At 55.9% G+C, this 57,671-nt stretch carries 51 protein-coding genes (1 of these 51 running past the window's edge); 27 read left to right on the top strand and 24 right to left on the bottom strand.

Features of this window, described 5'->3' with window-relative positions; all coding sequences use genetic code 11:
• Positions 1-646, bottom strand: partial view of a glutathione S-transferase family protein gene (locus UF64_RS09050; protein ID WP_044828311.1) — the 5' portion only. The gene continues 47 nt to the left of window position 1, outside the view; only the first 646 of its 693 coding nucleotides appear in the window; it begins with the start codon at positions 644-646; its stop codon lies off the left edge, out of view.
• A gap of 150 nt (positions 647-796) precedes the next feature.
• Between UF64_RS09050 and UF64_RS09045 the strand changes: the two genes are divergently transcribed.
• The 4 genes from UF64_RS09045 (at position 797) to zigA (ending at position 4,753) form a co-directional block, all read left to right on the top strand.
• On the top strand, positions 797-1,495 hold the full coding sequence (locus tag UF64_RS09045; RefSeq protein ID WP_044828310.1) for a glutathione binding-like protein: 699 nt from the start codon (positions 797-799) through the stop codon (positions 1,493-1,495).
• A 169-nt stretch (positions 1,496-1,664) separates the two neighbouring features.
• A complete protein-coding gene (locus tag UF64_RS09040) occupies positions 1,665-2,885 on the top strand; it encodes a carboxylesterase (RefSeq protein WP_052657627.1) in 1,221 nt (406 codons plus the stop codon).
• 19 nt (positions 2,886-2,904) lie between these two features.
• Positions 2,905-3,420 (top strand): TspO/MBR family protein, encoded by a 516-nt coding sequence (locus UF64_RS09035; RefSeq protein WP_082049652.1) that lies wholly within the window; start codon positions 2,905-2,907, stop codon positions 3,418-3,420.
• 118 nt (positions 3,421-3,538) lie between these two features.
• Positions 3,539-4,753 (top strand): zinc metallochaperone GTPase ZigA, encoded by a 1,215-nt coding sequence (gene zigA / locus UF64_RS09030; RefSeq protein WP_044828309.1) that lies wholly within the window; start codon positions 3,539-3,541, stop codon positions 4,751-4,753.
• Between the two features lie 83 nt (positions 4,754-4,836).
• Here the strand turns inward: zigA and UF64_RS09025 are convergent, their stop codons facing one another.
• The 3 genes from UF64_RS09025 to UF64_RS09020 form a co-directional block, all read right to left on the bottom strand.
• Entirely contained in the window at positions 4,837-5,700 is an 864-nt protein-coding gene (locus UF64_RS09025) for a DUF3750 domain-containing protein (protein ID WP_044828308.1), read from the bottom strand.
• Between the two features lie 40 nt (positions 5,701-5,740).
• On the bottom strand, positions 5,741-5,941 hold the full coding sequence (locus UF64_RS20885) for a hypothetical protein (protein WP_235285012.1): 201 nt from the start codon (positions 5,939-5,941) through the stop codon (positions 5,741-5,743).
• Positions 5,942-6,097: 156 nt separating this feature from the next.
• Positions 6,098-7,087 (bottom strand): helix-turn-helix domain-containing protein, encoded by a 990-nt coding sequence (locus UF64_RS09020; RefSeq protein ID WP_082049650.1) that lies wholly within the window; start codon positions 7,085-7,087, stop codon positions 6,098-6,100.
• A 317-nt stretch (positions 7,088-7,404) separates the two neighbouring features.
• Between UF64_RS09020 and UF64_RS09015 the strand changes: the two genes are divergently transcribed.
• The 6 genes from UF64_RS09015 to UF64_RS08990 all read left to right on the top strand — a co-directional run bounded on the left by UF64_RS09015 (position 7,405) and on the right by UF64_RS08990 (position 13,494).
• Complete coding sequence (locus tag UF64_RS09015; protein ID WP_082049648.1) at positions 7,405-8,622, top strand: amino acid ABC transporter substrate-binding protein; 1,218 nt, start codon at positions 7,405-7,407, stop codon at positions 8,620-8,622.
• A 78-nt stretch (positions 8,623-8,700) separates the two neighbouring features.
• A complete protein-coding gene (locus tag UF64_RS09010; RefSeq protein ID WP_044828307.1) occupies positions 8,701-9,573 on the top strand; it encodes a branched-chain amino acid ABC transporter permease in 873 nt (290 codons plus the stop codon).
• Positions 9,570-10,544, top strand: a complete 975-nt coding sequence (locus UF64_RS09005; protein ID WP_044828306.1) for a branched-chain amino acid ABC transporter permease — start codon at positions 9,570-9,572, stop codon at positions 10,542-10,544. The genes UF64_RS09010 and UF64_RS09005 overlap by 4 nt, the downstream gene beginning before the upstream one ends.
• Entirely contained in the window at positions 10,541-11,275 is a 735-nt protein-coding gene (locus UF64_RS09000) for an ABC transporter ATP-binding protein (protein ID WP_044828305.1), read from the top strand. Before UF64_RS09005 ends, UF64_RS09000 begins: the two co-directional genes overlap by 4 nt.
• Positions 11,268-11,984, top strand: coding sequence for an ABC transporter ATP-binding protein (locus UF64_RS08995; protein WP_044828304.1), 717 nt, complete (start codon positions 11,268-11,270; stop codon positions 11,982-11,984). Before UF64_RS09000 ends, UF64_RS08995 begins: the two co-directional genes overlap by 8 nt.
• Positions 11,985-12,036: 52 nt before the next feature.
• Positions 12,037-13,494, top strand: a complete 1,458-nt coding sequence (locus UF64_RS08990) for an aldehyde dehydrogenase (protein ID WP_044828303.1) — start codon at positions 12,037-12,039, stop codon at positions 13,492-13,494.
• 179 nt (positions 13,495-13,673) lie between these two features.
• On the opposite strand, the gene UF64_RS08985 is transcribed toward UF64_RS08990, so the two are convergent.
• The 7 genes from UF64_RS08985 to UF64_RS08955 form a co-directional block, all read right to left on the bottom strand.
• On the bottom strand, positions 13,674-14,147 hold the full coding sequence (locus UF64_RS08985) for a YaiI/YqxD family protein (RefSeq protein ID WP_044828302.1): 474 nt from the start codon (positions 14,145-14,147) through the stop codon (positions 13,674-13,676).
• A 50-nt stretch (positions 14,148-14,197) separates the two neighbouring features.
• Positions 14,198-15,394, bottom strand: coding sequence for an MFS transporter (locus tag UF64_RS08980; RefSeq protein ID WP_235285011.1), 1,197 nt, complete (start codon positions 15,392-15,394; stop codon positions 14,198-14,200).
• A 237-nt stretch (positions 15,395-15,631) separates the two neighbouring features.
• Entirely contained in the window at positions 15,632-15,841 is a 210-nt protein-coding gene (locus UF64_RS08975; RefSeq protein ID WP_044828301.1) for a cold-shock protein, read from the bottom strand.
• 80 nt (positions 15,842-15,921) lie between these two features.
• Positions 15,922-17,733: a DEAD/DEAH box helicase gene (locus tag UF64_RS08970; protein ID WP_044828300.1), complete on the bottom strand. Its 1,812-nt coding sequence runs from the start codon at positions 17,731-17,733 to the stop codon at positions 15,922-15,924.
• A 956-nt stretch (positions 17,734-18,689) separates the two neighbouring features.
• A complete protein-coding gene (locus tag UF64_RS08965) occupies positions 18,690-19,901 on the bottom strand; it encodes a YeeE/YedE family protein (RefSeq protein WP_044828299.1) in 1,212 nt (403 codons plus the stop codon).
• Between the two features lie 92 nt (positions 19,902-19,993).
• Positions 19,994-20,929 carry a sulfurtransferase gene (locus tag UF64_RS08960; RefSeq protein WP_044828298.1) on the bottom strand — a complete coding sequence of 312 codons (936 nt, stop codon included), beginning with the start codon at positions 20,927-20,929 and terminating at the stop codon, positions 19,994-19,996.
• A gap of 154 nt (positions 20,930-21,083) precedes the next feature.
• A complete protein-coding gene (locus UF64_RS08955; protein ID WP_044828297.1) occupies positions 21,084-21,830 on the bottom strand; it encodes a TetR/AcrR family transcriptional regulator in 747 nt (248 codons plus the stop codon).
• Positions 21,831-22,030: 200 nt separating this feature from the next.
• Here UF64_RS08955 and UF64_RS08950 point away from each other — a divergent pair, with 200 nt between their 5' ends.
• Positions 22,031-22,798 (top strand): NAD kinase, encoded by a 768-nt coding sequence (locus UF64_RS08950; RefSeq protein WP_040824675.1) that lies wholly within the window; start codon positions 22,031-22,033, stop codon positions 22,796-22,798.
• Positions 22,795-23,973: an acetylornithine deacetylase gene (gene argE / locus UF64_RS08945; protein WP_044828296.1), complete on the top strand. Its 1,179-nt coding sequence runs from the start codon at positions 22,795-22,797 to the stop codon at positions 23,971-23,973. Before UF64_RS08950 ends, argE begins: the two co-directional genes overlap by 4 nt.
• A 67-nt stretch (positions 23,974-24,040) precedes the next feature.
• Here the strand turns inward: argE and UF64_RS08940 are convergent, their stop codons facing one another.
• The 5 genes from UF64_RS08940 to UF64_RS08920 all read right to left on the bottom strand — a co-directional run bounded on the left by UF64_RS08940 (position 24,041) and on the right by UF64_RS08920 (position 29,874).
• Positions 24,041-24,619, bottom strand: coding sequence for a hypothetical protein (locus tag UF64_RS08940; protein ID WP_152630651.1), 579 nt, complete (start codon positions 24,617-24,619; stop codon positions 24,041-24,043).
• Between the two features lie 200 nt (positions 24,620-24,819).
• Entirely contained in the window at positions 24,820-25,368 is a 549-nt protein-coding gene (locus tag UF64_RS08935; protein WP_044828294.1) for a sarcosine oxidase subunit gamma family protein, read from the bottom strand.
• Positions 25,361-28,336, bottom strand: coding sequence for a sarcosine oxidase subunit alpha family protein (locus UF64_RS08930; RefSeq protein ID WP_044828293.1), 2,976 nt, complete (start codon positions 28,334-28,336; stop codon positions 25,361-25,363). Before UF64_RS08930 ends, UF64_RS08935 begins: the two co-directional genes overlap by 8 nt.
• Positions 28,333-28,611 carry a sarcosine oxidase subunit delta gene (locus UF64_RS08925; RefSeq protein WP_044828292.1) on the bottom strand — a complete coding sequence of 93 codons (279 nt, stop codon included), beginning with the start codon at positions 28,609-28,611 and terminating at the stop codon, positions 28,333-28,335. The genes UF64_RS08930 and UF64_RS08925 overlap by 4 nt, the downstream gene beginning before the upstream one ends.
• A gap of 12 nt (positions 28,612-28,623) precedes the next feature.
• Positions 28,624-29,874: a sarcosine oxidase subunit beta family protein gene (locus UF64_RS08920; RefSeq protein ID WP_044828908.1), complete on the bottom strand. Its 1,251-nt coding sequence runs from the start codon at positions 29,872-29,874 to the stop codon at positions 28,624-28,626.
• Positions 29,875-30,015: 141 nt separating this feature from the next.
• Here UF64_RS08920 and UF64_RS08915 point away from each other — a divergent pair, with 141 nt between their 5' ends.
• From UF64_RS08915 to UF64_RS08905, 4 genes are all read left to right on the top strand, one after another.
• A complete protein-coding gene (locus UF64_RS08915) occupies positions 30,016-31,026 on the top strand; it encodes a GlxA family transcriptional regulator (protein WP_200892660.1) in 1,011 nt (336 codons plus the stop codon).
• A gap of 293 nt (positions 31,027-31,319) precedes the next feature.
• Positions 31,320-32,666 carry an ammonium transporter gene (locus UF64_RS08910; RefSeq protein WP_008892022.1) on the top strand — a complete coding sequence of 449 codons (1,347 nt, stop codon included), beginning with the start codon at positions 31,320-31,322 and terminating at the stop codon, positions 32,664-32,666.
• A gap of 36 nt (positions 32,667-32,702) precedes the next feature.
• On the top strand, positions 32,703-32,867 hold the full coding sequence (locus tag UF64_RS20725; protein WP_008892021.1) for a hypothetical protein: 165 nt from the start codon (positions 32,703-32,705) through the stop codon (positions 32,865-32,867).
• Between the two features lie 247 nt (positions 32,868-33,114).
• The gene (locus UF64_RS08905) at positions 33,115-35,499 is read left to right on the top strand and encodes a DUF1989 domain-containing protein (RefSeq protein ID WP_044828291.1); all 2,385 of its coding nucleotides are present in this window, start codon (positions 33,115-33,117) and stop codon (positions 35,497-35,499) included.
• A gap of 126 nt (positions 35,500-35,625) precedes the next feature.
• On the opposite strand, the gene UF64_RS08900 is transcribed toward UF64_RS08905, so the two are convergent.
• The 5 genes from UF64_RS08900 to UF64_RS08880 all read right to left on the bottom strand — a co-directional run bounded on the left by UF64_RS08900 (position 35,626) and on the right by UF64_RS08880 (position 40,895).
• Positions 35,626-36,987 (bottom strand): NAD(P)-binding domain-containing protein, encoded by a 1,362-nt coding sequence (locus UF64_RS08900; protein WP_044828290.1) that lies wholly within the window; start codon positions 36,985-36,987, stop codon positions 35,626-35,628.
• A gap of 64 nt (positions 36,988-37,051) precedes the next feature.
• A complete protein-coding gene (locus UF64_RS08895; RefSeq protein WP_044828289.1) occupies positions 37,052-38,092 on the bottom strand; it encodes a DUF3445 domain-containing protein in 1,041 nt (346 codons plus the stop codon).
• Positions 38,093-38,106: 14 nt separating this feature from the next.
• Positions 38,107-39,072 (bottom strand): PDR/VanB family oxidoreductase, encoded by a 966-nt coding sequence (locus UF64_RS08890; RefSeq protein ID WP_044828288.1) that lies wholly within the window; start codon positions 39,070-39,072, stop codon positions 38,107-38,109.
• A complete protein-coding gene (locus tag UF64_RS08885; protein ID WP_044828287.1) occupies positions 39,069-39,680 on the bottom strand; it encodes a dimethylamine monooxygenase subunit DmmA family protein in 612 nt (203 codons plus the stop codon). Before UF64_RS08885 ends, UF64_RS08890 begins: the two co-directional genes overlap by 4 nt.
• 81 nt (positions 39,681-39,761) lie before the next feature.
• Positions 39,762-40,895, bottom strand: coding sequence for an aminomethyltransferase family protein (locus tag UF64_RS08880; protein WP_044828286.1), 1,134 nt, complete (start codon positions 40,893-40,895; stop codon positions 39,762-39,764).
• 460 nt (positions 40,896-41,355) lie between these two features.
• Between UF64_RS08880 and UF64_RS08875 the strand changes: the two genes are divergently transcribed.
• The 6 genes from UF64_RS08875 to purU all read left to right on the top strand — a co-directional run bounded on the left by UF64_RS08875 (position 41,356) and on the right by purU (position 47,532).
• Entirely contained in the window at positions 41,356-41,997 is a 642-nt protein-coding gene (locus tag UF64_RS08875) for an XRE family transcriptional regulator (RefSeq protein WP_044828285.1), read from the top strand.
• A 118-nt stretch (positions 41,998-42,115) separates the two neighbouring features.
• Entirely contained in the window at positions 42,116-43,012 is an 897-nt protein-coding gene (locus UF64_RS08870; RefSeq protein WP_044828284.1) for a glutamine amidotransferase family protein, read from the top strand.
• Between the two features lie 83 nt (positions 43,013-43,095).
• Positions 43,096-43,782, top strand: a complete 687-nt coding sequence (locus UF64_RS08865; protein ID WP_044828283.1) for a GXGXG domain-containing protein — start codon at positions 43,096-43,098, stop codon at positions 43,780-43,782.
• A 65-nt stretch (positions 43,783-43,847) separates the two neighbouring features.
• Positions 43,848-45,176: an FMN-binding glutamate synthase family protein gene (locus tag UF64_RS08860; RefSeq protein WP_044828906.1), complete on the top strand. Its 1,329-nt coding sequence runs from the start codon at positions 43,848-43,850 to the stop codon at positions 45,174-45,176.
• A gap of 51 nt (positions 45,177-45,227) precedes the next feature.
• Positions 45,228-46,565, top strand: a complete 1,338-nt coding sequence (gene glnT / locus UF64_RS08855; RefSeq protein ID WP_235285010.1) for a type III glutamate--ammonia ligase — start codon at positions 45,228-45,230, stop codon at positions 46,563-46,565.
• An 82-nt stretch (positions 46,566-46,647) separates the two neighbouring features.
• Positions 46,648-47,532, top strand: a complete 885-nt coding sequence (gene purU / locus UF64_RS08850; protein ID WP_044828281.1) for a formyltetrahydrofolate deformylase — start codon at positions 46,648-46,650, stop codon at positions 47,530-47,532.
• Between the two features lie 78 nt (positions 47,533-47,610).
• Here the strand turns inward: purU and UF64_RS08845 are convergent, their stop codons facing one another.
• Positions 47,611-49,773, bottom strand: a complete 2,163-nt coding sequence (locus UF64_RS08845; RefSeq protein ID WP_044828280.1) for a dihydroxy-acid dehydratase — start codon at positions 49,771-49,773, stop codon at positions 47,611-47,613.
• A 59-nt stretch (positions 49,774-49,832) separates the two neighbouring features.
• Positions 49,833-50,594 carry an SDR family NAD(P)-dependent oxidoreductase gene (locus tag UF64_RS08840; protein WP_044828279.1) on the bottom strand — a complete coding sequence of 254 codons (762 nt, stop codon included), beginning with the start codon at positions 50,592-50,594 and terminating at the stop codon, positions 49,833-49,835.
• Positions 50,595-50,837: 243 nt separating this feature from the next.
• On the opposite strand from UF64_RS08840, the gene xylF reads away from it, so the two are divergent.
• The 5 genes from xylF to UF64_RS08815 all read left to right on the top strand — a co-directional run bounded on the left by xylF (position 50,838) and on the right by UF64_RS08815 (position 56,578).
• On the top strand, positions 50,838-51,869 hold the full coding sequence (xylF, locus tag UF64_RS08835; RefSeq protein WP_044828278.1) for a D-xylose ABC transporter substrate-binding protein: 1,032 nt from the start codon (positions 50,838-50,840) through the stop codon (positions 51,867-51,869).
• 104 nt (positions 51,870-51,973) lie between these two features.
• The gene (locus UF64_RS08830) at positions 51,974-53,239 is read left to right on the top strand and encodes a sugar ABC transporter permease (RefSeq protein ID WP_044828277.1); all 1,266 of its coding nucleotides are present in this window, start codon (positions 51,974-51,976) and stop codon (positions 53,237-53,239) included.
• 11 nt (positions 53,240-53,250) lie between these two features.
• A complete protein-coding gene (locus tag UF64_RS08825) occupies positions 53,251-54,099 on the top strand; it encodes an ATP-binding cassette domain-containing protein (protein WP_200892658.1) in 849 nt (282 codons plus the stop codon).
• Complete coding sequence (locus UF64_RS08820) at positions 54,096-55,277, top strand: fumarylacetoacetate hydrolase family protein (protein WP_044828276.1); 1,182 nt, start codon at positions 54,096-54,098, stop codon at positions 55,275-55,277. Before UF64_RS08825 ends, UF64_RS08820 begins: the two co-directional genes overlap by 4 nt.
• A gap of 59 nt (positions 55,278-55,336) precedes the next feature.
• Positions 55,337-56,578 (top strand): ROK family transcriptional regulator, encoded by a 1,242-nt coding sequence (locus UF64_RS08815; RefSeq protein ID WP_044828275.1) that lies wholly within the window; start codon positions 55,337-55,339, stop codon positions 56,576-56,578.
• Positions 56,579-56,643: 65 nt separating this feature from the next.
• On the opposite strand, the gene UF64_RS08810 is transcribed toward UF64_RS08815, so the two are convergent.
• Positions 56,644-57,671, bottom strand: a 1,028-nt coding sequence (locus tag UF64_RS08810; protein WP_044828274.1) for an aldehyde dehydrogenase (NADP(+)), incomplete at its 5' end; no start/stop codon positions are given.

Genomic DNA, 57,671 nt, shown 5'->3' with positions numbered 1-57,671 from the left:
TTTCGGTTTTGAACGCATGGTTCTTGCCGACTTCGCGTGCGCTGATGGCGGCTGGCAGGCTGTTGATCGCGTCAAACCAGCGTTTGATGTTCGGGTACTTGTCCCAGACATCCGGGTTTTTATGGACGAACGGTGCCTTGTCGACCCAGCCCCAGGCAGAGATATCAACAATCGTCATCTCGTCGCCAACGATAAACTCACGACCTTCAAGATGGTCTTCAAGCACCTGATAGTGGCGCGCGATCTCGTTGCGATAGCGGTTGACGCCATAGTCGCTGCCCTCGGGTGCGACATGCTGGAAATGCACTGCCTGCCCTGAAAACGGGCCAAGGCCGGTGGCAATGAACATCAGCCATGACAGGAACTCACCACGGTCTTCGGGCTTACCGAGGAACTTGCCCGACTTTTCGGCGAGATAGAGCAGGATCGCATTTGAATCAAACACCCGCACTTCCTTACCGCCCGGTCCATCAGTATCGACGATGGCTGGCACCTTGCCATTCGGATTAATCGCCCGAAAGGCCGGGTCATGTTGCTGCCCTTTGCGGGTATCAACCGGCAGGACCTCGTAAGGCAATCCGGATGCCTCAAGCATCATCGAGATTTTCTGGGGGTTCGGGGTCGGGTGGTAATAAAACCGGATCATGATGTCTCCTTGCGGGGCATCGCGTTTGCACGATGCGTAACCTGCGCTTGCATTTTGGAATGATCGTTTTAAATTGACCCATAACGTCCCGATTGGCAAGCTTCGATTATTGATGAAGCCACCAGAAAGATTTGCAGGAGCGATAAGCCCATGATTGATCTGTATTACTGGCCGACACCCAACGGCCATAAAATCACGCTGTTCCTTGAAGAAGCCGGACTGGATTACAAAATCGTGCCGGTCAATATCGGCGCCGGGGACCAGTTCAAACCGGAATTCCTCGCCTTTTCACCCAACAACCGGATGCCGGCGATCATTGATCACGAACCGGCCGATGGCGGGGATGCCATCACCGTGTTTGAATCGGGCGCGATCTTGCAGTATCTCGCCGAAAAAACCGGCAAGTTCCTGCCAACCGGTGTACGTGAACGCAAGACCGTGATGGAATGGCTGTTCTGGCAGATGGGCGGTCTTGGCCCGATGGCGGGCCAGAACCACCATTTCGGCACCTATGCCCCGGAAAAACTACCCTACGCCATCACCCGCTATGTCAATGAGACCAACCGTCTTTACGGGGTTCTCAACAAGCGCCTTGAGGGCCGCAAATTCATTGCCGGTGATGACTACACGATTGCGGATATGGCCTGCTATCCGTGGATCGTCAGCCACGAGAAACAACAGCAGGACCTTAATGAATTCCCGAACCTCAAACGCTGGTTTGAAACCATCAAGGCCCGTCCGGCGACAGTTGCGGCCTACAAGGCCGGCGAAGAGCTCAACAAATGGCAGATGAGTGAAGAGGACAAGAAAATCTTGTTTGGCCAAACCGCCAAAAGCACGAAGGCCTGAAACAAACCCCACCGCCCTGCGTTGATATGATGCAGGGCGGTTTTGTTTGCGCAGCCTACTGAAAGCAGGCAACAGTGATCTGCCCGGCTAAAGTTCGGCGTATATTTTCAAACAGTTGCACGCATTTGTGTCGCCACTGCCTTACGACCAACCACGCAACGGGGATCAGATGCGTCAAGACCAGACCGCTTTGGACAGGATTAAAAATTGGCAAAGCCGTATCGCCAGAACGGCCCGCACGATCCTGACCGTTCTGATCCCGACTGCCGTGCTTGCATCCTGCGCCTTCCCGCCCGAGAGCGAACTTTATCAGCAATCACCCGATATCCCGCCCTACACACAAGACAGCTTTGCCGAATATGTCGCGCAAACCCGTGACTGGGTCGCAGAGCATCGCGTTTTCATCACTGATGATCACGAAACCGAACTGGCGCGCAATATTCCATTTGAACTGGGCCGGAAAACGCCAAACGGCGATGCGCCAAAACGCGGTGTGTTGTTTGTTCATGGCTTGGGGGCAAGCCCGTGGTATTTCCATGATATCTCAGCCGAGATGGCAAAGAACGGCTGGCTCGCACGTTCGATGCTGTTGCCCGGCCACGGGACGCGCCCGGCAGATCTCAGCATCCCGGGCTATGCCGACTGGACCGCGGCAGTCGCCCATCAGGTCAAGTTGCTTGAACGCGAAGTCGATGAAGTCTGGCTTGGCGGGTTTTCAACTGGTGCCAACCTTGTGACCAGTTATGCAGCGCGCAATCCTGAAATCTCGGGCCTTTTCTTGTTTTCGCCGGGCATTGAACCGGGCACTAATCTGTTGTTCCTGACACCCGTCATTCAGCATCTTTGGGATTGGGTTGATGCCGACCCTGAAGACAACGCCATCAACTATCAATCCCTGTCGACCAAGGCGTCGGTTCTCTATTACCGCAGTGTCACCGATGTCGAAGATGCGCTTGATGATGCCCCGTTTGACCGCCCGACGCTTGTTTCGATGAGTGCCGATGACAGCGTACTTGATCCGCTTGCCATATTGCGTCGCTTTGAAACCGGTTTTACCCACCCGGCATCGCGCTTTGTCTGGTATGATGACACCAACGCACCAAGTGATGATCCAAGGGTCAAAAGCCTTAACAGCAATCTTCCAGATCAGCAGATCAGCAATTTCTCGCATCTGAGCGCGCTGTTTTCGCCAAACAATCCCTATTACGGCACGGATGGCAGCTTTGTATTTATCGAGAACGGCCAGGAAGAGATTGAACGACCAGATGATCGCACAAAACTCTGGCGCAGTGCATGGGGCTATACAGAGCCCGGTAAATATCACGGCCGCCTGACCTGGAACCCCTATTTCGATGCATTGATCGCCACCATTAACGACGTCACCAACTAACGCCAAGGATCGGGCCCCCATGACCGACACCACACAGCAAACCACAAACCCGCGCCCCAATCATCGCACCCGGGTGTTTGCCCTGATTGCCTTTATGGTGTTGTGCCTGATCATTTCGGCCTTTGGCGGGGCGGTGACGGCCACCAGTGTTAATGACTGGTACGCAACCCTGAACAAGCCGTTTTTCAATCCGCCCAACTGGCTGTTCGCGCCGGTCTGGACCGTCATTTACTTCATGATCGCTTTTAGCGGCTGGCGCGTCTGGCTGACCAACGGGTTTGCCCAAACCAAAATGGCCTTTGGCATTTATGGCGCGCAACTGGCGCTTAATCTGGCCTGGTCATTCCTGTTCTTTGGCGCGCAGTCGCCGTTACTCGGCCTGATTGATATCATCGCCCTGCTGATCCTGATTGTCATCAACACGGTTGTCTTCTTCCGACTGGATCGCCTCGCCGGGGTACTGTTGCTGCCCTATGTCGCCTGGGTCGGGTTTGCCACACTTCTGAATGCCGCCATCTGGCACTTGAACGGGTAAGGCCGGGTTACGCGGCCACCTTTGGGTAATCGACTTTTTGATTGCGTTCCGTTTCATCGACGGATAAATGTTACGTTATAACATAACATTTATCCCGATATCCAACCGAGGTCGATTGATGAAACGCCTTCCCGTTACTGTCCTGTCCGGCTTCTTGGGGGCCGGCAAGACCACCCTTTTGAACCATATCCTGAACAACCGCCGAGGATTGCAGGTCGCCGTGATCGTCAATGACATGAGCGAGGTCAATATTGACGCCGACCTTGTGCGTAACGGTGGCTCGGAACTTTCCCAGACCGATGAAAAGCTGGTCGAGATGACCAATGGCTGCATCTGCTGCACGCTGCGTGATGATCTTTTGGCCGAGGTCCGACGCCTGGCCGAACAAGATCGCTTTGAATATCTGCTGATTGAATCGACCGGCATTTCCGAGCCCCTCCCCGTCGCGGCCACCTTTGATTTCCGTGATGAAAACGGCCAATCGCTTGGTGATATTGCCAAGCTTGATACCATGGTCACCGTGGTGGATGCCGCGCGCATGATTGCCGATTACAGCTCCACCGACATGCTGACCGACCGGGGCGAAAGTCTGGGTGACGAAGACAATCGCAGCATCGTTGATTTGCTGGTCGATCAGATCGAGTTCGCCGATGTCATCGTCATGAACAAACTTGATCTTATTTCGGATGATGAACGCAGATCGGTTCTTGCCATCATCAAGGCACTCAATACCGATGCCGAAGTCATCGAGACCAGCAACAGCATCGTTGTGCCCGAAAAGATCCTGAATACCGGTCGCTTTGATTTTGATCGCGCCCAAAGCCATCCGCTGTGGGCCAAGGAGCTTCATGGCTTTGCCGATCATGTGCCCGAGACCGAGGAATACGGGATCAAAAGCTTTACCTTCCGGACCTCCCTACCGTTCCACCCTGAACGCTTCCACGCCTTCATCAACAGCGAATGGCCTGGTGTCCTGCGGGCAAAGGGGCATTTCTGGCTGGCCACCCGCCCAAACTGGGTCGGTGAAATCAGTCAGGCCGGTGCGGCGGTCAAGACCGAGGCGCTTGGCACTTGGTGGTGTGCGGTCCCGCGTGAAAGATGGCCAGACAATCCGGCATGGCGTGACATGGTCTTGTCGAAATGGGATCCGATCTTTGCCGACCGGCGACAGGAAATCGTCTTTATCGGGCAGAACATGGATGAGGCCGCTCTCCGCGCCCGTCTGTCGGAATGCCTGATTGAAGACGACACAGACGGCCTGTCGGTACGCTTTGATCCCGAACGCTATGCCGATCTTGCCGATCCGTTTCCACGTTGGGGTCAGGCTGCCTGATCAGGATGCCCAAAACAAAACGCCACCTTTCAGGGTGGCGTTTTCTGGTTCTAACCGTTGGATTGGATCAATGCGCGGTGTCGTCAGCTGCTGGGCTCAAGGGCCGCTTCTGCGCTTTCGGCTTGGGCGGCGTTATCATTTGCAGCATCTTCGGCCTTGACCTGTTCAACGCTATCCATGCCCAGTCGCCCGATAGACGGCAATCGCAAGGCTGGACGGTTGAAGTCGATGCCGAAATTAAGACCAAGCAGGTTAAGCTCGATCCCTTCTTCCAGACCAAGCGACATACCAAGCACACCCAGAAGGTTCGCCTGAACACCCTGCCCGCTCGATGAAAGCCCGACCGGATTGGTGATCGGACGATAATCCTTGCCGATCGCATTGGCCGGCATATCAAGGTTCAGTCCCGGCACTTCACGACCGATGTGGGCAATAAACGTATTGCTGTTCGGACCCGGGTAGCTGCGATATTCGCGCGGGAACGGATAGGACTTAATCGCTTCTTCGATCTCGGGGATCAGCTTTTCGGCCGCCTCACCGCGATGATCGGCCATGAGTTTCGGCTCCGATCCGTACCAAAGGCCATCAGGGATCGCGTAATTCTGACGCACCACATTGCCGCTGCCCCAGCCCACCACGTCATAGCGGGTATAGCGGGTGTCACCGGCACGTTTGTAGATGATCCACGGATGTACCGCGAAATAGCTGCGCCAGCCAAACGTATCAGCCGCCATCACCATGACAATCGCCTGATCGCGGTTGGCTTCGGCATCAGGGGCTATCCCTGCCGAATGGCGCGGCGCATTGCGCCACGTATAGCGTTCCTTGTTTTTCTCGCCCGGCGGGTCTTCTGCCAAGCTGATGCCAAACGGCAGAACAAGAACGGCCAGAAGACCAAGAAACAGGGTTTTGCCTTTACGCACGATCAATCCAATCTGATTTTGCATTGCCAGGGCCAGAACCTACTAATTTGGTTCGAATGGTCGCTCAGATTTGTGCGGATACGCGAAGCAAAGCCGCAGGAAGATAAATATCTTTCAAGGTTTTGCGACAAAGTAGCCCGTGCAAATCTGAGCGATCCGAAGGACAGTTTTTATGTTTGCAAACTCCTGCGTCAAAACCCTTGTCCGGGATACCAACCCGCCCGGCGGGCTTTTCCTTGGATTTCACAAACATAAAAACTGCCATTCCAATCAAATTAGTAGGTTTTGGCCCTGATATTACGGTTAAAGCAAAGAAGTAGGATCAAAAAAAGGCAATGCAATCTTTTATCCTACCAGGAATGGGACACATCCCCGTCAAAGGTGATGAAGGTAACACCCACGGATTGCGGCCAAATGGCGGTTAGGGCCAAGCAGCAAAGGTATCATCGCGCAACCTTTCCGCAGCACGCCTGAGCCGGCGATAGGCACCAGGCGCCTCACCCATATAGCGTTTAAAAAAACGGCTGAAATAGGCCGGGTCGCGAAAACCAAGCCCATAGGCAATCTGCGCAACACCCAACGGTGACTGTTCAAGACGCATGCAAGCTTCGCGCAATACCCGTTCATGGATGATGGTCAGTGGCGGCTTGCCGGTCGCGCGCAAAACAGCCGATCCCAAACGCCGTTCACTCACCCCAAGCGCGGTCGCGTAGTCGGCCACATTCCAGTGTTCACGAAAATGTAGTTCAAGCACCTGCAAAAACCGCTGAAACGTGATTGAGCCCGGACCATGTTTATCCCGCTGGGCCATCACGCCTTCGGCCAGACGCAGGACCATGGTCAGGATGATCTGAAGATGCGCGCCGACCACCAGACTGGCGCCAAGCGCATTTTGCATCAGCTCTGCCCGAATGGTTTCAAAGCTGCGTTTAAGCAGCAAAAGGTTTCCACTGTCCTCAGCCGGGGTAACGTTATGGACCGTATCGGCCGCAAAGCGCAGCGGCAAGCCACCCCCGGCGGGCGTTCCCCCGGCCACGCCGCTGCCATCCCCGCAATGGCGCGCCACCAGATCATCAGCAACCGACAGCAAATACCCATCACTGCCCGCCGAAACACTAAAGCGCTGCGTTTCGCCAAGCGGCAACCAGACAAGGGCGGGTGCCTTGCAGGTGATCGTACCCTGTCGCAAGCCGATCTCGGCCCGGCCACTGAGCAACAGCACCGCATAACACCGGTCACGGCGGCCGGGATCATTCATCACCCAGGACTGCACGGACAAGGGATGGTCAAAGCGATCCATCACTGCCTGTGTGGTCACGGGCAGCAGATCCTCGAACGGGTTGTCGGTCAGTGTTTCCGAACGCGTAACAGGGCTTGAGATCGGAATTTGACGGGGGAGTTGATCAGGCATGCCTTTTTGTCGCGTATCTATTCCAAATGGTTATATGTAAAAATGTACAATTTTTCGTCTTAAATTGTCAATTTCGTCGTCTTTACATTGGAACGGTTCCATCGCTTACTAGGATGGCGGTCAAAGAAGCCGTCAAAAACAACAATACATATAAAGAATGCGTTCCCATTATTTTGCACATGCGAACTAATGGGCGGGAGGTTACGCCGGAGATTTACTTCACACTGTGAAGTAAATAACAGAATCTCTTTGCCTAAACTCCTGAAACTACGCGCAAACGGGAAAACCGTCTCTGCAAAGAGATCAGGAGGAATAGTATGCACATCTCAGCAAAACTGCGCCTCGCGACCATTGCTGCGGCAACCACCGCCGTCATGAGCACCGCGACGCTGTTTGGGGCCAACGCCCAGGAAACTTACCGTATTGGTTATGCCATCTCGAAAACCGGCCCGGCTGCCCCGGGTGCGGCGACCAGCACCATTCCCAACTATGAAATGTGGGTAAAGGAAATCAATGATGCTGGCGGCCTTCAGGTCGGTGACAAGAAGCTCCCCATCGAAGTCGTTGAATATGATGATCGCTCAAGCTCCGAAGAAGCCGTGCGCGCGATTGAACGCCTGATCAATCAGGACAAGGTTGATTTCATCCTGTCTCCTTGGGGGACGGGCCTTAACCTTGCCGTGGCACCGATCCTTGATCGTGCGGGCTATGCCCATCTGGCTGGCACGGCCGTAACCGACAAGGCGCCGCAACTCGCCAAGCGCTGGACGAATTCCTATTGGCTGCTGGGCACTGGCGAACAATATGCCGTTGAACTGGCCAAGTTCCTTGAGGGCCTGAAAGCCGAAGGCAAGATCAATGACAAGGTCGCAATGATCGCGGTCGCCGACGGCTTTGGCATCGAGCTTTCCAAGGCCGGCCGCGAAGCGCTTGAAGATCGTGACTTTGACCTTGTTTATGACAAGACCTATCCGCTGGGCTCGCAGGATCTGGCAACCATCGTCAATGACATCAAGGCGCTGGGGGCTGATACCTTTGTTGCCTTTTCCTACCCGCCGGGCACCCTTGGCCTGACCGAACAGTCGCGTGTTCTGGGCTTTAACCCGAAGGTCTTCTATGCCGGTGTTGGCACCGCCTTCCCGCTTTATAAAAACCGTTTTGGTGACAATGCCGAAGGCGTCGTCAGCCTTGGTGGCGCAAGCGAGGATGCCCCGAAGATCGCCGATTACATCAAGCGCCATGTGGAATTTGCAGAACGTGAACCAGATCGTTGGGCCTCCATCGTCAACTGGGCGACGCTTCAGTCCCTGCAGCAGGCGATCGAGCGTGCCGGCACCACCGACCGCGAAGCGATCAATGCCGAACTGGCCAAAGGCGGCTTTGACACCATCCTTGGCACCTACAAGCCGGGCGATCAGACCTTCTGGCAGGTTGGTCAGTGGCAGGACGGCAAGTTTGTTGGCCTTGCACCGACCGACATGGAAGGTGCAGCCGAGCTCGTCTTCCCGAAACCTGAATGGAAGGCTGCGCAGTAAGCGCGCCACATAAGGACGTCGGGGTTCCTTACCCACCCAAGCTCCCGGGAACCCCGACGCCCCTTTTGGATGAAGTGAATGTTTAGCTACGCAGTCTTTTCCGGGATTACCCTTGGCGGGATGTATGCCCTCGTCGCCATGGGCCTGACCCTGCAATACGGTGTTTCGCGCATCATGAACCTTGCCTACGGCGAGCTTGTGATTGTCGCGTCCTTTATTGCCTTTGTTTTCATGACCTCGCTCGGGATCAACCCGCTTGTTGGTCTGTTGATCATCATTCCCGCAAGCTTTGCGCTGAACTGGGTGATTTATCGCATCCTGCTGACCCCGCTGGTCGCACGCGCAAAGAACCGCGGCATGCTTGAAGTCGACAGCATCCTGGCCACCTTTGGCCTGCTGTTCATCGTTCAGGGTGTGCTGCTGGTCTGGTTTGGTGGCAATTATTACAGCTACGATTTTCTCAATAACGCCGTTGATATCTTTGGCGCGACGATTGCCGCCAACCGCTTGGTCGCCCTTGGTTTTGCTGTTGTCATCGGACTTGGTTTCTATCTGATCCTGACGCGCACCCGCATGGGCACGGCCCTTCGTGCCGTTGCGGTTGACCCGACCTCGGCGCGCCTCGTCGCGATTGATGTCAATTTCGCATCCTGCTTTGCCTTTGCCCTTGGGGGTGCAATGGCCGCCGTCGGTGGGGTTCTGGTCAGCATGTTTCTGACCTTCTCCACCTCGATGGGGGTTGTCTTCACCATGAAGGCGCTCATCGTTGTCATCATGGGCGGGGTTGGCAATATGTTGGGCGCGCTGATTGCAGGTCTGATCCTTGGTGTCGCGGAAAGTCTGGTCGCGACTTATATCGATCCGGGCCTGACCATTGCTGTGACCTATGTGATCTTCCTGCTGGTGCTGCTGATCAAACCATCCGGCCTGTTCGGGAGGGCCGCATCATGAGTATCCTGAAACCCGATTTCATCAAGCCTGTTGGCCTTGGCGCGTTGATCTTTGCTGCCCTCGCCTTCCTGCCGTCACTCGTTGACAGCTACTACATGTCCCTTGCCATCAGTGTCGTCAGCTTTGCGGTTCTGGCAACCGCATGGTCGATGTTCTCCGGCCCGACGCGCTATATCTCGCTTGCCACTGTCGTCTTCTTTGGCATCGGGGCCTATACGGTCGCGGTACTGGGCGAAGTCCTGCCCTTCCCGCTGGTGCTGGTTTGTGCGGGGCTTGCCGGGACGATGATTGCCCTTCTGGTTGGCTTTTCCACGCTGCGTCTCGCGGGTGTGTATTTCGTGATCTTTACCTTTGGCCTGACCGAATTGGTCCGTCAGGTGGTCAGTTGGTACGAGGTCAACGTTACCCGCGAAATGGGGCGTTATGTCTTTCTTGATATCACCCAGAACGACATTTACTGGCAGTTGCTTGCCCTGTTTGCGGTGCTGCTGCTGACCGGGTTCATTCTGGGCCGATCACGGCTTGGCTTTGCGCTCCGCATCATTGGCGAGGACGAAACCGTCGCCAAGCATTGTGGCATTGATGTCACGCGTGTGAAAGTTGCGTTGTTTGTTCTGTCTGCCTTGTTCATGACACTGACCGGCGCCATCATGGCTCCGCGCTGGACCTATATCGATCCGGTGATTGCCTTTAACCCGATGCTGTCATTCCAGGTCGTCATCATGGCACTTCTGGGTGGTCCGCGTCGCTTGCTCGGGCCGCTTCTGGGGGTTATTCCGCTAACCCTTCTGTTTGAGGTCCTGACCGCAAGCTTCCCGAACCATTTCAGCATCCTGCTTGGCTGCGTATTCATGGTGATTGTCTATCTTCTGCCCGGCGGGGTTGTCGGTTTGTATGAAAAGTACCGCGCACCGAAAAAGCGCGTGCTTGCAACCGATCAAAACGCCAAAACCGGGGGAAGCACCGCATGAATACCGAAATCCTTTTGTCGATCTCAGGGCTGCATAAGGCATTCGGTGGCTTGATTGCCGTCAATCAGATGCAGTTCGATGTCCATCAGGGCGAAATCCTGGGTCTGCTTGGCCCCAACGGATCGGGCAAGACCACAGTGATGAACCTGATTTCAGGCGCCCTTCAGGCAAATGATGGCAAGGTTGTCATCAGCGGCAAGGACATCACCAACCTGCCCGCCCACAAGATCAGCCATTCCGGCATTGCCCGCACCTTCCAACTGGTGCGTGTGCTGCCCGATCTGGATTGTGTGGAAAATATCGAAGCCGGTCTTGCCTATCGTACCAAGCCGCTTTGGGGTGATGCTGCACATGGCGCCGCCCTTGAGCTGCTTGATCGTATCGGGCTTGCAAAACAGGCCCATACCCCGGCAGGCGATCTAACCTATATCGATCAGAAACGCCTTGAATTGGGGCGTGCGCTGGCCCTTCAACCCAAACTGCTTTTGCTTGATGAATGGCTGGCCGGTTTGAACCCGTCCGAACTTCAGGATGGCATTGCCCTTGTGCGCAAGCTCAAGATCGAGGGGCTTACCATCATCATGGTCGAGCATGTCATGGATGCGATCCGAAGCCTGTGTGATCGCTGTGTGGTGATGAATGCCGGCGCCAAGATTGCCGATGGCACACCAGACGAAGTCCTTTCCGATCCGGAAGTCGTGCGCGCCTATCTGGGAGACAGCCATGCTTGATATCAAAAAACTGTCCGTGTCCTATGGCAAGCACGCCGCGCTTCGCGAAGTCGACCTTACTGTTGATCGTGGCGAGATCGTTGTCATGCTGGGTGCCAATGGCGCCGGGAAGAGCAGCCTGCTTAAGGCCTGCGCCGGTCTTGTGCCTGCACATGAAGATACACGCATTACCCTCTCTGGCAGTGAGCTGACCGAGCTTTCCGCTCATAAGATTGTCGAAGCCGGACTTGCCCTTGTCCCGGAAGGGCGTGGCATTTTCGGGGAACTGACGGTGCGTGAAAACCTTGCCCTTGGTGCCTTTGCCAAGCGCGCCCGCGAAGCTGAAAAACAAAACCTTGAACGTGTGATTGATCTGTTCCCGAAACTCGCGGAACGGCTTGATCAGGCGGCCCGCACCATGAGTGGCGGCGAACAGCAAATGGTGGCCATTGGCCGTGCATTGATGTCCAATCCGGACATTCTTCTGCTCGATGAGCCGTCCCTTGGCCTGTCGCCGATCATGACCGGGGAATTATTCAAGGCCCTTGCGGCCATTCGCAAAACCGGGGTTGGTGTGCTTCTGGTCGAACAGAACGCCCATCAATCCCTTGCCATATCAGATCGGGGATATCTGATCGAAAACGGGGCCATTACCGGGCAAGATACCGCCAAGGCCCTGCAATCCGACCCTGCTGTGCAAAAGGCCTTCCTTGGCCTTGGGGCTGCGTGATGCAGTCTTTCGCCACCGCACAGCAAACCACAAGAAAATCAGGAGAAACGTCATGAACGACACGAAATTGTTGATCGACAATCAGGACGTCAACGCGTCCAACAACCGCACCTTTGAACGCAAGAACCCGGTGACGGGTGAAGTTGCAACCGTTGCAGCCGCAGCCAACGCGGCAGATGCGCGCAAGGCCGCCGATGCAGCTGCTGCGGCCTTCCCGGAATGGTCAAAGATGGGCCCGGGCGCACGCCGCAAGGTCCTGCTTAAGGCCGCCGACATCATGGAAGCCAAGGGTGATCAGTTCGGTCAGCTGGTTCTCGATGAAACCGGAAGCACGCGTATGTGGGGTGGTTTTAACGCCCATCTTGCCGCCAACATGCTGCGTGAAGCCGGTGGCATGACAACGCAAATTCAGGGCGATCTGATCCCGTCTGACACCCCGGGCCTGATGGCGATGGGCATTCGTCAGCCAGTTGGTGTGGTTCTGGGCATTGCCCCCTGGAACGCCCCGGTGATCCTTGGCACGCGCGCCATTGCCATGCCGCTTGCGTGCGGCAATACCGTGGTCCTCAAGGCATCCGAACTGTGCCCGGCCCTGCATCGTTTGATCGGTGATTGCCTGGTCGAGGCTGGCGCACCGGAAGGTGTGGTTAACGTTGTCACCAATGCGCCGGAAGATGCGCCGGAAATCGTTGAAACCCTGATTGCACATCCAGCTGTCCGTCGCATCAACTTCACCGGTTCGACCCGTGTCGGACGCATCATCGCCAAACTGGGTGCCGAACACCTTAAACCGGTTCTGCTGGAACTGGGCGGCAAGGCACCGTTCCTTGTTCTCGATGATGCGGATCTTGATGAAGCGGTCAATGGTGCTGCCTTTGGTGCCTATATGAACCAGGGCCAGATTTGCATGTCGACCGAACGTCTGATCGTCGATAATGCCGTTGCCGATGACTTTGTCGCCAAACTGGCGGCCAAGGCCAAAACCCTGACCGCAGGCGATCCGGCCAAGGCCGATCATATTCTGGGCGGCGTTGTCAGCATCGAGGCAGTTAATCGCATCGAGGAACTGGTCGAAGATGCCGTTTCCAAGGGCGCAAAACTGGTTGCCGGTTCGGGCAAGGCCAAGGACGGCGTTCTGATGGATGCTATCCTGCTGGATCACGTCACCCCGGCGATGAAGATCTATTCCGAGGAAAGTTTTGGTCCGATCTGTGTGGTCATCCGCGCAGGCGACGAAGACGAGGCGGTCCGCATCGCCAATGACAGCGAATATGGCCTGTCCTCTGCCGTCTTCTCGACCAACATTCCGCGCGCGATGGAAGTCGCCAAACGCATCGAAAGCGGCATTTGCCACATCAACAGCCCGACCGTTCAGGACGAGGCACAGATGCCGTTTGGTGGCGTAAAGTCATCCGGTTATGGGCGCTTTGGTTCCCAGGCATCGATTGATGAATTCACCGAAATGCGCTGGATCACGATCCAGAGCGGCAAACGCCACTACCCGTTCTAAGCCGCAACACGCGATTGGCCCGCGCGGAACATCCGCCGGGCCTTTCCGTTATCAAAGCATACGCAGGGGGGAAGCCTGATTTCGTGGGAACTGTTCCCTCACCAAATCAGGACCTGTGTGCAGGCCGTCAGATTTTCATCTGGCGGCCTGCGTCTTTTTAGGGAATGGAACTGGTCTGATCAGCCGCGCAGAACGGCCTGCACCATGACCTCAAGCGCGCTTGAAAACTTTGACCGGTCTTTCTGGGTAAAGGACGCATTGCGCCCCTGCTCGCCAGTCACTTCGCGCATGTGGGCGGCAATTTCACGGCCCGCCAGCGCATTACCAATATTGGCCTCGGTAAATTCCTGACCATTGGCCTTGAGCACCCTCGCCCCAATCTCGATCCCGCGTGATGCCAGCGGAATGTCGTTGGTCACGATCACATCACGTGCCTTCGCATTTTCGGCAATCCAGTCATCGGCGGCATCGGGTTCCGGCGGGACAATCACGATCTTGATCAGCGGATTACGCGACGGGCGAATGCCACCATTGGACACCAAGATCATCTCGATCCGGTGACGTTCGGCCACGCGTTCGCACTCTGCCTTGACCGGGCAGGCATCGGCATCAACCAGCAAACGCGGGCGGGAGTTTTGAGTATTTTCGTTCATAGCGCGATCATCAATGGGACGCGATCAAAGTCAAGCAAACATGATCCCGGCTATGCCGTGGCAGCTGTTCTTGCATCGCGCATCATCGCCAGAACCACCGCGCCGACAAAGGCAAAACCACACGCCATCAAAACCGTCGTCTGGAAATCAAACGCACTGGCAACCACCCCGGTCAAAAGGTTCCCGATCAGACCGCCAACAAACAGCGTGCTGACATAATAGCTGGTGGCGACACCGGGCTGGTCGGTGGCGAAATTCTGAACGAATGTCATGCTGATCCCGGCAAAGATGCCGTAATAGATGCCATCAAGGGCGGCCAGTGCCAGCACATCAAAAAGCGTGGTCGCCTGATAAATCAGGCCAAAGAACACAGCCCCCAAAAGGGCCGCAATCAGCATGCCCTTGCGCTCCCCCGTGCGTTTGATCAGCGACGCGCAATAATAGATTACCACCACCTCGACAAAGCATTTCACGGTTAGCGCAAACCCCGCCGAAGATGCCATCAAACCAAGCTCGGTCGAGAAATAAAGTGGCATGGCCGACACAAACACCACATTGGCCGCACCTATGAAAAACACCGGCACACAGGCCAATAAAAGTCCGACATTGAGCGGCACCTTGCCACCGTGGGCAAGGCTATCGGGATGATGGGTTTTGAAGACATTGGGCACGGTCAGCAAGCAGAAGCCAAACCAGATCACCGCCAACCCGGCAATCGTGTAATAGGTCGCCGAAAACCCGAATGCCGCATAAAATGAAAGCGACGCCGCCGGCCCGACCATCCAGCCAAGCGAAGTCTGCATGCGCAAAAAGCCATTGAACTTGACGACATCACGCCCGGTCTGTTCGGCAAACAACCGCCCGAAACTATACATCACCGAAAGCGCACCGGCCCCGACGCCAAGCAGGACCGAGACAATCACCAGATAGACCCAGTAAACCTGAAACGTCGCAAGGATCGCCATGCCGGCGGTGAAACACAGGATGCTGGTCACCAGCAAAATCTTGACCGGAACCCCGCGATCAATTGCTCGCCCGAACGTCCGGTTTGCCAGAAGCGTGATGCTGACCTGAATGATCATCACCATGCTAAGCTTCCATGGCGGCTCCCCCAGGCCTTCAACCACGTAAAGCCCTGCCAACGGCACCGCCCCGCTTGAGGTAAACGCCCCCATCAGAAGCAACCCCAGCACCAGAAATGGATAACGATCCAAAAGCGCAACAACCGGGCTCTGGCCTTTTGTCACGCTGTGCTGTGGGGATCTCACGTCATTGGCCATCGGCACGATCACATCTTGGCAGTTGCATTCTCATCCAATTCTTCTAGCAGCTTGTTCTGGAATCGCTAAATCTTTCATGACGTTACTAGGCAGATGTCATAAATGCATCATCAACAAATAAAAGCGCAAAACAAAACCCCCACCCGGTTTCCCGGATGGGGGCTTCGTTAATGCGGCGCCCTTCACAAGGAAGGACAAGCCGAATTAGCCAGCGGACAGATCGTCAGCCGAAACGCGACCCGAACGGGAGTCGGTGCGCAGTTCGTAGTTGATTTTGTCGCCTTCCTGCGGGTGGCCCATGCCAGCGCGCTCAACAGCGCTGATGTGCAGGAATACGTCATTTCCGCCTTCGTCCGGCTGAATGAAACCAAAACCTTTAGTTGCGTTGAACCATTTAACGGTACCTGATGCCATCTTAAAATCTCCTATCGAGTATTGATTGGCGTTGTGACACACCCCGCGTGGGTGTGCCTATCTGTGTCCGGTCAATCAAATCAGGCGCGATCGCGTCTTTTCTGATTGCCCGGGGAAGTCTTGTGGCCTCCGCCGCCCGGCTGCCCGCCAGACTGGGAACCACGGTGATTGCGGTTACGGTTTGCACCGCCGCTTTTACCTTGCGGTCTGGCATTCCGGGCGCCCTTGGCCCCGTTACCATTCGCGCGGCGTTCCTCGGTGCTGCCCATAAAGGACAGACCGGAAGAAATTGAATTGTCGCCCTTGGCCCGATCACGACGTTGACCATCGGACGAAACCCGCTTCGCCGGGCGCTTGCGTCCGTCATTCGAACGCGCGCCATTCTCGGCAGCGTTGCCGTTACCATTGGCGGGTCTGGTTTTCATCCCGCCCTTGTAACGGCTTTTGGATTTCTCAAGCGCCGGATTGCTTGCGGCCTGTTCGCCAGAAGCACCTTCAGCAGCACGACCACCCTCGCCTTCGCGGCGCGGATTGGGTTTGTTGCCATCATTGCGATCACGACGCGGCGCACTGCCACGCGCGTCCTGACGCTGACCATCACCCTGGCGCGGCCCACGGCCATTGCCGCGATTACCACCAGCAGCACCACGGCCAGCATTGCCGCGACCACCATTGCCACGACCCTGACCACCACCATTGCTGCGACGGCCCTTGTTGGCTTCGCGTGCGGCCTCGGACTGCGCTTCCTGTTCGGCAGCAGCCTCGGCATCACGACGGTCAATCACCGGGATCGACTGACGGGTGGTTTTTTCGATATCGCGCAGAAGACCGCGCTCCTCGTCATCACAAAATGCGATGGCGGTTCCGCTGGCACCGCCACGGGCGGTGCGGCCAATACGGTGGACATAGCTTTCCGGCACGTTCGGCAGCTCAAAGTTCACAACGTGAGTCACGCCATCAACATCAATACCGCGGGCTGCGATGTCGGTCGCAACCAGCACACCAATCTGACCATCCTTAAACGCATTAAGTGCGCGTTCACGCTGGTTCTGGCTTTTATTGCCGTGAATGGCAGCCGCACTGATCTTATTGGCTTCAAGATGGCGCGCCACCCGATCCGCCCCGCGCTTGGTACGGGTAAAGACCAGCGTGCGCTTAAACGCCGGATTATCAAGAAGTTCTGCCAGCAGCTGACGCTTGCGGGTACGTTCGATCAGATAGACCGACTGGTCCACGCGTTCCTGCGTGGTGGCAACCGGGGTGACCGAAACCTTTACCGGATCAGACAGCATATCCCCTGCCAGCTGACCGATCTGGGTCGGCATGGTGGCAGAGAAGAACAGGTTCTGACGTTCGCGCGGCAACATCTTGATGATGCGTTTGATCGGCGGCAGGAAGCCCAGATCAAGCATATGATCGGCTTCATCAAGAACGACGACCTCAACATGCTTGAGCGTCAGCTTGCCACTATCAACATGATCAAGCAGACGACCAGGTGTCGCGACAAGCACTTCAACACCGGGCGTAATCGCCTTGATCTGCGGACCATGGGCAACGCCGCCAACGACAACCGCCGTGCGAACATTCAAAAACCGGCCATAGGCACGGAAACTGTCGCCGATCTGGGCGGCCAGTTCACGCGTCGGCGCAAGAACAAGTACACGGCAAGCGCCCTTGGGCGTGCGGGTATCGGATTTGGAAAGACGATCAAGGATCGGCAGGGCAAAGGCTGCCGTCTTGCCGGTACCGGTCTGTGCGATACCAAGCAGGTCCTTGCCTTCAAGCAGCGAAGGAATGGACTGTGCCTGGATCGGGGTCGGCGCGTCATAGCCCTCTTGTGCAAGCGCGCGCAGGACCGGCTCGGCCAAGCCAAGTTCGGAAAACTGGGTCAAATAAGGATAACTCGTGGATTAGAGGCTGCAGACAGCTGGGACATCGCCCGGGAATATAAAGTAATCAGGTCTGCGCCTTGCAGTTCAGGAAACATCCGCGTAGCTGGACACTTCAATGCGTTCTTAGGTCAATCACTCGACAGTAGGAAAGTTTCCTTCCCTCTACGCTTCTGGAGCGATCAAATATCGACCCCACCATGCGCAGAGTTTTATCGCCTTGTCAAACGGGATATTTGTTACAGCCCCGCGTTTTACGCACAACGGCACGGCAGAATTGCGCTGCCATGCCGTTGGTGTTTTTGGATTTTCACCCCAAGAACAGCGTCAATACGCCGCGCAAGGATTACCTGCCGCACACGGATTGGACGCCCCGCACGGGTTAAAAGCGGCACAGGGATTTGCCGCTGCACACGGGTTACTCGCCGCTGGTGCGCATGGCGATGCGGCACAAGGCGATGCGGCACAAGGCGACGCCCCACATGGCGCTGCCGCACATGGGCTATAGGCTGCACAAGGATTGCTCGCCGCACAGGGGCTTCCCGCTGCGCACGGATTAACCGAACGGACACCGCACGGGTTAAATCCGCCACACGGACTGCCAGCTCCCGCCGCCCCGCACGGGTTATAAGCCGCACATGGGTTGGCAGAACAAGGGCTTGCCGCACACGGGTTTGCAGCGCACGGGTTATATCCCGCCCCACAAGGATTTGCCGCGCAGGGATTCGCCGCACAAGGATTGTACCCGGCCCCACAGGGGTTCGCACCGCATGGATTGGCGCCGCACGGATTGGCGCCACACGGATTTGCAGCGCACGGGTTGCTGCCAGCCGCCGGAAGTTTGGCCGGGGCCGGATTGGCAACGGCGGGGATATTTGCGGTGTGGCTATAATGGTCAAGCGCAACGGCACCGGTTGCAGCAAGGAAGACCGCACCAAACAGAAGTGTGTTTTTCTCGCTCATTTCCGGAAACCATCCATTCCAAAGATCGGACGCAGCGCAATGCCAACCCAGCTGCCAGCAAACGCCAGCGCAAACCAAAGCCAGCCATGCACGCTGCCCGAAGCGATCCCGCTAAAGAACGCACCGATGTTGCAGCCAAAGGCCAGACGCGCGCCATAGCCCATCAAAAGCCCACCGATTGCCGCCGCCAGAAGGGATGCGACCGGAACGGAAACCTTTGGCGCGAACTTACCCGCAAGAGCGGCCGCAAAGGCAGCCCCGATCACGATGCCGAAATTCATCACCGAGGTATTGTCTTGCAAGACCGAGTTACCAAGCGCACGCGCAGGACCACCCCAGTTCCAGAACTCCCAAGTTTCAACCGGAATACCAATCACCTGCGCGATCTTTGCACCCCATAGGCCAAAGCCAAAGGTGATCGACCACGGATGCCCGGCAATCAAAAGCGTCGCAACATTCAAGCCCGCCAGAAGCAAGCCGGTCCAGACCAGCGGCCACGGACCATGGAAGAACCGCGCAAGGCCTTTGCGCGGGGCACTTGAAACAACTTCAAGTCCGCCATGGGCACGCTTTTCAACGAACACGGTCAGAAGCGCTACCAACGCCAAGCCACCAAAGGTCACGGCAAGGCCACCGCCAATACCAAATTCACGGCCCAGGCTCATCGGCGGCAGGGACGGCAGTTCCAGCCACATCGGCAGATGGGCCGTGCCGATCACCGCACCAATAATAAAGAAGACGAGTGTGAGGAGCATGCGCGCACTGCCACCGCCAACGGTGAACAGCGTGCCAGAACCACAGCCACCGCCAAGCTGCATGCCAAGACCAAACAGAAACGCCCCGATCAGAACCGAGATCCCGACAGGTGCCACCGCCCCGACAACAGATCCACCCAGCGGACTACCAAGCGAAAGCATCGGGATAAAGGCCGCCGCCGCAACCGCAATCATCAAAAGCTGCGCACGCAAGGCACGGCCGCGCTTTTCAACGGAAAACCGTCGCCAGCCGCCGGTGAAACCAAAGGATGCATGATAAAGCGCAATGCCCAGCAATCCGCCAAGGCCATACAGAACAGCCTGCTTAAGGTCGACGGCCTGGGAAATTGCGATACCGACAATGACAAACAGGACGGCGGTGATGGCAGCCGGTCCCTTGTCAAAGGTAAAACCCGGATTTCCCGGATTAGCTTTTAGGGTCGTTTCAGACATGGTGAGGCTCAATAACTGAAATCAGATACTTAAATGAAAACGGAACCGGTCGCCCGGTTCCGTCCAAAATGTTCGAAGCTGTCAGGAGCCGATCAGGAGCCCGGGGTTTCCGGGATCACCATTTCACGGTTCGGGTCAGCCGCCCATTCGGTCAGGGAACCATCATACATGGCTGTGTTCTTGTTGCCCATCACTTCGGAAAGACCGAACCATGCAACCGATGCCCAATGACCGGTATTGCAATAGGTGATTTCCTTGGCGTCAGAAGAAACGCCAGCATCCGCAACAAGCCCCTCGATCACGTCAGCAGCAACAAAGGCGCCATCCTGATCGCTATAGAATTTCGACTGCGGGATGTTTTTCGCACCCGGAACGGCACCCGGGCGGGCAACCACGCCGCTTTTGGCCTGACCGGTGAACTGAGCAACCGGGCGGGCATCAACAAGCTCGACACCTTCGGCGCGTGCCTTGGCAACGTCATCGGCAGTTGCCAGAAGTTCAGGACGGAAATCGGCATTGAATGCGACCGCACTCGGTGCGACCGTATCGGTCGAGACTTCCTTGCCAGCAGCGAGCCAAGCGCGCTGACCACCATCAAGGATGGTAACGGCGTCATGGCCAAGAACCTTGAAGGTCCAGTAAACACGGGTGGCAGAACCAAAGTCCGAGCTGTTCACACCGGCCGGCACCACAACAACCTGTTTGTCATTGTCGATGCCAAGCGCACCGATGCGCTGGGAAATCACATCAACTGGCGGCAGCATGCCAACCACGTCATTGACCTTTGCACGCCAGCCGAACTTGCCATAAGGCGCATAAACCGCACCCGGAATGTGGCCAGCCTCATACGGGCTGCCTTCCTTGGTCAACGAACGGATATCGACAACGACCAGCGACGGGTTATCAAGATTTTCCGAAACCCAGTTGGCATCGACCAGCGGCTGTTCGGTCAGGCGTTCCGCCTGCGCAGCACTGCCGGCAAAGGCAAAAGTGACTGCCGCAACGGCAGAAAGGATAAGGGAACGCATGGGACTGTCTCCAATGATCAATTCATCATGATTTTGTGCATTATACCTAATTGAACAGAAATAAATGTCAATAGATTCATTAATACACTATTTTTATGTTTTATTTGATTATGGAACAGCTGATTTCGGGCTATGCATCTCGAAAAAATGATTTTCAGGGACGGAGATTATTCAAATAGCGGGCAAATTCACGCGCAAATGAATCCTGGGTTTCCTGATTGCGCAAGGCCGGCGGGCGTGTAAGGAACCCGTGCAAGGTGGCAATGACGAATTCGGCGACGGCCGATGGTTCGATATCGGTGCGCACGGTTTTATTAAATTGCGCCTTGCCGATATGCGAAGCCAACCCGCGCCGCCAATAGCGATAAACACCATCAATACGCTTGCGCAGGTTTTCATCAAGCTCACCCGCCCCCGATGCCAAACGCGCAAGCGGGCATCCGCCAGCCAACAGGTCCGGGGCATTTTCTCCGCCCAGTCGATCGACCTGCCCCATCAAGACCGGCAGGATATCATCCGCCCCTTCAAGACCATCGAGCCAGACTTCATCAACATAGCCCGGCAGGCATTCCTCGATCACGGCATTGACCAGCTTGACCTTGCCCGAAAAGTGATGATAAAGCGCGCCCTTCGTACAGCCGCTTTGCTCAAGAATATTACTGATCGAAGCTCCGCCAAAACCGGCACGCCTGATTTCACTAAAGGCGGCATCCAGAAGTTTCTGGCGGGTAGCGTCCGGATTACGGACCCGTTTGGGGACCAGTGCGGTTTCCGACGCGGCTTCAAGCGAACCATCAAACTCCATGCTTTCGCCGACTTCCAAAACGTCATCGTCATGATTTTCATCAGGACGTGAAATACGCGCAAGGGCGGCAGAGAAGCTGAAAGGTTCTTTTGACATTGAGCCGTTCTGTTTTTGATTTGAACCGGACGTAAATATCAGGTTCCACTGTTTTTTTCGTGACGTCAATAATACTGCAGTTCAATCGAAACCTCTGTATAGGGGGCTTGATCATGCAGCCCTTGCAATTCAGATCAAAGCGTACTCTATTGTTCGCCCATGCCCTTTTGGGCGCGCCTCAAATATCTGTTGGATCGTAGATGCAGCTTGATTCCATCGCCTTCGTTGCAGCCGAAACCAAGATCGCACAGGATGCGATGTACCGGCTAAAACACAGATACGGCCATATCGCGCCAGACAAGGCCGATGTGATTGTGGCCCTTGGCGGCGACGGGTTCATGCTTGAAACCCTGCACCGCTATATGGGCCGCAAGGTGCCGATCTATGGCATGAACCGGGGCACGGTTGGCTTCCTGATGAATGAATTCCGGGAAATGAACCTGACTGACCGCATTGCCGAAGCGCAAACCGTCGAACTTCATCCGCTTCAGATGGAAGCCCACACCGTTTCGGGCGAAAGCCTGTGTGCGCTTGCCATCAACGAAGTCTCGCTTCTGCGTGAAACCCGTCAGGCGGCAAAGCTTCGCATCAAGGTCGATGGCGTTGAACGCCTGGCCGAACTTGTTTGTGATGGTGCGCTTGTTTGTACGCCTGCGGGCAGCACGGCCTATAACCTGTCGGCACATGGTCCGATCCTGCCGATGGGAAGCGGGTTGTTAGCGCTAACACCGATCAGCCCGTTTCGTCCGCGCCGCTGGCGCGGCGCACTTTTGCCCCATGGCGCAGAAGTCGTGTTCCAGATCGAGAACCCCGAAAAACGTCCGGTTTCTGCCGTGGCCGACTATACCGAGGTTCGCGATGTCTCCAGCGTGAAAATCCGCGAAGATCGCAGCATGAAAATCAAGCTGCTGTTCGATCCGGAACACAATCTTGAAGAACGTATCCTCAAGGAACAATTCGTCGAATGACCACCACCGCTCTTGCCCCGTCCAAAGATACCATTGAATGGTGCCGCAAACTGATCCGTCACCAGTCCGTCAGCATGACGCCAAATCTGGCGTTGATTGACGAGGTGAAGGCATTTCTTGACGGGCTCGGTTATGACACGCTGGTGGTCCGCGATCCGACAGATACCAAGGCCAACCTTTATGCCACCATCGGCCCGAAGGTTGATGGCGGTGTAATCCTGTCAGGTCATAGCGATGTGGTCCCGACCGAAGGCCAGAACTGGGCATCCGACCCGTACGAAATCGATATTCGCGACGACAAGATGTTTGGTCGTGGTGCGTGTGACATGAAGGGCTTTCTGGCCTGCCTGCTGGCCAAGGCGGAAACCTTCAAGAACGCCAATCTGCGCGTCCCGATCCATCTCGCCTTTACCTATGACGAGGAAGTCGGGTGTCTTGGTGTGCCAAGCCTGGTTGAGGCGATCAATAACCTGCCGCACAAACCGGCCATGTGCATTGTTGGTGAACCGACCGAGATGAAGGTGATTACCCAGCACAAGGGCAAGTTTTCCGCCCGTGCACATTTCACAGGCCGTTCGGGCCATTCATCCCTTCCCGCCGAAGGTGTCAATGCCGTCGAATTTGCATCCGAATTCGTTGTCTATTTGCGCAAGCTTGGCCGCAAATGCCGCGAAGAAGGTCCGCATGATGACGAGTTCGTGCCAAACCACACCACCTTCCATACCGGTGTGATCAAGGGCGGTACGCAGCTCAACATCATTCCGCAGAACTGCTTTGTCGATTTCGAATTCCGCAATCTGCCCAATGATGACCGCGAGGCATTGAAGGCGCAGATTTACGATTACATCGAAAACACCCTGCAGCCCGAAATGCGCGAGATCTATGACGATGTCGGCATCGAGGTTGAAGTCATTTCCGATATGCCGGGCCTTGCCACCGGCGATGACGAGGAAGTCACCAAACTCGTCATGGCGCTCACGGGTGCCAACACCACCGGCAAGGTCAGCTTCGGGACAGAAGCCGGTGCGTTCTCGGCCCTTGGCGATATTCCGACGGTGGTCTGCGGCCCGGGCAATATCGAACAGGCCCACAAACCCGACGAATTCATCGAGCTTGATCAGTTGGAGCGCTGTGAAGTGTTCCTCGACAAGCTACTGGCTGTGCTGGTCAAGTAACTAACACTTATCAATCCACATAACAGCGGCGTCTAAAACCGTGACCAATTCTTCTACCAGGTCTAGATCATAAGCCACGAAGGTGCGGCCTTAGTTTTGCCCATAGTGTCGTTGGCGTTGCGACGAGCAAGGGGATCTGCTTCAGGATTACACCCGCCTGCTTAGGAAGTCGCTTTTCGATAGTTAGAAAGACGTCACAATCAGTTGCCGCTGCTTCGATAAGCAACTTCCGGTCCTTCTCACTAATGTTCCCCAAAGCACGCCCCTCCAAAAGCTCAGCCATCGCAGTTGCTGTTGCAGAAGGCGGACTGTCTAGTAGGCACGCATTCGTATGAGCGAAAACATCTCGAGCATAGCGGCTTCGCTCAAAAACCCCTGCCGCATCAATTTCAGCAAGTGAGGCCGGAGACACAATCCAATCGAAATGTGCTCTATTGTTGAAGGCAAATATAGCACGCAGACATCTAAGAATGTCCTCGCCATCAGGGCGCTTAATGACTTGAGGTACATATTTAGAGCTATAATCTTCAAGCTTCGGCAGCGAGTCCTCGCCGAATACATATCCGCCACAGTCAGCGATAGCTTGGAAAGTTCCGGTATCAAGGTATATCCGGCTGGGAATGATGTCATCAGGCGAGAACGACATTATAAAAGGCTCCGGACACTCATTCTCCAACATATCGATATTAGTCGCTCTCACAGGGGTTCTTTAGAACACGCGAGTGCATCAACGCGGTATCGTTTCTTGCATACCTTAAACGAATTCAAATCACATATCAGCTTGTCTTCATTAATCGGATATGTCGACCTTGTCGCGGGATAAGGTTGCATCGAACAAGCACTGCCTTAACCCGTTAAGAACTCGGCCGCCATGTGCTGCAACTCATCCCAGAGACTGCCGGCAAAGCTGCGCAGAACAATCAGCTCGAAACTGTCATCCTCGACGCGGGTGATCATTGCACCAATATGCCCGATCTGCGACATGGCCGACTGACCGATAGCAAACAGATCAGTGGAAAGATCGACCATGGTACCCTTGGCCAGAACCGTGCGCGATGACGGCCCGGACAACACCATGCGCAACCGCCCGTGTGTCTGATCGACCAGCGCGAACGTATCCGTTAGTGCTGCCTGAATCTCCGCCAGCCTGACATCGGAAACGGCAATGCTTCCAACCCAGAACCACTGACCGGGGGACGATTTCCGTACATCGTCGCCAAGCTCCGGGGCAACCTTGGCAAGCGCCTGCCTCAGGGCCGCCTCATCGCTTTTGGCGTCACCCAGCACATGAAAAACAAACCCGTCCTTGACCGGAGCAAGATTGATCGAGGCACCCGCGCCCGACGCATCAGGGTGCGGGAATGCGCAACGGTTGTTTAATGGATAATCACGCATGGAGCTTCTCATTTTCCGGATCAACAAAGGCAGGATCGCACAGAATGCCGGTGACAGTCGTTCCGGCCAGGCCATTCCAGATAACAACCTCTTCGCCATGGCGGCTGGGGCCATTTTTCACCAGCGCCAAACCAATCGCATGACCCAATGTCGGCGAATGACACATCGACGTGACATAGCCCTGATCATTGGCAAGGCTGACGGGATCACCGGGCTTCAATATATGTGATCCGGTGGCGAACTTGTCAGACGCTGATTTCGGCTTGATGCCGACCAGCGTCGGGCGGTTTGGATCGACTAGCCCTTCGCGCAGGTTCATGACCCGTCCGATGAAATCATCCTTCTTGGCTGAGACCATCTTGCCCATGCCGAGGTCGGCTGGCGTGACGGTGCCGTTGATTTCGGCGTGGGTGACATGGCCCTTTTCAATCCGCATGACGCCAAGTGCCTCGGTGCCATAGGGAACAATGCCGAATTCTTCGCCAGCCGTCATGATCGCATCGGCAACGCTGTCGCCATATCCTGCGGGCACTGCGATTTCATAGGCCAACTCGCCAGAGAACGAGATTCGGAACAACCGCCCCTTAAGCCGTCCACCAAACATCGAGACTTCGCGTGCGGCAAGGAACGGGAATGCCTCGTTCGAGAGGTCCTCATCTATGATCTTGGCGAGCACATCACGCGACTTCGGCCCGGCAATCGCCATTTGCGCCCACTGATCGGTTGCTGATGCCAGACGAACATCAAGCTCCGGCCACAACACTTGCGCGCAGAATTCAAGATGGGTCAGAACGCCAGCCGCAAGAGCCGTCGTCGTCGTCATGAAATAGTGGTTTTCGCCAAGACAGCTTGTCGTGCCGTCATCATACACAAAGCCATCCTCGCGCAGCATGATGCCATAGCGCGCCTTGCCGATTGGCAGTTTGAGGAAGGCATTGCAATAAACACGGTTCAGGAACTCTGCCGCATCGGCGCCGAAAATCTCGATCTTGCCAAGGGTGGAAACATCACAGATGCCGACCTTGGTTCTGACCGTGTTGACTTCGCGATCAACGCTGTCGCGCCAGAAGGTTTCGCCGTCCTTCGGGAACCAGCTGGAGCGATACCAAAGCCCGGTTTCAACGAACCTCGCACCATGGCGCTCTGCCCAGCCATGCAGCGGTGATTTGCGGATGGGCTGGAATTCCATACCCTTGGACGCACCGACAAGCGCGCCAAATGACACCGGCGTATAGAACGGGCGGAAGGTCGTGGTGCCGATTTCGCCCGGCGAGACACCCTTGTTTTCGGCGAGAATACCAATGGCGTTTACGTTCGATGTCTTGCCCTGATCGGTTGCCATACCGTTGGTGGTATAGCGTTTCGCAAGCTCGACATGATCATACCCTTCGCGCATGGCGAGCGTTATGTCAGATGCTGCGACGTCGTTCTGGAAATCAACAAACGCCTTGCCCTTGGTCGAGGAAACCGACCAGACCGGCTGGACATGGTCGACTGTTGCGTCACCTTGCGCCACACCCGGAAGTGTTGCCGCGTCGCCCATCACGCCAAGCTCGGCCAAGGCCTTGACGGCCGCCGCACCACCGGCGGCAAAGCAATCGACAATACCGATCTTCCCGGCCACCGCCCCGCAAGGCGTCATGCCATCGGTATTTTCCGGTGGCATGAAACCAACATGTTCATCCGACCAGGCAGGCTTGCCACCGCGATGGCAGGCGAGATGGACAATCGGGCTATAGCCGCCTGATACGGCAAGCGCATCAACCGCAATGACTTCATCTCGGCCATCATCATGGCGCACCGTGATCGATTTGATTGCCTTGCGCCCCGCGGTATCACGCACCATCGCCCCGGCGATCATGCGCGCCTTGCCGTCATAACGAATGTTCGGGCAGGTACGCGGGTCGATAATCGCGGCGACCTCGACCCCGCGCGCCTCAAGATCCATCGCCGTCTGATAGGCCTGATTGTTATTGGCAAACAAAGCCACACGTTTGCCCGGTGCCACGCCATAAGCATTAAGGTAGGTCCGCATGGCACCTGCCATCATCACACCCGGGCGATCATTGCCGCCAAAGACAATCGGACGTTCTTCTGCGCCGGTCGCTAAAACCACCTGGCGCGCGACAATGCGCCACAAGCGTTCCATCGCAAGGTGCGGATTGATCGCGCCTTCCGGCAGATGCTTTTGCACCCGCTCGACCGCGGCAAACACCTGATCATCATAGGCGGCGAAAACAGTGGTGCGTTTCTTGATCTCGACGTTGGGCAGCGCATGCAATTCGCCGACAATATCAGCAAGCACCGCATCGGCCGGTTTGCCGCCAATCGGGCTTCCCTCGGCAAGCAAGCCGCCGCCCAGTTGCGCGCCTTCATCGGCAATGATCACGCGTGCCCCGGCCCGCCCGGCGGTTAAGGCTGCCGCCAAACCAGCCGCCCCTGCCCCGATCACCAGAAGATCACAATGCGCCCAGCATTTTTCGTAATAGCCGGGATCGGGATCATAGCTTGCCCGGCCCAGCCCCGCCGCCTTGCGGATCAGCGGTTCATAGACCTTTTCCCAAAAGGCTGCCGGCCACATGAATGTCTTGTAATAGAACCCGGCACCCAGAAGCGGCCCCAGCAATCCATTGGCCGCGCCAATATCAAAATTGACATTCGGCCAGCAGTTCTGTGACCTGGCTTCAAGCCCGTCAAACAGCTCCGCCATGGTCGCACGGGTATTGGGATCACGCCGCCCGTCCCGCCCGATGGTCAGAAGGGCATTGGGTTCAGCTGCACCAGCCGTCAGGATGCCGCGCGGACGGTGATATTTGAAACTGCGCCCAACCAGTTGCCGGCCATTGGCCAGAAGGGCGGATGCCACCGTATCCCCGCCAAAGCCACTAAGCGCTTCGCCATTAAAGCTGAAGCGGCGCACATCATTGCGGTCAATCAGCGTACCGCCATCAATCCGGAAACCGGTCATGCTGCGCCCCCTGTTTTGAGCGTGCTAGCGTCAACCACCTCGGACGTTTCATGGGTCAGGGTATTGCGGCTGAGTACCAGCCAGCGACGACAGCCGCCGGAATGATGCCAATATTCGCGATGCTCCCCGCGCGGGTTGTCGCGCAGATAAACATGATCGAACCATACGGCTTCCTCTGCACCGGCGTCTGGGCGCGGGGTTGCGACTTCGCCGCGAACCGTGAATTCCTCTTTCGGGCGCAGACCGCAATGAGGACATTTGACAAGACTACTCATTTCCAAATTTCCTCAATGCAGGTTGGCCTGGGCGCCAACGCCCTTTTCATCCAGAAGATAACCGCGCGCAAAGCGGTCCATGCGAAACGCAGTTGCGGTTTCATGCGGCGTATCGGTTGCAAGCAAATGCGCAAAGCAGTAACCCGATGCCGGGGTTGCCTTGAACCCGCCATAGCACCAGCCGCCATTGAAATAGAGGTTTGAGAGATGGGTGCGATCCATGATCGGCGATCCATCCATGCTCATATCCATGATCCCGCCCCAGCTGCGCAGGATGCGCACCCGCGACAATGCCGGGATCATTGCCATGCCGGCCTCGGCCACATGTTCGACATTGGCGAGGTTGCCGCGCTGGGCGTAGGAGTTATAGCCTTCGATATCCCCGCCAAACACGAGGCCACCCTTGTCGGACTGCGACACATAAAAATGCCCCGCGCCAAAGGTCACCACTGTATCGATAAACGGTTTCAAACCCTCGGAGACAAAAGCCTGCAAAGCATGGCTTTCAATCGGCAGGCGCATATCGACCATTTTCGCGACATGGCTTGAACTGCCAGCCACCGCCATGGCGAGCTTGTTGCATTTGATCGCACCGCGCGTGGTTTGAACCCCGGTGATCTGATCACCATCGCGATCAATGCCAGTGACTTCGCAATTCTGGATGATATCAACGCCGTTCTGATCGGCCCCGCGGGCAAAGCCCCAGGCGACGGCGTCATGGCGTACCGTACCGCCGCGGGCCTGCATTAGGCCGCCCATGATCGGGAAGCGGGCATTTTCATAGTCCAGAAACGGCAGCTTTTCACGCAGCTGATCGCGATTAAGAAGTTCCGCATCGACGCCATGCAGACGCATGGCATTGCCGCGCCTTGTATAGGCATCGCGCTGGGCATCGGAATGGAACAGATTGATCACGCCGCGCTGGGAGACCATGGCATTGAAATTGAAATCCTGCTCAAGGCCTTCCCACAGCTTCATCGAAAATTCGTAGAACGGGTTGTTGCCTTCCAGCAGGTAGTTGGATCGAATGATCGTGGTGTTGCGCCCGATATTGCCTGACCCGAGATAACCCTTTTCAAGCACGGCGACATTGCGCACGCCATACACTTTTGACAGGTAATAGGCGGTTGCCAATCCATGCCCGCCGCCACCGATGATGATCACATCATAATGGGGTTTCGGGTCCGGATTGCGCCATGCCGGCTTCCAGTTCTTGTTCTTGGAAAACGCATTGCCAAGCAATGACAGGGCTGAATAACGCATCATCGATCTTTCGCTGTTGCCCAAAGCGGGTATCACCAATCTTGACAGAGGCGCAAATTACAGCTTGTCTATTAAAGACATTGAATAACACAAATGCGACATCTAATTATAATTGTCGCGCATCGCAGGGCATTGGCCATCATGACATCAGAAACCCAATCAGCTGCCTCATCCGCCCCGCGCGCCGGACAGATCGGCAGCAAACCGGTTCCGGCCACGCAGAATATCGGCTTCATGCTGCTGCCTGACTTTGCCTTGATGTCTTATGCCTCGGCGATCGAGCCGCTGCGGGCGGCCAACCTTCTGGCCGGGCAGCCGATCTACAAGGTTCTGAATTATTCGGCGACCGGTGGAAATGTCCTGTCCTCATCCGGGACCATGGTGCCGACCACCCCGCTTGCGCAGGCGCCGACCAACCTGCATACCCTGTTTGTCTGTGCGGGCGGTCATCCGTCGCAATGGCAGGCACCAGGCATGCTCGGCAATTTGCGCAAATTGGCGCGCTGGGGCGTACGGATGGGGGGCATTTCAAGCGGGGCCTATGTTTTGGCGGCCGCAGGGCTTCTTGCGCAGCGGCAATTCACCATTCACTGGGAACATGCCCCGGCCCTGATCGAAGCTTTTCCGGATCTCGACCCCGAACGTGCGCGCTTTGTCATCGACGGCGATCGCATCACATGCGGCGGCGGCGTCGCCCCGCTTGACATGATGCATGCGATGATTGCTGAAAACCTTGGGTCGGACTTTGCCACAAGGGTATCGGACTGGTATCTGCATACCCAGGTCGGGCAATCGGGCGGGCCGCAGCGGGCATCGCTTGCCGAACGCTATAACCTGCATCATCCGGCATTGCTTCGGGTTCTTGAAAAGATGGAAACCACCATCGAGGATCCCAAAACCCGCGATGAAATGGCCCGTTTCGCACGGCTTTCAACCCGCCAGCTTGATCGCCTGTTTGATCAGCATCTGGGCAAATCGTTCCTGGAAACCTATCGGCAGGTACGGCTTGAACATGCGCGCAAGCTTCTGACGCAAAGTGCGCTGACCATTTCCGAGATCGCCTTTGCCACCGGCTTTTCCAACAGCAGCCATTTTTCGCGTAGCTACAAAACCGTTTACGGTGTGAAGCCAAGCGCGGCACGCGGCATCTGACACCGCCCCAAATCCCCGGAACCTATCCAACCGAAGGATGCATATCCCCACACGAGAAATCGACAGAATCGGCACAACTCCGCGAATCTGCATAATTGATATGCAGTTATTTGCGACGTCTATTTTTTACTCAAAACCCAGTGCATTTGAATTTGTAATTTTCTAAACTTCTGTTTTTATTATATTTTTTGCGTCGCACAACAAAAAACACATTAGAACTTGTTCACTATAGGGAATTGATTTTTAATAGAAGGAATGTCCATCGGGGGGCATTATGTGATGGAGAGACTAAAATGGAACAATCCGTACCAGAGTTGATGGCAAGGCTGGACAGCCTTGAAGCATCGCTCAGCATGGCAACGACCATCAATTCCGAAGTATTCTATTGGTGGTGTACTGCACTGATGCTTGCAATTCATGCTGGCTTCCTTGCGTACGAAATGGGTGCATCGCGTGCAAAGAACGCGCTGGCATCCGGCATGAAAAACCTGATCGCTTTCGCATTCCTGATCCCGGCCTTCTATTATATCGGCTGGTGGATCTATCTTGCGTTCCCGACGGGCTTCACCATTTCCGACGGTTCCGAGGCTGGCCTGCCCTGGAGCGAATATATGGGTCCGAACCTGACCGATAACGCGTCGGGCATCTTCTATGCGGCCTTCACGCTGTTCGCAGCAACCACCGCCTCGATCATGTCGGGCTCGGTGATCGAACGTATCCGTATTTCCGGCTTCACCATCCTCGCTCTTTTCCTGGGCGCGGTTGTCTGGGTCTTCGGCGCATCCTGGGGCTGGCACCCGGATGGCTGGCTCACCACCGAGTGGGGCCTGCATGACGTTGGTGCGGCGGGTGCCGTTCACACCATCGCTGGTTTCTTCACCCTTGGTGTTCTGATCAACCTTGGTCCGCGTATCGGTCGCTTTAATGCCGATGGTACGGTCAACAACATCGACGGTCACAACATGCCGATGTCGCTGATTGGCCTGATGCTCATCGTTATGGGCTTCTTCGGCTTCCTTGGCGGTTGCATCATCTATACCGGCGACACCTGGATGACCATTTACAACACCCCGGCAACCCTGTCGGCATTCGCATTCAACACCCTGATGGGCGTTGCAGGCGGCATGATCGGTGCGTATCTGGTGACCCGTGATCCGTTCTGGATGATGTCCGGTGCCCTGATCGGTGTGATCTCTTCTGCTCCGGCACTTGACCTGTACTATCCGGGTCTTGCCTTCCTGATCAGCTTCGGCGGCGGTTGTGTCATGCCGAAACTCAACGACATCCTCGTCGAAAAATTCAAAATCGACGATGCGGTTGGTGCAGTTGCTGTTCACGGCTTTGGCGGTGTCTGGGGTCTGGTTATGGCTGGTATCTTCGCTTCTGGTTACCAGAACGTTGCCGGTCCGGAGATCTCGTTCGTTGGTCAGCTTTCAAGTGCTGTCGTCTTCATGATCCTTGGCTTCGCACCGGGTTACGTTCTGTCCCTGGTTCTGAAGGTTGTTGGTCTGCTGCGCGTTTCTGAAAACGCTGAGCTGGCCGGCCTCGACAAGGCTGAAGTTCCGGTAAGCGCATATCCGGAAAGCTCTGTTCCGGCTGCGTTCACCAACGATCCGACTTCGCCGACCCCGGCTGAGTAAGTTCGTTCTGACACATCGAAACAAGGAAACTGAAACATGAACACAGCTCCGATTACCAGCTGGGAAGGTGCAGAGGCTTACTTCACCTTTGCTGACAAACCGGCTCTGCTCGTAGCTCTCACGCTTGTTGGTATTGGCGTGTGCGTCTGGACCATCGCTTCGATGGCCATCCACGAGAACAAAGCATACAAAGACATGTAATCTGATTGTGTGAAGCAGGACCATTCTGCCCTGAACCCTTAAGGTGCTGCTTCGCTCAACCGACACAGCGAGAGGCCAGTATCAAAACTGGCCTCTCTGCCTTTCTGCCAAAGACCAAATATCAGGAATTACTTCTGGCACGCCTGACCGGCATGCCCATATGGGACAACAGGCCCAACTCTGATCCTGTTTGTCCGGGCCATCAGACTTCCCGCCGCTTTCAGATCATTCACTGCACGAGGCCACAATGATCGATCTCGCCCGAACGCCGGAAACCTATCCCCATTCTGTTCGCGCTGCCCGTCCGAGCCGCATCATCAATGCCGGACGCACCGCCATGGCGCGCAATCGCGAACGCTATGAAATTCCTGGCCGCGGCGCGATCATGGTTGCGATCCGCGAAGGCGATCAACTGGCACTGCGCAACTGTGAAGGCATGCAATCGGTCGAACTGATCGGCCTGACACCAACTGGCGCACCACGGCCAGAGATTTTTGAGCCCCTGGCCCATGGCGCCCCCAAAGGCCTGATGGATTTGCTGTCAGATCCCTTTGATGACAGCCTTACGCGTTTCGCCCAGACCTTGCGCAAACGTGACATCAAACTTGAAGCCTGTCTGGCGCACCGGCTATTTGGCAATGCCAGCCCGCCGGGCGATACGGTTGAGCTGACTGTGCAGCTTGATGGATTTGTCATCATCGCCGCCCCGGCACCGCTGATGCAGATTGATGCACATAACACGGCAACACCGATCACTGCACTGATCAAGCGCGCCCATCATCACGATACCTACAGCTTCGCCCTGCCCGATCCGCTTGCCGATCCGGTTGTGGATTTACGTGTGCATTCCTCCACCGCCGAGGCTTATGAAATCAAGGCGGGTGATTACATCCAGATTCTCGATGTCGATGGACGGCAATGCACCGATTTTCAGTGTTTTGATGCGCGCAAGCTTGATCGTGGTATTCAGAACCCGCTGGATGTGACCACCACGCGCACATTGATGGGCCATGCCTATCCAATGCCCGGTCTGCACGGGAAGTATTTTGATCAGGACATGGACCCACTGGTCGAGGTCATTCAGGATACCTGCGGGCGCCATGACGCCTTTGCCATGGCGTGTGCGGCAAAATATTACGACGATATCGGCTATCCCGGTCATGTGAACTGCACGGATAACTTCAATGGCGCGCTGTCGCGGTTCGGCATTGATCCGCGTGCGGGATGGATGGCGATCAACTTCTTCTTCAATACCGGCATTGATGATCACGGCGTGATGTTTGCCGATCAGCCCTGGTCGCGTCCGGGTGATTATGTGTTGCTGCGCGCAATGACCGATTTGGTCTGTGTGTCGTCCGCCTGTCCGGATGACACATCAGTGGCCAATGCCTGGAAACCGACCGATATCCATATCCGAAGCTATGACGGCAAAGAGAAGTTTTCCCATGGCGTTGCCTGGCGCACGACTGCAGAGGCCGAAGCAAAAATGACCAAAGAAACTGCCTTCCATCCGCGTCTAAGTGAACTGACCCGCAACTTCGTCGAATATAAGGGCTTCTGGCTGGCCCACGAATATACCGGCGATGGCATGATCGAAGAATATTATGCCTGCCGTGAAAAGGCCGTGGTCATTGATCTGTCGGCCCTGCGCAAGTTTGAAATTACCGGCCCGGACAGCGAAACGCTGATGCAATATTGCCTAACGCGCAATGTCAAAAAGCTTGGCATCGGGCAGGTCGTCTATTCCGCGATGTGCTATCCGCACGGCGGGATGATTGACGATGGCACGCTGCTGCGTCTAGGGCAGGATAACTTCCGCTGGATTTGCGGCGATGACTATAGTGGTGTGTGGCTGCGCGAACAGGCCGAAAAACTTGGCCTGCAAGTCCTGATCAGATCATCAACCGATCAGATGCACAACATCGCCGTTCAGGGCCCCAAAAGCCGCGACATCCTGCGCGAGGTGATCTGGACCCCACCGCATCAGCCATCCATGGATGAGGTCGAGTGGTTCAAATTCACCATCGGCCGGATCGGGGATACCAAAGGCGCGCCTGTTGTTGTCTCACGCACGGGCTATACGGGGGAACTGGGCTACGAAGTCTGGTGCCACCCCAAGGACGCCAATACCGTCTTTGACGCCGTCTGGGCGGCAGGCAAACCGCATGGCCTAACCCCGATGGGGTTGGCCGCCCTTGATATGGTCCGGATTGAGGCGGGCCTGATCTTTGCCGATTACGAGTTTTCCGATCAGACCGACCCGTTCGAAGCCGGCATCGGCTTTACCGTGCCGCTGAAATCCAAGGAAGACGACTTTATTGGTCGTGACGCCCTGATCCGGCGCAAGGAACATCCATCGCACAAACTGGTCGGGATCGAGATTGATGGCAATATCACGGTCGGTCATGGCGATTGCGTTCATATCGGCCGTGCACAGATCGGTGTGATCACCAGTGCGATGCGATCGCCCATTCTGGGCAAAAACATCGCCCTTGCCCGGGTTGATGTCGCACATGCCGATATCGGCACCGAGGTCGAGATTGGCAAGCTCGATGGCCATATGGTCCGCCTGCCTGCGACCATCACCGCCTTCCCGCATTATGATCCCAAAAAGGAAAAGCCACGGTCCTAGGAACCGTGGCTGCCAAGCCCGAAAAGAAACCCCGCAGTCATGGCGACTGTGGGGGTGACTGCGAGTTTGGTTAAGGGAGACGGCGGGCTTGCGCCCGCTTCTTTGAAAGCGTTGATCGTCGGCTGCCTATTCGGCAGCCGTTTTCTTTTCGATCTGCAAATAGGCTTCAAGACTGTCATCAAGCTCTTCAAGCCAGGGCGTGTGATGGGCCGGTGACATGTTGCCCGTCATCAGCGAGCGATAGGACTTGTTGCGGTAGCCCATGATGTCATCAGCCTTGTCATGCTCCCATTCCTCAAAGGTCTTGTTCACCCCTTCGATATCGAACATCGGATAATCCGTCATTTCGATCAGATGGGCGGTATAGTCGCCCTGGAACCAGATCATGTCGTGATCGTCCTTAAGCCCCTCCTCACGATCACGCCAGGCTTGGCTATCTGCCTTCATCTCGTCCTTCGATGGCAGGGGAATGCGGCCCATGATCACGTCACGGGCAAACCAAGCCTGGGCATCAAACATGTTGAAGGTAAAGAACTGGTCCTGCATGCCGAGATACATCATCTTCGGATTTTCTTCCCAGACGACACCTTTATAAAGACCCAGCGGCCACAGACGGTTATCGGTCTTAAGACGCAGATCATCGGTCAGGAACGGGAAGTAATGCTGATAGCCGGTACACAGAATGATCGCGTCCACCTCGCGTGATGAGCCATCCTTGAAATAGGCCGTATTGCCATCAACCTTGGTCAGAAGCGGCACTTCGGCCCAGTTATCTGGCCAATCAAAGCCGATCGGATTGGTCCGGTGGCTGACCGTGACGGATTTGCAGCCATATTTATAGCATTGCGATCCGATATCCTCGGCCGAATACGATGTCCCGATCAGCAGGATATCCTTGCCCTTGAATTCCAGTGCATCGCGGAAATCATGGGCATGCAAAACGCGCCCGCCAAAGGTATCAAAGCCCGGGAATTCCGGCACATTCGGGGTCGAGAAATGACCATTGGCAACAATGACATGATCGAACTCCTCGGTCGAAACCACATCATTTTTCAGATCATGGGATGTCACCGCAAAGGTCTGGCTGTCTTCATCGTACTCGACCGTGCGGACCGGGGTTCTGAAACGCACCCACGAACGCACATTGGCCTTTTCAACGCGCCCCTTGATGTAATCCCAGATCACGGCACGCGGCGGATAGGATGCGATGGGTTTGCCGAAATGTTCCTCGAAGGTGTAATCGGCAAATTCAAGGCACTCTTTCGGGCCGTTTGACCACAAATAGCGATACATCGATCCGTGGATCGGCTCGCCATATTCATCAAGACCGGTGCGCCAGGTGTAGTTCCACAAACCACCCCAGTCTTCCTGACGTTCAAAACAGACGATTTCGGGGATTTCGGCCCCTTTGGCTGCTGCAGATTGAAATGCACGCATCTGCGCCATGCCTGACGGACCGGCGCCAATAATTGCAACACGAAGTGTCATAGCCTCAAATCCCCAATAAAAGCGTTATACGTCTCCTCCGTCCGGCTTTCTGCCGGTTCGCTCCTTAATCGGGGAAAATCCCCGGTGACGTCGGCGCGCCGTCGTCAAATTGTGAAAGCCACTCGACCAAGATCGGGTGGTAGCGCGACAGCCCCTTGTATTCGACAAGTTCCGGGCGCAGATCGCGCATGACACGATGAATGCGGCGCGCCCATTTCGGCTGGGTCACGACTTCGTTCATCGCCATCAGATAAGTGCGGATCGGAAACAGGATCGCGTTGGAGCGCGGCAGTCGCCAGAAGGTCTGAAGCTCCACACGCAGATGGACTTTCTCGCCAATATTTTCCGGCGTCACAGTCATGCGATCCGGGCCCCATTTGGGATAGTTTTCCGGACTGGTATCAAGGCGCGGATTAACCGTCAGCGTCCAGTTGAGACGCCGCGACGGCTGCCCTTGCGGTAAGGTCAGAAGGAATTTCAGCGCGCGCTGAAACACGCCCAGTTCATGGGCCAGCGGAACCGGTGCATGCCATTCAAAGAAGTTCATGCCGACATCAAAATCAAGCGACCAGTCAGCCTGTGCCGTGATGATCCCGGCATCCAGCCAAAGGTTGCCATCACGCTGATCAAGGATGGCGTGATCGCCTTGCACCTGACGGCCGATATATTCCATCGGATGGCAGGGCAGCGTCGAACTGTCACCAAAGGTAAAGGTATCGTCGATCTGAAGCGGCTTGTTGATCCAGTGCCAGCGATCGCCATCAATGGTCAGTTTGAACAGATCGGGATAATCGCGCGCCTTGGAGACCATCACCAGCTCGACAAAGTCCCAGCCCGCCGTTTCCATATGCGGCAGCGCCTGACAGCGACCGGGGTCTTCGGCAAGAACCAGCGCCCGGTCCTTCATTTCCGCGACGTAATGCTCATCCACATCAAACGCATTTTCAAACGGGCTGCCCGCGCGGGCAGCGTGATGCGGTTCGATATTGGTGGAATACATATATTCGTCTTCCGGGAACGGAAACGGAAAACGCGGAATGTTTGACGGGCTGTTGGCGTAGGAAAAATCGCCGCGGAAGCTTTCGTCTTTAAACTGGATTGTCATGACTGAAATCCCCCTTACAGATCAAGTTCAAGGCGTTTGCCACGGAAGCGCGAAACACACGGCATGATCAGCTGCTTGGATGCGCGCTGTTCTTCATCAAGCCAGTGGTCGTTGTGCATGATCTCGCCGTCGCATGCGACGACAGCGGTTTCACACTGACCACAAGCCCCGCCACGACACATGCAATTGATCGGGGTACCGGATGCTTCGACCGCCTCAAGCAGGCTTTGCTCTGCCCCGACAGTGATATCAATCCCGGCCTTGGCCAGATGCACTTCAAACGGCTCGCCAACCGGTGGTGCAAGGAAGTGTTCGAAATGAACATGAGCTGCCGGCCAGCCCAGATGCGTGGCGGTTTCCACCACCCGTTCGATCATGCCCTTGGGGCCGCAAACATACACATGCGTGCCCAGCGGCTGACTTGACAGAAGCGTTTCGAAATCAACGCCTTCGCCCTGATCATCGCAATAGCACGACACATGATCGCCAAACCGGTCGGCAAGGCTGTCCATATAGGCCGCCTGTGATACCGATCGTGCGGCATAGTGCAACTCGAACGGCACACCAAGTTTATCGGCCTGCGCCATCTGCGCGATGAAGGGCGTGATGCCGATCCCGCCTGCGATCATCAAATGCTTTTTGGCCCGAAGATCGAGCGAGAACAAATTGACCGGGGCCGAGATTTTCATCTCCATGCCCGGTCGCACCTGTTCATGCATGAATTTCGACCCGCCGCGCCCGGTATCGTCGCGGCGTACCGAAATCGCATATTGGTCGCGCTCAAAGGGCGAGCTCATCAGCGAGTAGGGATTTTTGCGTTTCGTGCCGTCATCGAGCATCTCGACCACGATATGCGCCCCGCCGGAAAAGGCCGGCAGTTCATCACCATTCACATGCTTGAATTCGAAGCGCTTGATGATCGGGTTGACCTCGACCACGTTGCTGACGACAACCGGAATCAAATGATCGGATGCACTCATTTGAACACCTCCTTGATCTCGATTTCCTCAGTCGGGTCTTCGGCATTGATGCAGACCCCCTGAAATGCTGCCAGACGCCGCGAATAGTGATCGCGGACAAACAGCAACAATTCACAGGACGGACATTTGACCGGCTGGGTGGTGACATCCTCGATCATGGTTTTGCAGTGAACGCACTGAACACGCCGGGCCAGACTGCCGCGGTGCTCACACTGCACGGCTGTATGATCAAGGCCGCATTCCTCACCCTTGGCGACCCCCTGCCCGACAAGGCCTTCGGTTCCGGCGAGATAAAGCTGTGTGCCCATCTTGGCGTCGGACAACCAATCGCCGAGTTTGGCGACGGCTTCTTCAATGGTCGGAAAATGTTCGAACCGTTTGGCGCCGACCGCATAAAGCGATGTGATAAGGGCGGCTTCACCCGGGGTCGGCACATACAAGATATGCACCTTTTCCATCATGTCGCGCGGCAGTTCCTGCACAACGCGAATGACACATTCGGCACCGGATGCATCAGCCAGGAAATAATGCGCCAGACCCGGCACGATTTTAAGCGTGCCATAGGTCGGACGGGAAAGAATGCTTTCTTCGATGATACTCTCAGACATGGTAGCGGGGTCCCATTCTGTCAGAAACCACAAGGATCAGGCGGCGATCCGGGGGCCTCTGACAGCCCCCGGTCATCCTGCTTAACCCTTGGCTGTTCTTTTCAATTTTTTGGGGTCGTCAAATGGCATGGTATGGGCCATTCCGCCGAGCATGCCTTTTTCGCCAGTCACCTCAAGGCGCACACCCTGTTCGGCGCAATCGACCGCCAGACGCGCAATCGCCATCGTCTGATCCTTGAGCGGTGAATACATCGCACAGGTCACGACACCGACCTTGGTGCCGTCCTTGAACACTTCGGCCCCTTCGGCCGGAACTTCCTTGCCATCAAACAGGATGCCAAAGATCTTGAAGCGTTCCTTGCCCTTGAGACGATAATGTTCCTCGGCGCCGCGGAAGCCGGTTTTGCCCGGGCTTACGGTGAAATCAAGGCCAAGCTCCCACAGGGTATCGCCCGGACCTTCATTTTCGAACGGATACATCTGCGAGTTATCGTAAGGATAAAACAGCAAGTAGCTTTCCACACGCAGCATATCAAGCGTGGTAAAGCGGGTCGGGATGATGCCCATATCCTTGCCCTCGGCAACGATACGATCCCAGATCGTCCCGGCATCCTGACCACGACAGAAGATCTCATAACCGCGTTCACCGGTATAGCCGGTCCGCGAGATCATCACCGGCAGGCCAAACAGCTGTGTCTGCATGTGATGGAAATACGGAAGGTCCCGAATGCCCGGCACATATTCCGCAAGGTAGTCCACCGCAAGCGGTCCCTGCAGAGACAAGTCGTGCAGGTTGTCATCAAACCGAACCGACACATCACGACCGACAGCCGCCTTGGTCAGTTCTTCATGCCCGGTGCCCGATCCGTGGACAACCATCCAGGAATTCGGCCCCATGCGATAAATCACACAGTCGTCGGTGAACTTGCCCTGATCATTGAGCATGCAGGCATAAACCGATTTGCCCGGATAGATCTTTTCAACATTGCGCGTGGTGGCATAGTCGATGACGTGGGAGGCATGCGCGCCGGTAATGTGAACCTTTTTCAGACCGGAAACATCCATGATCCCGGCTTTGGTGCGGATCGCGACATATTCCTCGTCCCAGTCCTTGTCATAGGTCCAGGCGGTGCCCATACCGCTCCAGTCTTCCAGATTGGAACCAAGCGCACGATGCCGGTCGGCAAGGGCTGAAAATCTCCAGCTCGCAGTCATAGTGATGGCCTCCTGATATGATCGCCTTTGCGCACAATCAGCGCGCTAACACTGGCTTATTTTGTTCCATTATTCTGGCGTTAACTTGTTCGCGAACGCAATAATTATTTTTCATTTTATTCAAATTTTATTCCTCAAAGGCTATTTCCCGCGGCATTGCAGCAACTTCGCGGAACGCCATCGGTATAGGAAATCGGCAATTATATTTTCCCCGTAGTTGATAAATATTTCCTGCCAGTGTAAGTCATGGCTATGGCGTATATGCCAATCAGAGGGCCAAACACCCCTCCACATATACGACCAACATAAAAGCAGGCCGCACCAAGCGACCGATTGAGGAAACCAGAAACGAGCAGGACCCGCACCGGGACAGAACCGGTGACGGAGGCAAGCCAGCATGGCACAGAGCACGACCCAACAAGCACCGCAGACCGACGCCACGAGCAACCAAGGATCAGGCATGGACACCAAGAGCAAACCCGCAGCCCTTACCCAGGACCCGCACGCCCTTCGTGAACCCAAGGAAAACAATCTCGAAATCGCCATCGGCCATGAAGTCCGTGCGCTGCGCAAGAAACTCGGCATCACGATTTCCGACTTGGCATCGGCGACAGGCATCTCGATGGGGATGCTGTCCAAGATCGAAAATGGTGTGACCTCGCCGTCCCTGACCTCGCTTCAGGCACTGGCAAGTGCACTGGGTGTGCCGCTGACCGATTTCTTCCGCCGTTATGAAGAACCGCGCAATGCGGTGTTTGTAAAATCCGGCGAAGGTGTTGCGATTGAACGGCGCGGCACGCGCGCAGGCCATGAATATAACCTGCTCGGCCACATTGATAACAACACCAGTGGCGTGGTCGTGGAACCCTATTTACTGACCCTTACCGAGGAGTCGAGCAGCTTCCCCGCCTTCCAGCATGAAGGCATGGAATTCATCTATTTGCTCGAGGGTGAAGTACGCTACCGCCATGGCGATCAGCTGTACTACATGAAAGAGGGCGACAGCCTGTTTTTTGATGCAGACGCCCGCCACGGACCGGAAGAACTTCTTTCATTTCCAATACGTTACCTGTCTATCATCTGCTATCCCGCCCGGGGATAAAGCTTCACCAGAGTGAAAACATCAATTCACTCAGAAGAAATTTTTATTCTTCATAGTTGATTCCGCAATCGCGAACAGGTAGTCTCCATTTCAGAAACAGAATGGAGACTGTCCTGCCATGTGCGGCATTGTTGGTTTATTCCTTAAAGATAAAAGTCTGGAACCACAGCTCGGTGCGTTGCTGTCCGATATGCTGGTGACCATGACCGACCGTGGTCCCGATAGCGCGGGCATCGTAATTTATGGTGCGGACCAGAATAATCTGGTCAAACTCACGATCCAGTCTCCGGACCCGGAAACAGATTTTGCCGGACTGACCGAAGACCTGCGCAAAGCTGGGATCACAAACGCATCGATCCTGCCCAAAAGCACCCATGCGGTCATCACGGTTTCAAGCGACCAGCTTGAGGCGACCCGTAGCGCCCTTGAAGAACTCCGTCCCGATGTCCGTGTCATGGGCACCGGTTCGGTGATGGAGATCTACAAGGAAGTCGGCCTGCCCAAGGACGTTCTTGAGCGCTTCAAGATTTCCGACATGTCCGGCACCCACGGCATCGGCCATACCCGCATGGCAACCGAAAGTGCGGTGACCACCCTTGGGGCTCACCCCTTCTCGACCGGATCGGACCAGTGCCTTGTGCATAATGGTTCGCTGTCGAACCACAACAACCTTAGGCGCGAACTGACGCGCGAAGGCATCCGCCTTGAAACCCAGAACGATTCCGAGGTTGCCGCGGCCTATCTGACCGGTGAAATGGCCAAGGGCAAGAACCTTGGCGAGGCACTGACCAGTGCGCTTGATGACCTTGATGGCTTCTTCACCTTTGTCGTTGGCACCAAATCGGGCTTTGGCGTTGTACGCGATCCGATTGCCTGCAAACCGGCGGTGATGGCGGAAACCGATGCCTATGTCGCATTCGGTTCCGAATACCGGGCATTGGTCAACCTGCCGGGCATCGAAGACGCTAAGGTCTGGGAGCCAGAGCCGGCCACGGTCTATTTCTGGGAACACTGATTAACACGAACCCTGTCGGTTGCTGCGATGCGCGCACCGACTCGACCGCAACATATTTCGCGGTCAAATGAGGAAGGAACAACATGCCAGTGTTTGATCTTGCAACCATCGAACTGCGCGCGCTCAATCAGGCGCTTCATGCGCTTGATAAAAGTGGTCCTGCTGAAGATTTCGAAGTCACCAATCCGCGTGGCTCGCATGCCGTTGCTGTTGGCATCGACGCACCCGTCAATGTCACGATTGATGGCAGTGTCGGCTATTACTGCGCGGGCATGAACGAACAGGCGACCATCACGGTCAAGGGCAATGCCGGTCCGGGTGTGGCGGAAAACATGATGTCGGGCAAAGTCGTGATCAAGGGCGATGCCAGCCAGTATGCCGGTGCCACCGCCCATGGCGGATTGCTGGTGATCGAAGGCAATGCGTCTTCACGCTGCGGCATTTCGATGAAGGGCGTCGATATCGTCGTCAAAGGCAATATCGGCCACATGTCAGCCTTCATGGCGCAATCGGGCAACCTTGTTGTTCTGGGCGATGCCGGTGATGCGCTGGGAGATTCCCTTTATGAAGCGCGCCTTTTCGTGCGCGGCACGGTCAAAAGCCTCGGTGCCGATTGCGAGAAAAAGGAAATGCGCCCTGAGCATATTGAGCTCCTGACCAAGCTTCTTGCGGATGCCGGCATCACCGATGTGAAGCCCGAGGAATTCACGCGCTATGGCTCGGCCAGAACGCTTTACAACTTCAATGTCGATAATTTCGACGCCTATTGATGCGGCACGCTGAACGCCGCACGGACCAATATCCGAGCGCTTCAGCCCAAAGACAGGATCAGACGATGACTTACAAAAATCCCGTTACGACGCCGCGCAAATCGGCAACGTTTGATGATTACACCCTTTCGGAAATCCGGCGCGCTGCCGCGACCGGCATTTATGACATCCGTGGAGGTGGCGCGAAACGCAAGGTCCCGCATTTTGATGACCTGCTGTTCCTTGGCGCATCCATGTCGCGCTATCCGCTGGAAGGGTATCGTGAAAAATGCGAAACCGCCGTCACACTCGGCACCCGTTTTGCCAAGAAACCGATCGAACTTAAAATTCCGATCACGATTGCCGGCATGAGCTTTGGATCCCTTTCCGGTCCGGCCAAGGAAGCCCTTGGACGCGGCGCATCGGCGGCGGGCACATCGACCACAACGGGCGATGGCGGCATGACCGAAGAAGAACGCGGCCATTCCACCCAGCTTGTTTATCAATATCTGCCGTCACGCTATGGCATGAACCCGCGCGATCTGAAACGTGCCGATGCGATTGAAATCGTCATTGGTCAGGGCGCTAAACCGGGCGGAGGCGGCATGCTGCTGGGTCAGAAGATCTCGGATCGTGTTGCTGAAATGCGCAACCTGCCGATGGGCATTGATCAGCGTTCGGCGTGTCGTCATCCCGACTGGACCGGCCCGGATGATCTGGAAATCAAAATTCAGGAAATCCGCGAAATCACCGATTGGGAAAAGCCGATCTTCATCAAGGTTGGTGGTGCACGCCCCTATTATGACGTGGCCCTTGCAGTCAAAGCGGGTGCGGATGTCATCGTGCTTGATGGCATGCAGGGCGGCACGGCCGCCACCCAGGAAGTCTTTATCGAACATGTCGGTCAGCCGACCCTTGCCTGCATCCGCCCGGCGGCAAAAGCATTGCAAGACATGGGCATGCACCGCAAAGTACAGCTGATCGTTTCGGGCGGCATTCGCAATGGCGCCGACGTCGCCAAGGCGCTTGCCCTTGGGGCCGATGCGGTTTCCATCGGGACTGCGGCGCTTGTCGCAATCGGTGACAACGACCCGAAATGGGAAGCAGAATATAACGAACTTGGCACCACCACCGGTGCCTATGACGACTGGCATGAAGGCCGTGATCCCGCAGGCATCACGACACAGGATGCCGACCTGATGAAACGGGTTGACCCGATCGCCGCCGGACGGCGACTGGCCAACTATCTGAAGGTCATGACCCTTGAAGCGCAAACAATTGCGCGCGCCTGCGGCAAAAATCATGTGCACAACCTCGAACCCGAGGATCTCTGCGCACTGAATATCGAAGCGGCAGCCATGGCTGGTGTACCGCTCGCCGGGACCAACTGGGTTCCCGGACAGGGAGGCTTCTAAACCATAACCGAACCGTCGGCTCGGCACGTGCTTGCGCGTGCCGGAACGCCGATGGCACCGCAAAGAATTCGTCAGGGGACTTCGATGACCAAGGATCTATCAGCCTTTGCCCGGGAACGCGGCATCAAATACTTCATGATCAGCTTTACCGACCTGTTTGGCGGACAGCGCGCCAAACTTGTCCCGACCCAGGCAATTGCCGACATGCAGGAAGAAGGTGCGGGCTTTGCCGGTTTCGCCACCTGGCTTGACCTGAGCCCGGCCCATCCCGACATGTTTGCCATTCCTGATCCGGACTCTGTCATCCAGTTGCCGTGGAAACCGGAAGTCGCCTGGGTTGCTGCGGATTGCATCATGGAAGGCACACCGGTCGAACAGGCCCCGCGCAATGTACTCAAGGCCCAGATCGCCAAGGCAGCCGAACTTGGCCTGAATGTCAAAACCGGGGTCGAGGCAGAATTCTTCCTGATCACCACCGACGGTTCGGAAATCTCCGACCCGGCCGATACAGCGGAAAAGCCCTGCTATGACCAGCAGGCCGTCATGCGTCGCTATGACGTCATTGCCGAGATTTGCGACTATATGCTCGAACTCGGTTGGGGTGCCTATCAGAACGACCACGAAGACGCCAATGGCCAGTTTGAAATGAACTGGGAATTCGATGACGCGCTTAAAACCGCAGACAAGCATTCCTTCTTCAAATTCATGGTCAAATCAATCGCCGAAAAGCATGGCCTTCGCGCAACCTTCATGCCCAAGCCCTTCCCGGGTCTGACCGGCAATGGGTGCCACTGCCATGTTTCGGTCTGGGATAATGAAGGCGGCAATGCCTTTGCCGATGATGACATGCCGTTTGGCTTGTCGGCCAAGGGCAAGCATTTCCTTGGCGGCATCATGAAGCATGCCTCGGCCATGGCGGTGATCACCAACCCGACCGTTAATTCCTATAAGCGTATCAACGCACCGCGCACCATGTCCGGCGCGACCTGGGCACCAAATACCGTAACCTGGACCGGCAACAACCGGACGCACATGGTGCGTGTCCCGGGACCGGGCCGCTTTGAATTGCGCCTGCCTGACGGTGCAACCAACCCGTATCTTCTTCAGGCCGTGATCATTGCGGCTGGTCTGGATGGCATGGCAACCAATGCCGATCCGGGACCGCATTACGATATCGACATGTATCAGGAAGGTCATTCGATCAAGGATGCGCCGCGTCTGCCGCTGAACCTGCTTGATGCCCTGCGCGAAATGGGCGCGAACGAAGAATTGCAGCTGGCGATGGGCAAGGAATTCTCAAGTGCCTATCTCAAACTCAAGCAAACCGAGTGGAATTCTTATGTTTCTCACTTTTCCCGCTGGGAACGTGAGAACACACTTGATATTTAGTGTTTCTGCCCGGCCTCATCTTCTTCCCCGATGGACGGGGCCGGGCAATTTTTGATTATTCCAAACGAGAAAGCCAGACGCGATGAAAAGCTACGTTCTGACTGTTTCCTGCGACTCCCAGCGCGGGGTGGTTGCTGCTATTTCGACCTATTTGGCCGCACATGGCTGCAACATTACTGATAGCTCCCAGTTTGACGACCAGGAAACCGGTCTGTTCTTCATGCGAGTTGCCTTCGTCAGCGAAGAAGGCGTTGATCAGGAAACCCTCATCAAGGGCTTTGAAGCTCCGGCAGCAGAACTTGGCATGCAGTTCCAGATCCATGACAGCTCGGAAAAGATGAAAGTTCTTCTGATGGTGTCGCGCTTTGGACATTGCCTGAACGATCTTTTGTATCGCTGGAAAATCGGTGCACTGCCGATTGATATCGTCGGCGTGGTGTCAAACCACCTTGATTATCAGAAGGTTGTCGTTAATCACGACATCCCCTTCCACCACATCGTGGTCACTAAGGACAACAAACCCGAAGCCGAGAAAAAGCTTCTTGATCTGGTGTCCGACTATGATGTCGAACTGATCGTTCTTGCCCGGTACATGCAGGTTCTGTCTGACAGCCTGTGCAAGAAGATGAGCGGCAAGATCATCAATATCCACCATTCCTTCCTGCCAAGCTTCAAGGGTGCGAACCCGTATCGTCAGGCCTATGAGCGCGGCGTCAAACTGATAGGCGCGACCGCACATTATGTGACTGCCGACCTTGATGAAGGCCCGATCATTGAACAGGACATTGCGCGCATCACGCATGCCCAGAACTCGGCCGATTACGTATCGATTGGCCGTGACGTTGAAAGTCAGGTTCTGGCACGTGCGGTCCATGCCCATATCCACCACCGTTCCTTCATTAACGGCAACCGCACCATCGTCTTCCCGCCAAGCCCTGGCAGCTACGCATCGGAGCGTATGGGCTAAGCCATCGGCCGACACACCAATCAAAAACGCCCCGCGCCAAAATCTGGCCGGGGCGTTTTACGTTATTGGCAAAGCACCCTAACGCCAGGACTTCGTAGCGCGACGATCCACCGCACGCGGCACAATCCCGCGCGCAGCGTTGCCGATCCCATCCAGTACATTGCTTGCCGCGATATCACATTGGCGGTCCGCCATGCGCTTGAAGCGCGCATCAAATATCGGTTTTCGATCCGCGAAATCACGGGGGCTTGATGCCCGCTCCTCCCCAGTCCGGAATGCCTCGGGATCAAGCCAATCAAGCGTAAGTTTGGTCAGATCAAGACGCAGCACATCCCCATTTTTGAGATAACCGATGGCCCCGCCGGTAAAGGCTTCGGGCACCATATGCCCGATACACGCACCTTTGGTCACGCCGGAATAACGACCATCGGTGATCAACATCGATGATGCTTCAAGAATGCGGTGATGGCGCAAATTCTGCGATGGGGAAAACATTTCCGGCATGCCATAGGCTTCCGGCCCCTGCCCGCCAATCACAAACGCAAAGGACAAATGCCCCTGTTCAAGCAGGTCCTTGGGGGCATTCAAATCAACTCGGTTTCCGCCATTACGCCGAACAACTGCGGCAATCAGGTCTTCATCAACACCATCGGTTCCCATCAGACGGGTGATCAAATCAGGTGATGCAAAGTCCGCATTACACACATGTTCGTTTTCGTAATAGCGCACGATGAAAACGTGATCGTCGAAATGCGATAGCAACCGGTCGCTCATGCCCGATGTCTTGACCGCACAATTGTCGAAGAAACTGCCACTTAGCACATCAACGCCGGATCGCTGCCGGACCGGATTGGCGCGAATGACCGACGCATCCCCCAGCAACAGATCGACCGGGTTTTCAAGATTGGCAATCCGTTCTGCCCAGCTTTTCCCAAGGATGGTTGGCGCATCAAGATCCATCGCAACACCAAGGTCGGCAAGAATGCGATAGATGCTTTCCATACCACGATTTTTGCCCTCGGCCATTTGTTGGGCCAGGACAAAGGTGTCACGATTTTCCGTCAGACTATGGGCGAAAATTTCGGGCACCGGGGTTTGGGTGCGGACGTCCTGATAATCGTCGATCGAGATATCAAAACCCGCATAGCGCATCATGAAGGGCAAATGCAAAAGCATGTTGCTGCTTGACCCGGTGGCATTGTGAATGCGCACGAAATTGGCAAAATTGGCCTTGAGCAAATTGCCAATAGCATATTGCGGTTTATTGAACACCCCAAACAGCGCATTGATCCCTGCCGCCACGGCCTCATAAGGTGGCACATCGGTCAGCAATTCAAGCTCTGGCGGGGTCAGGCCAAATGCCGCCAACATGGTGCGGGACGAATTGCCGGTGCCGTTAAAGGCACAGATCCCGCCTTTGGAATCACAGGTCGCAGTTGCCAATTCATCAAGCACGCGACGCTCCAACGCATCGCCAATAATGCCAAGCAACCGGGCACGTTCAAGCAACCCGGCAAAGGCCTCGTCCGATGTGCATTGCAGGATGTAGCGCATGTTTTCGCGGATATCCGCGCCAAGGTCATCATGCCCGGCGGCGTCCGCGTCATCCGCAATCTTGTCGAGCAACCGGCGCGTACCATCGGGGATTTCACCGCCCTTAAGAACATGCGACGGCGCAAACACGGCCCAGACCGGTGCCTGCTCCCCGCGCCAGGCACGCGCGTGATCTGCAGAAGCCAAGCCAGCAACCACCGCCGCTGGCGACTTGTCGCAACCGGCAATCACATAGGCCGCATGATAGCTGTGACCTTCGAAGGTGATGTTGACCGCCGCTGCCGTATGGTTGCGTGACGCCAGTGAATAGCTTTGGCCGATATTGTTTTGCGCCGTGCCATCGCAAATCACCGGCACATGAAACAGGAACGGCACCCCGCCGATTTCCCAGATGCGAAGCGCTGCCATCAGCGCTTGTGGTCGATCAAGAAGATGGGCCGGATGATCAGGCGCGCCGCCAATGATCGCGACGCGCGGGCGGTTTTCCACCAGTCGCCCGACCACCTCGCGGATTTCGGGAACGACAAAATTTCGCTCCCGAACGATAGCCGGATTTTCATTTACGGCATCGCGCAAAAGCCGAACCACGGTAATTGGCTGATTGGCCAATCCTTGAATGCAGTCACGATACGGATTGGCCTTTTCATCGATAATGATCGGCGAAGCCTGTGAACCTTTTGACGCCATGATAGCAATATCCCGGGTTTGAATGGCGGATTTGGGACCAAATCCATCAAGACGTCTGGTCAGACGATGCCACCATCCACAATGAAGTTCTGCGACGTGCAAGCCGATGAAACGTCAGACGCCAGAAACAGCACCATCTGCGCCACATCATCGCCAATCAGCCGACGCTTGAGGCATTGCTGCTCCTGAATGCGTTCTTCATCTTCGGGCGAAATCCATAGATCAAGCTGGCGCTGGGTCATGATACATCCCGGCGTCACCGCATTGACCCGAATACCATCCGCCCCCCAATCGCGTGCCAGGGCGCGGGTCAGGCCGATGATGCCGGCCTTTGCCGTTTCATAGGCGACCAGATCGGGCAAACCCATCAAATAACTTACAGAACTGAAATTAATAATGCTGCCACGGCCCTTTTCTTTCATGGCCGGTGCCACCGCACGCGCACAAAAGAAATGATGGCTCAGATTGACATCCAGTCCTTCGCGCCATTGGTCCGGACCGACATCTTCGGGAGCGTGCCGGTCATCACGGGCGGCATTGTTTACCAGAACATCAATCGGCCCGATCTCGACCGAGAGATCGCGGATGGCGTCCGGAATCGCCGATTGCTTGCGAAGATCAAAGGATCGATAGACCGGCGTGACACCGTGTTCATTCTGGATAGAGGTAATGAGCTTTTGCGCCGCGTCATCATCGATATCAAAGAACCCGACCCGTGCCCCCTGCGCGCAAAACGCCCGGACCATCGAAGCCCCGATCCCGGATGCACCGCCGGTTACAAGCACGGATTTGCCGTCAATGTCGTGATAACTCGCTGTCATAACGTTCCCTGTCTCTTCTTCATATTATTTTAGTTGAATGAATTAAATATTGCAGCGCACCACACCGAAAACAGCCATAAATCAACTTTTGATTACATGATTTTCGATAAATAATGCGTTAAACGCGTTATTTTTAATTCGATCACTAAAAAATATTTGACACCACGCTTTCTTCACGTCAACATTTTTTCGACAACAAAAATAAATGTCAGCAAAAGACACACATATTCAGGGAAGAAACCGATGAAAAAACTCCTCTCAACGGCCATGTTGGCCGGTACTGCCCTATTGTCTGCCAATGCCTTTGCCGCTGACCTGACCGTTGGTGTCAGCTGGTCGAACTTCCAGGAAGAACGCTGGAAAACCGACGAAGCCGCGATCAAGGCTGCTCTTGATGCCGCTGGTGCCGACTACATCAGCGCCGATGCGCAAAGCAATCCGTCCAAACAGCTTTCCGATATCGAAAGCCTCATCGCACGCGGCGCTGATGCGCTTATCGTGCTGGCACAAGATTCGGCCTCAATCGGCCCGGCTGTCGAACTGGCGCTGAACGAAGGCATTCCTGTCGTTGGCTATGATCGCCTGATCGAAGACCCGAACGCCTATTACATCACATTCAACAACAAGGAAGTCGGCCGCCTGCAGGCAGAAGCCGTCTTTGCCCAGCAGCCCAAAGGTAACTACGTCTTTATCAAGGGCGCTCCGACCGATCCGAATGCCAACATCCTGCATGAAGGCCAACTTGAAATCCTGCAGGCAGCGATTGATTCCGGTGCCATCAATGTGGTCGGCGAAGCCTATACCGACAGCTGGCAACCGGCCATCGCCCAGCGCAACATGGAACAGTTCCTGACCGCTGCCGACAACAAGGTCGACGCTGTGGTTGCCTCGAATGACGGCACCGCAGGTGGTGTTGTTGCCGCCCTGTCCGCACAGGGCATGCAGGGCATTCCGGTATCGGGTCAGGATGGTGACCATGCCGCACTGAACCGTGTTGCCCTTGGCACCCAGACCGTTTCGGTCTGGAAAGATGCCCGTCTTCTGGGTCAGCGGGCCGCAGAAATTGCCGTCGAACTGGCAAAGGGTGCCAAACTTGATGACGTTGACGGCACGCAGGACTGGCAAAGCCCGAATGGCGTGACCATGAAGTCATACTTCCTGGATCCGGTTGCAATCACGCAGGACAAGCTCGACCTCGTGATTGATGCAGGTTGGGTCGCCAAAGACGTCGTCTGTCAGGGTGTTAGCAATAGCAAGGTCACGGCCTGCAACTAGGCCTGCTGTCTTTCCCACGACCTTGCTTAACCACGGGGTTGGCTGCATTTCCCAATATCGCGCAGATATTGCACGCCAACCCCGACCCCTTGCGAGCTTAATTCATGTTACGACTGCTTTCGAAAATGGAAGTCGACCGTCGTCTGGTCGGCCTTGCCGTTGTCCTGCTGATCATCTGGGTCGGTTTTGACATTGCATCTGGTGGGCGTTTTATAACCCCGCGCAATATCTTTAACCTGTCGGTTCAGACCGCCTCGGTTGCCGTCATGGCGTGTGGCATGGTTCTGATCATTGTTACGCGCCATATCGACCTTTCGGTCGGCGCGGTGCTGGGCGTACTGGCCATGATCATGGGCATTGTCCAGACGGATTTCCTGCCACAGTTCCTGGACTACAATCATCCCCTGACCTGGGTTTTGACCCTCGCAGTCGGTATTGTCATCGGTGCTGCCATCGGGGGCATTCAGGGTGTCGCCGTCGGGTATCTTGGTGTCCCTGCCTTTATTGTCACGCTTGGCGGACTTCTGGTCTGGCGCGGTGCTGCCTGGTGGGTCACGCAAGGGCGCACCGTTGCCCCGCTTGATCAGAATTTCATCCTGCTTGGGGGCGGCATTGAAGGAACAATTGGCGCGACCTGGAGCTGGATTGTTGCCCTGCTCGCCATTCTTGCCATAGCTTACGCGGCAATCATGGAACGCCGTCGCCGCCTGTCCTTTGAATTTCCGGTCAAGCCTGTCTGGGCGGAATACACCAATACCATCATCAAGGCCGGTCTGGTTCTGGTCGTGATCACGACCCTGAATGCCTATCACTTGCCGACGCGCGCAGCAGAACGCCTTCTGGAAAACAAGGGCATTCCGGTAACACCTGAAAACCTTGAAATTGCGCACGGTATTCCGATCCCGCTTCTGATCGTTGCCCTTGTTGCGATCATCCTGACCATTGTTGTCAAACGCACGCGGTTTGGCCGCTATGTGTTTGCCATCGGTGGCAACCCGCAAGCAGCAGAACTGGCCGGCATTAACGTCAAACGCATGACCGTTGCCGTCTTTGCCTTGATGGGTGTGTTATGCGCGATCAGTGCGGCCATTTCATCTGCGCGCCTGCAATCTGCGGGCAACGATCTTGGCACACTTGACGAGCTTCGCGTCATTGCCGCTGTTGTGATTGGCGGCACATCGCTTGCCGGTGGTCTTGGCACGATTTACGGCGCGCTGATTGGTGCACTGGTGATGCAAAGCCTGCAAAGTGGCATGGCGCTTCTGGGCGTTGATACGTCACTGCAAAGTATCGTCATTGGCCTCGTTCTTGTTCTGGCAGTCTTTAGCGACAAGTATTTCCATCGCCGTTACAGCGACCCGAGCGCGTAAGGAGACCCGTCATGACCGATACCAACATCACAAAAGACCCGCTGGTCGAAATGCGCGACATCCATATCAGCTTTGGCGGGGTAAAGGCGGTTGACGGTGTTTCAATCGACCTTTATCCGGGCGAAGTCGTCGGCGTTCTGGGCCATAACGGTGCAGGCAAATCGACTTTGATCAAAATTCTGTCCGGCGCATATCAGGCCGATAGCGGACAGATCATTGTCGATGGCAAGGAAGCCAAAATCGAGAATGCCCGCGATGCTCGGGATAACAATATCGAGACGATCTATCAGAACCTTGCCCTTGCCGATAACCTTGATGCCGCCCAGAACCTGTTTCTTGGCCGCGAACTGACCGACAAGTTCGGCTTTCTCAATGAAGCGGCGATGGAACACAAGGCACGTGAAGTACTGCATCGCCTCAACCCGAACTTCAAGAAATTCACATCCCCGGTATCAGCCCTGTCGGGCGGTCAACGCCAATCGGTTGCGATTGCCCGGGCCTTGCTGTTTGAAGCACGCGTTCTGATCATGGATGAACCCTGTGCTGCCCTTGGTGTGCATGAAACAAAAATGGTCGGTGAACTGATTGATCAGCTCAAACGTGACGGGCTGGGTATTTTGTTGATCAGCCACGATCTTCATGATGTCTTCGATCTTTCGGACCGGCTGCATGTCATGAAAAACGGCAAGCTGGTGGGCAGTGTGCGCACCGAGGATGTTACACATGACGATGTTCTTGGCATGATCATCCTGGGCAAGATGCCAGAACATCTTATGCACCTTGCCGGCCCGGGTGCGACGAATGCCCCGGGATCGTCACCAGACGCCCCCAGCAGCCAAGCAAGCGAGATAGGAAAATGACGACAGGCTTCGCGACAAACCCCGCTGACATCCTGCCCGAAGACGCCAACCGGGCTGTTTTGGTCGGGCGTATTTGGGACCCGCGCGTCTCGGGACCGACGCCGGTTCTTGTTGATGGTGATACGCTGCGTGATATCAGCAAGCTTGGCCCGACCGTTAGTGAAATCCTCGAACGCGACAAACTGGTTGAGCATCTGTCAAACACGGCAGACTTCCCAACCGTCGCATCGCTATCTGAGGCTCTTGAACAATCTCGCCCCGGAACGGATCAAAGCAGCCTTCATCTTCTTGCACCAAACGACCTGCAGGCAATCAAGGCCAGCGGCGTGACATTTGTCGCAAGCCTCCTTGAACGTGTTATCGAAGAACAGGCACGCGGGGATGCCAGCAAGGCCGACCAGATCCGAACCGAAATTACCGGCATCGTCGGTGATGATCTGTCACAGATTGAGCCGGGATCACAAAAAGCCGCCGACATCAAAAAGATCCTGATCGAGAAAGGCGCATGGTCGCAATATCTCGAAGTCGGTATCGGACCGGATGCCGAGATATTCACCAAGGCGCCGGTCATGTCTGCCGTCGGCTATGGTGCCCATGTTGGCTTGCATCCGATTTCGAACTGGAACAACCCGGAACCCGAGGTGGTTCTTACGGTGACGTCGCTTGGCAAGATTGTTGGCGCAACACTTGGCAATGATGTCAATCTGCGCGACGTCGAAGGGCGATCTGCCCTGCTGTTGGGCAAGGCCAAGGACAATAACGGCTCCTGCGCGATCGGACCGTTCATCCGGCTGTTTGATGATCACTTCACACTTGAAACGGTGAAATCAGCAGACCTTGCTATGGCGGTCGACGGTAACGACGGATACCACCTTGATGCTGTCAGCTCGATGAGCCAGATCAGCCGAACACCAGAAAGCCTCGTCTCGCAGGCAATTGGTCGGCACCATCAATATCCGGATGGCTTCATGCTGTTTCTCGGGACGATGTTCGCCCCCACCGATGACCGCGGCGGATCGGGCAAGGGCTTCACCCATGAGATGGGCGACCTTGTCAGCATCTCGACCCCAAGCCTTGGCAAGCTGGTCAATCAGGTTGACCGATCAGACGTCATCAACCCCTGGCAATTCGGGATAACCGCCCTGATGAACAATCTTGCCCGGCGGGGATTACTGTAATATCGATCCTGTCAGGTAAAAGTCGACCGGCTTCGTTACAAAGGATACAGTCCAGCCCCATGATCCGCCGCACAGAAAGCGAAACCCCGCGCCAGCCATCCCAAACCGCGATTTTGCGGTATCTGCGCGTGCATGGTCCGGCGGCACGGATTGATATCGGCACGGCAACCGGGCTTAGCCCAGCGACAGTAACATCGCTGACCGCCGATCTGATGGCACAGGGGTTGGTACGCGAAAGCGAAAGCGGCAACGGAAGCTCGAGCGGCAACGGCACCACACGTGGCCGCCCCAAAGTGCTGCTGGATCTGGTACCAAATGCAGCCTGTGTGATCGGGGTTAAAATCACCATCAACCTGATCGAAATTGCCTTGGGCAACTTCAAGGGCGAGATCGAACGCAGCGTCGAACACAGCATCAACACCCGCGATCTTGGCGCAGAAGAACTGACCAGAACACTGATCGCACTGATTGACCGTTTTGTTGAGCGCAATGCTGATTTCAGCCCGCAACCGCCTGTCGGCATCAGTATCGCTGTTCAGGGGGTAACCGACAGCAACAGTGGCGAAATCATCTGGTCACCGGCACTGCGCCACCGCCACATCCCGTTGGTCAAATCCCTGACTGAGCGCTATGGCGGCGTTGTTCAGATGTCAAACGATGCGAACTGTATCGCAACGGCCATTTCGCAGAACACCAACCTGCATGATGGCGGTGACTTTGCCGTGATCATGTTGGGATACGGCATTGGCATGGGGCTTGTCCTCAACGGCAATGTCTATAATGGTGAATTTGGTACCGCAGCCGAATTCGGCCACACCAAGTTCCAGCCTGACGGACCGCTGTGCAATTGTGGGCGACGGGGCTGTCTTGAGGCCTATATTGGCGACTACGCGATCTTGCGCGATGCCCGTGGCCTGATTGACCTGCCAGAAGCCAACAACCTGCATCCCAGCGAAGAACAAATGATGGATCTTGTGGCCCGCGCACGCAACGGCGACACAGGCCTGACCGAACTGTTCCGCCACGCTGGCAAGGTTCTTGGATATGGCATTGCCAATCTGATTGCACTTCTGGGTCCCAAACAGATCTTCATCACCGGGTCCGGCGCGCGCGCCTTTGACATGATGGAACCGGAACTCCGCCGTGGCCTGGCAGAGGCCCAGGTGCCCGAGCTCAGCCGCGGACCAACGATCACCCATCTGGCATGGGACAAGGACCTTGCCCTGCAAGGCGCAATTGGTCAAAGCCTGCTCCGGCATGACGAAAACATGTTTCAGGCCACCGCAATCGCCGGGAACTAAACACCCCCAAAAGCAAAAGCCGCCCCGAATGGAGCGGCTTTTTTGATGATCTAACCTGATCTTGCTCAGGCGATATCGGTTGGCAGAACATCGGTCGGGATGTTCTGATAGCAGACCGGACGCAGGAAGCGACGGATCGCCATCGTGCCCACAGAAGTCGCGCCGAAGTTGGTCGAGGCCGGGTATGGGCCGCCATGCACCATGGTATCCGATACTTCGACACCGGTTGGGAAACCGTTTGCCAGAACGCGGCCTGCCTTGTGTTCAAGGATCGGCAGGAGCGAACGGGCATCAGCCGCATCGGCTGCATCAAGATGCAGGGTGCAAGTCAGCTGACCTTCAAGCGATTTGGCGATCTTGCGCATTTCCGCAACATCCTTGACCCGAACCACAAGACCGAGCGGACCAAAGACCTCTTCGCCGAGTTCATGGTTGGCAAGCCAGTTCTCGCCGGTGGTTTCGAACAGATACGGCGTGGCATTACGCAGATCACACGACGTGGTCAGGACTTCCTTCACGCCTGACGTCGCGGCAACGCGTTTTGCCCCGGCGCGATAGGTTTCCGCCATGCCATCGGTCAGCATGGTCTGCGGTCCGACACCCGAAAGACCTTCCGTGGCCGCGGCAACGAATGCATCCGCGTCCGGACCTTCGATCACAACTGCAATGCCCGGATTGGTGCAGAACTGGCCAGCACCCATGGTCAGCGACCCTGCCCAGCCCTTACCGATTTCCGCACCGCGTGCCTTAACGGCATTGGGCATCAGGAACATCGGGTTGACCGAGCCGAGTTCGCCAAAGAACGGGATCGGCTCCGGACGGGCAGCACACAGATCATAAAGCGCACGACCACCGCCAAGCGATCCGGTAAAGCCAACCGCCTTGATCAGCGGATGCTGCACAAGGCTTTGGCCGACATCGCGTTTACCACCCTGAATGAGGCTGAAGACGCCCGGATGCACACCACATTTCTTGATCGCGGCATCAATCGCCTGTGCGACAATCTCGCCCGTGCCCGGATGGGCGGAATGCCCCTTGACCACGACCGGGCAACCAGCAGCCAGGGCGGATGCGGTATCACCACCCGCGACCG

The organism is Thalassospira sp. HJ, assembly GCF_000948415.1.
Lineage (GTDB): Bacteria > Pseudomonadota > Alphaproteobacteria > Rhodospirillales > Thalassospiraceae > Thalassospira.
The sequence above is the reverse complement of the archived record's forward strand: the minus strand, read 5'-3'. Positions and strand labels throughout refer to the sequence as shown.

What these genes read in the sequence shown, in the direction of transcription:
- UF64_RS08830 (WP_044828277.1), top strand. Translation starts at nt 51,974, where the DNA reads ATGTTACGACTGCTTTCGAAAATGGAAGTCGACCGTCGTCTGGTCGGC.
- UF64_RS08815 (WP_044828275.1), top strand. Translation starts at nt 55,337, where the DNA reads ATGATCCGCCGCACAGAAAGCGAAACCCCGCGCCAGCCATCCCAAACC.
- UF64_RS09045 (WP_044828310.1), top strand. Translation starts at nt 797, where the DNA reads ATGATTGATCTGTATTACTGGCCGACACCCAACGGCCATAAAATCACG.
- UF64_RS08875 (WP_044828285.1), top strand. Translation starts at nt 41,356, where the DNA reads ATGGACACCAAGAGCAAACCCGCAGCCCTTACCCAGGACCCGCACGCC.
- UF64_RS08900 (WP_044828290.1), bottom strand. Translation starts at nt 36,987, where the DNA reads ATGACACTTCGTGTTGCAATTATTGGCGCCGGTCCGTCAGGCATGGCG.
- UF64_RS09000 (WP_044828305.1), top strand. Translation starts at nt 10,541, where the DNA reads ATGAATACCGAAATCCTTTTGTCGATCTCAGGGCTGCATAAGGCATTC.
- UF64_RS08965 (WP_044828299.1), bottom strand. Translation starts at nt 19,901, where the DNA reads ATGTCTGAAACGACCCTAAAAGCTAATCCGGGAAATCCGGGTTTTACC.
- UF64_RS09035 (WP_082049652.1), top strand. Translation starts at nt 2,905, where the DNA reads ATGACCGACACCACACAGCAAACCACAAACCCGCGCCCCAATCATCGC.
- UF64_RS08920 (WP_044828908.1), bottom strand. Translation starts at nt 29,874, where the DNA reads ATGCGTTATTCAGCCCTGTCATTGCTTGGCAATGCGTTTTCCAAGAAC.
- UF64_RS08960 (WP_044828298.1), bottom strand. Translation starts at nt 20,929, where the DNA reads ATGCGTTCCCTTATCCTTTCTGCCGTTGCGGCAGTCACTTTTGCCTTT.
- UF64_RS09040 (WP_052657627.1), top strand. Translation starts at nt 1,665, where the DNA reads ATGCGTCAAGACCAGACCGCTTTGGACAGGATTAAAAATTGGCAAAGC.
- UF64_RS08885 (WP_044828287.1), bottom strand. Translation starts at nt 39,680, where the DNA reads ATGTCTGAGAGTATCATCGAAGAAAGCATTCTTTCCCGTCCGACCTAT.
- UF64_RS08905 (WP_044828291.1), top strand. Translation starts at nt 33,115, where the DNA reads ATGATCGATCTCGCCCGAACGCCGGAAACCTATCCCCATTCTGTTCGC.
- argE (WP_044828296.1), top strand. Translation starts at nt 22,795, where the DNA reads ATGACCACCACCGCTCTTGCCCCGTCCAAAGATACCATTGAATGGTGC.
- UF64_RS08820 (WP_044828276.1), top strand. Translation starts at nt 54,096, where the DNA reads ATGACGACAGGCTTCGCGACAAACCCCGCTGACATCCTGCCCGAAGAC.
- UF64_RS08955 (WP_044828297.1), bottom strand. Translation starts at nt 21,830, where the DNA reads ATGTCAAAAGAACCTTTCAGCTTCTCTGCCGCCCTTGCGCGTATTTCA.
- zigA (WP_044828309.1), top strand. Translation starts at nt 3,539, where the DNA reads ATGAAACGCCTTCCCGTTACTGTCCTGTCCGGCTTCTTGGGGGCCGGC.
- UF64_RS08995 (WP_044828304.1), top strand. Translation starts at nt 11,268, where the DNA reads ATGCTTGATATCAAAAAACTGTCCGTGTCCTATGGCAAGCACGCCGCG.
- UF64_RS08845 (WP_044828280.1), bottom strand. Translation starts at nt 49,773, where the DNA reads ATGGCGTCAAAAGGTTCACAGGCTTCGCCGATCATTATCGATGAAAAG.
- UF64_RS09025 (WP_044828308.1), bottom strand. Translation starts at nt 5,700, where the DNA reads ATGCAAAATCAGATTGGATTGATCGTGCGTAAAGGCAAAACCCTGTTT.
- UF64_RS08890 (WP_044828288.1), bottom strand. Translation starts at nt 39,072, where the DNA reads ATGAGTGCATCCGATCATTTGATTCCGGTTGTCGTCAGCAACGTGGTC.
- UF64_RS08870 (WP_044828284.1), top strand. Translation starts at nt 42,116, where the DNA reads ATGTGCGGCATTGTTGGTTTATTCCTTAAAGATAAAAGTCTGGAACCA.
- UF64_RS09005 (WP_044828306.1), top strand. Translation starts at nt 9,570, where the DNA reads ATGAGTATCCTGAAACCCGATTTCATCAAGCCTGTTGGCCTTGGCGCG.
- UF64_RS08825 (WP_200892658.1), top strand. Translation starts at nt 53,251, where the DNA reads ATGACCGATACCAACATCACAAAAGACCCGCTGGTCGAAATGCGCGAC.
- UF64_RS08860 (WP_044828906.1), top strand. Translation starts at nt 43,848, where the DNA reads ATGACTTACAAAAATCCCGTTACGACGCCGCGCAAATCGGCAACGTTT.
- UF64_RS20725 (WP_008892021.1), top strand. Translation starts at nt 32,703, where the DNA reads ATGAACACAGCTCCGATTACCAGCTGGGAAGGTGCAGAGGCTTACTTC.
- UF64_RS08990 (WP_044828303.1), top strand. Translation starts at nt 12,037, where the DNA reads ATGAACGACACGAAATTGTTGATCGACAATCAGGACGTCAACGCGTCC.
- UF64_RS08865 (WP_044828283.1), top strand. Translation starts at nt 43,096, where the DNA reads ATGCCAGTGTTTGATCTTGCAACCATCGAACTGCGCGCGCTCAATCAG.
- UF64_RS09020 (WP_082049650.1), bottom strand. Translation starts at nt 7,087, where the DNA reads ATGCCTGATCAACTCCCCCGTCAAATTCCGATCTCAAGCCCTGTTACG.
- UF64_RS08910 (WP_008892022.1), top strand. Translation starts at nt 31,320, where the DNA reads ATGGAACAATCCGTACCAGAGTTGATGGCAAGGCTGGACAGCCTTGAA.
- glnT (WP_235285010.1), top strand. Translation starts at nt 45,228, where the DNA reads ATGGCACCGCAAAGAATTCGTCAGGGGACTTCGATGACCAAGGATCTA.
- UF64_RS09010 (WP_044828307.1), top strand. Translation starts at nt 8,701, where the DNA reads ATGTTTAGCTACGCAGTCTTTTCCGGGATTACCCTTGGCGGGATGTAT.
- UF64_RS08935 (WP_044828294.1), bottom strand. Translation starts at nt 25,368, where the DNA reads ATGCGTGATTATCCATTAAACAACCGTTGCGCATTCCCGCACCCTGAT.
- UF64_RS08950 (WP_040824675.1), top strand. Translation starts at nt 22,031, where the DNA reads ATGCAGCTTGATTCCATCGCCTTCGTTGCAGCCGAAACCAAGATCGCA.
- purU (WP_044828281.1), top strand. Translation starts at nt 46,648, where the DNA reads ATGAAAAGCTACGTTCTGACTGTTTCCTGCGACTCCCAGCGCGGGGTG.
- UF64_RS08880 (WP_044828286.1), bottom strand. Translation starts at nt 40,895, where the DNA reads ATGACTGCGAGCTGGAGATTTTCAGCCCTTGCCGACCGGCATCGTGCG.
- UF64_RS08895 (WP_044828289.1), bottom strand. Translation starts at nt 38,092, where the DNA reads ATGACAATCCAGTTTAAAGACGAAAGCTTCCGCGGCGATTTTTCCTAC.
- UF64_RS08940 (WP_152630651.1), bottom strand. Translation starts at nt 24,619, where the DNA reads ATGTCGTTCTCGCCTGATGACATCATTCCCAGCCGGATATACCTTGAT.
- UF64_RS08840 (WP_044828279.1), bottom strand. Translation starts at nt 50,594, where the DNA reads ATGACAGCGAGTTATCACGACATTGACGGCAAATCCGTGCTTGTAACC.
- UF64_RS08915 (WP_200892660.1), top strand. Translation starts at nt 30,016, where the DNA reads ATGACATCAGAAACCCAATCAGCTGCCTCATCCGCCCCGCGCGCCGGA.
- UF64_RS08975 (WP_044828301.1), bottom strand. Translation starts at nt 15,841, where the DNA reads ATGGCATCAGGTACCGTTAAATGGTTCAACGCAACTAAAGGTTTTGGT.
- UF64_RS08925 (WP_044828292.1), bottom strand. Translation starts at nt 28,611, where the DNA reads ATGAGTAGTCTTGTCAAATGTCCTCATTGCGGTCTGCGCCCGAAAGAG.
- UF64_RS20885 (WP_235285012.1), bottom strand. Translation starts at nt 5,941, where the DNA reads ATGGCAGTTTTTATGTTTGTGAAATCCAAGGAAAAGCCCGCCGGGCGG.
- xylF (WP_044828278.1), top strand. Translation starts at nt 50,838, where the DNA reads ATGAAAAAACTCCTCTCAACGGCCATGTTGGCCGGTACTGCCCTATTG.
- UF64_RS08930 (WP_044828293.1), bottom strand. Translation starts at nt 28,336, where the DNA reads ATGACCGGTTTCCGGATTGATGGCGGTACGCTGATTGACCGCAATGAT.
- UF64_RS09015 (WP_082049648.1), top strand. Translation starts at nt 7,405, where the DNA reads ATGCACATCTCAGCAAAACTGCGCCTCGCGACCATTGCTGCGGCAACC.
- UF64_RS08985 (WP_044828302.1), bottom strand. Translation starts at nt 14,147, where the DNA reads ATGAACGAAAATACTCAAAACTCCCGCCCGCGTTTGCTGGTTGATGCC.